The organism is Pseudorhodoferax sp. Leaf274 (assembly GCF_001422445.1).
In the GTDB taxonomy this organism is placed as follows: Bacteria; Pseudomonadota; Gammaproteobacteria; order Burkholderiales; family Burkholderiaceae_C; genus Pseudorhodoferax.
On sequence record NZ_LMNA01000030.1, the window covers coordinates 336,653 to 392,321 of the forward strand.

Consider the following 55,669-nt stretch of genomic DNA (forward strand, 5'->3'; position numbering starts at 1 on the left):
CTGGGCCTGACAGGCACGCCCTCGGCGCAGTTCTCGGACAAGAACGCCGGCACCGCCAAGACGGTGCTGCTCACGGGCCTGGGCCTTTCGGGTGCCGACGCCGGCAACTACCAGCTGAGCCCCACCAGCCTGCAGGCCGACATCACGCGCCTGCTGCTTTCCATCGGCGGCCTGACGGCGGCCAGCAAGGTCTACGACGCGACGACCGGCGCCACGCTCTCGGGCACGGCCTTCGTCACGGCGCTGGCGGGCGACCAGCTGAGCCTGACAGGCACGCCCTCGGCGCGGTTCTCGGACAAGAACGCCGGCACCGCCAAGACGGTGCTGCTCTCGGGCCTGGGCCTGGCCGGTGCCGACGCCGGCAACTACCAGCTCGGCACGGCCGGCCCGCAGGCCGACATCACCCGCAGGCTGGTGGCGCTCGGCGGCCTGACGGCGGCCAGCAAGGTCTACGACGCGACGACCAACGCCACGCTGGTCGGCACCGCCTTCGTCACGCCGCTGGCCGGCGACCTGCTGGGCGTGAGCGGCACGGCCTCGGCGCAGTTCACGGACAGGAACGCCGGCACCGCCAAGACGGTGCTGCTCACGGGCCTGGGTTTGGCGGGGGCCGACGCCGGCAACTACCAGCTGAGCCCGGTGAGCCTGCAGGCCGACATCACGCGACTGCTGCTGTCCGTCGGCGGCCTGACGGCGGCCAGCAAGGTCTACGACGCGACGACCAATGCCACGCTTTCGGGCACGGCCTTCGTCACGCCTGTGGGCGGCGACCAGCTGGGCCTGACGGGCACGCCCTCGGCGCAGTTCTCGGACAGGAACGCCGGCACCGCCAAGACGGTGCTGGTCACGGGCCTGGGCCTGGCCGGTGCCGACGCCGGCAACTACCAGCTGAATCCGGCTGCGCTGCGGGCCGACATCACGCCCGCGCAACTGCTCTATGTGGCCGACGTGGCCACGCGCATCGTCGGTGCGCCGCCCACGGGCCTCACCGGCACCGTGAAGGGCTTCCAGGGCGCGGACACCCAGGCCGATGCCACCACCGGCACGGCCAGCTTCTCCGTGCCCGAGGCCGTGACGCGGGTGGGTTCCTACGCCATCGAGGGCAGCGGCCTGCGCGCGCAGAACTACGTCTTCGCGCAGGCGCCCGGCAACGCCACGGCCCTGCAGGCGGTGCCGGCGCGCGTCGACGATGGCGGCGCGCGGGCCGACGTGTCGGTGCAGGCGGCCGTCCAGTCCCTGGAAGTGCCGACCTTGCCGCGCACGCAGGCCGTCAGCGGCCTGGCCGACATCAGCGTGGCGCGCAGCACCGCCTCGCCTGCGGCGGCCGGAGCGGCGACCGGGGCGGCGACCGGGGCGGCCGCCGGCAGCACCACGCCGGCCGGCTCGGCGGCAGACTTCGGCAGCGTGCGCGTGGGCAGCCTGTCGCGGGGCGACCTGCAGGCCCTGCTGGATGGGCGCGACCGCTACAAGAAGACCGTGTTCGCCGAGTCGATCACCAAGCTCGAACAGGACCCGTCGCTGGCCGACATGCAGGCCTGCACCAGCATGGCGCAGGCGCAGGCCGGCGGCTGCCTCGTGACCGCGGAGCTGCGCGCGCAAGCCCAGGCGGGCATGGCGGCGGCACCGCCGGCCGCGGCCGCACAGGCCGCGCCCGCACCTGCTGCGCCCCCGGCTGCCGCTGCGGCCGCCGCCACGCCGCCCGCCGCCGCACAGGCCGCAGCGGTGGCCGCTGCGGCCGCGCCGACGCTGGGCCAGACACCACCGTCGACGCCCGCGCTCGCCAGCCGGCGGCGCGTGCAGACGGCCTCGCTGCCGCAGATCGAGCGCAAGGTGGCGCTGGTGATCGGCGTGAACCGCTACGACGACGCCAGCATCCCGCAGCTGGGCAATGCGGTCGGCGATGCGCAGGCGCTGGGACGGCTGTTCGAGAGCAAGCTGGGCTACGAGACGGTGGTGCTGGAGAACAGCTCCAAGTCGGCCGTCGTGGCCGCGCTGAACCGGCTGGCCCTGGAGCTGGGCCCGCGCGACTCGGCCCTGATCTACTACGCCGGGCACGGCGAACTCATCGAGTCGACGGGCCAGGGCTACTGGCAGCTGCGCGACAGCGATGCCAAGAAGCCCGAGACCTGGCTGTCCAACGCCGACATCGCGCGCTTGATGCAGCAGATCGGCGCCTCGCAGGTGGCGTTGATCTCGGACAGCTGCTATTCGGGCTCGCTGGCCGAGGGCGAGCGCATCCGCGCCACGCCGGGGCAGGCCGACCCGGGCAAGCTGCTGAACCAGAAGGCGGTGGTCGCCATGTCTTCCGGCGGCAACGAGCCGGTGTTCGATGCGGGCAAGGGTGGGCATTCGCCGTTCGCCTGGAACCTGCTGAACTCGCTGGGCCAGGTGGACAACTGGCAGCCCGGCGGCAACGTGTTCGAGCGTGTGCGCTTCGCCGTGGCGCGCGAGCTGCCGCAGCGCCCGCGCTATGGCGCCGGCGCCGGCCACCAGCGCGGCGCCGACTACCTGTTCGAGCAGCGCCAGCTCGAACAGGGCAACTGACATTCCCCGGCAGGTCCGCTGCGCGGACCGCCGTCAACACAGAAGGAAGCTGGCACATGAACACCACTCGACACACCCTCAAGAAGGCCATCGTGCTGAGCGTCGCGCTCGGCATGGGCGCGGCGGCGTTTGCGCAGAGCGGCTCGGCCAACCCGGTGCTGCGCGGCGCCCAGGTCACCGAAGACGCACTCGTGGACGCGCTGGCCATCGACCAGCCCGAGGTCGCCGGCGGCGGCGCCACGCGGGGCTTCCGCCCGGCCACGCGCCCCGGTGGCGCCGCACCGGCCAAGGCCGGGCCCGGCAAGGCCAGCCTGCTGCTGACCTTCGGCACCGACTCGGCGGACATCAGCCCCGAGACGCAGAACGTGCTGGACACGCTGGCGCGCGCGCTGCAGTCGGACGCCCTGGCGGGCTTCAGCTTCAAGGTCGAAGGCCATGCCGATGCGCGTGGCGATGCCGACCACAACCAGCGCCTGTCGCAGCTGCGCGCCGAATCCGTGGCCGCCTACCTGGTCAACAAGCACGGCATCCTGCCCGAGCGGCTGTCCGCCATCGGCAAGGGCTCGGCCGAGCCGCTCAACAAGGCCCGCATCGATGCGGCGGAGAACCGCCGCGTCACCATCGTGACGACGCGCAACTGAGCCCGGCCCCGGCGCCGCATGCCCCACCCGAAACCTGGGCAAGGCTCCGCTGCCCGGCCCGCGCGCGCCGCTGCGCCCGTGCGAAGGCGGCCGGCGCCCGTCCCCGTCCGGCGCCGGCCGGGCCGCGGCCTGGCGGTCTTCGCGGTGGCGTTGGCCATGTCGGGCGGGGCGGCATGGTGGTGGTGGCGGCCGCCTGCGCCCGCGCCGGTGGCGCCTGCGGTGCCGGCCGTGGCTGCACCGGCGCCCACGCGCATCGAGATCGCCGAGGCCACCGTCACGCAGATGCTGCAGCAGCAGCCGCTGCAGGACTGGCGCATCGCGCGGCTGCAGGGCAACGCGGCCGTGCTCGTGATCGAGTTCCCGGGGCTGCTGTCCCAGGGCCAGGCCATGAACCGCGTGGCCGCGCTGCTGGAGAAGAAGGGCGCGAGCCGCGATCGCGTGCTCGGCGATGCCGAACTGGCCAGCCTCATCCGCGCCAGCGGCGACAACGCCGCCACCTTCTACCTGGGCCACGACTACACCGCCGAGGGACTCGCGCGCTTCTTCAGCCTCGCGCAGGCGCAGGGCGTGGCGCTCGCGGCGGCCGAGCTGAGGTTGCGCCAGCTGCTGCTGGACACCGGGATGCTGGCCGAAGGCGGTGGCGGTGGCGCGCCGGCGTACCGCGCCACCGGGCCCGGCGCGGTCGTCAGCTTCAGCGCCGTGCAGGCCGACGATCCGGCCACCACGCAGGACGAGAGCATGGACGAACGGCGGCGCGCCTCGGTGCTGCGCCATGAACTCAGCCACGGCGATTTCTTCACCAAGGCGTCGTACCGCGCCCACTGCTGGCGCTTCTGGCGCCAGCTCGACGACGCCGAGCGGGCGTCGTGGCGGCGCTACCTGCGCGGCCTGGGCTATGACGATGCCGACGAGGAACTCATGGTCAACGAGACCCAGGCGCTGCTGATGCACACGCCCGACACGCGCGATTTCAACGCGGCTGCGCTGGGCGTGACACCGGCGCAGCTGGAGGCCTTGCGCATGCGCTTCCAGCTCAGCGCACCCTAGCCGGACTGGCCGCCCGAGGCCTTAGCGGCAGATGCCGTAGGGCCCGCGGTCGAAGTGGAAGTGGTCGGCGTGGGCCTGGTTGTAGTCGGGCCCCAGCACGCCCGTGAACAGCCCGCAGGCGCCCTCGTGCACCGACCGCAGGAACTGCGCCGCCGGCCCGGGCCGCCCCCAGTCGCGCGCCACGCCGATGCGCCGGCCGTCCTGCAGCACGAAGCCCGCCAGGTCCACCGCATTGGCCGTGGCGTGCTGGCTGCGCCGGCCGGCCGTGCTGCCGGCCACGTTCCGGCAGGCGTAGCTGCCGTAGTGCTCGATGCTGCGCACCGGCTGGCCGAACCACAGCTGGGCCTGCGGCTGCAGCACGTGGCGCTCCCACAGCGCCAGCGAGGCGGCCGCCACGCAGGTCATCGCGAGCGGCTGGCCGATGGACACCGCGGTGCGCTGCACCTGGATGGCGTCGTGCATGCCGCAGCCGGGGCCGGTGTCGCGGTCGGCGATGGGCTGGAAGCGCCACGGTGTGTCGGCCATCAGGGCCAGGCAGGCCTCGGGCTGTGCGGCCAGGCGCTGCAGCTTGTGGCGCGTGAGCCAGTTGGGCGGCTCCGCGTAGTGCAGCGGCGCCCACGGGTTGTGGCGGTCGGGCAGCGTCCAGTGGTGCCCATGCGTGGCGATGGCGGCCAGGCCGGCCAATGCCAACACGGCCAGCAGCCACTTCATGGGCCGGGCCGGCCTCAGCGCCGCCCGAACGGTGGCTGGCCGCGCCAGTAGCGGATCACCAGCCAGCCGCCCAGCAGCCCGCCCAGGTGGGCGAAGTGGGCGATGCCGCTGGCGCTGCCGGTCACGCCCAGCGTGAGTTCGATGGCGCCGTAGAGCATCACGAAGGCCCAGGCCGGCATCGGGATCGGCGGCAGCAGCGGCGTGATGCGGCGCTGCGGAAACACCATGGCAAAGCCCATCAACATGCCGAACAGGCCGCCCGAGGCGCCCACCGTGGGCGCCATGCTGCCGCCCATGCCGGTGACCAGCAGCTGTGCCAGCGCGGCCGTGCCCACACTGGCGGCATAGAACACGCCGAGCCGGCGCGAGCCCCAGACGCGTTCGAGCTCGCCGCCGAACATCCACACGCCATACATGTTGAAGGCCAGGTGCATGAGGCTGCCATGCAGGAAGGCGTAGGTGCCGACCTGCCAGGGCATGAACATGCCCGATTCCAGCGGCCACAGCGCGAACCAGGCCATGATGTCGCCGTCCAGCAGCATCTGGAGTACGAATACGCCGATGTTGGCGACGAGCAGGGCCTGGGTCAGTGGTGGCATGCCGCGATGCTATGCGAGCCGCGTTGGCCGTCCGCCGGATGCGGGATTGGCGGGCTCGGCTTCTCAGTAGCTGTTCGAGCGCCCGGCCGCGGCGCCCGTGTCGCGCCACTGCGCCGCGATGCCGTCCACGCCGTTGCGCAGCACCAGCATGTCCATCGCCACGGCCACGAACTGCGCGCCCAGCGCGATGCAGGCGCGGGCGCGTTCGGCGTCGGCCATCAGGATGCCGGGCGCCTTGCCGGCGCGGCGGATGCGCACGATGGCGTCGTCGATGGCGGCGTCCACCTCGGGGTGGCGCGGCTGGCCGGGGTGGCCCATACTGGCCGACAGGTCGGCCGGGCCGATGAAGATGCCGTCGATGCCATCGATGGCAGCGATCGCCTCGATCTGCGCCAGCGCTTCGCGCGTTTCCACCTGCACCAGCAGGCAGATGTCCTCGTGCGCGTGTTCCACGTAGCCGGCCGTGCGGCCGAAGTTCGTGGCCCGCGTGGAGCCGCCCATGCCGCGCACGCCGGCCGGCGCATAGCGCGTGGCGCGCACGGCCGCGCGGGCTTCGTCGGCGTTCTGCACGAAGGGCAGCAGCAGGCTGCGCGCGCCGATGTCCAGGTAGCGCTTGATGAGCACGGTGTCGTTCCAGGCCGGGCGCACCACGGGCTCCATGGGCGTGGCACCCGCGGCGGGCGTGGCCGAGGCCACGGCCTGCAGCTGGTTCAGCATCAGCGGCACGTCGCTCGGGGTGTGCTCGGTGTCCAGCAGGCCCCAGTCGTAGCCCGCGCCGGCCACGAGTTCGGTGGCGTAGGGCGAGGCCAGCGTGGACCAGATGCCGATCTGCGTGCGGCCTTCGCGCAGCGCGCGCTTGAAGAGGTTGGTTTGCAAGGTGTTCATGTCAGGGGTCCGTCGTGTGGGGCCGCGCGCGATGCGGATGTTGCCGGCCTTGCGCCATTGTGCGGCCTCGTCGGCCACGAGGCTCTGCTGTGCCGGTGCCGCGGCGCGCGCATGCCCGCGACGCGTGAGGTTCACGGCACCACGCGGCCCAGCCGCTGGGCCAGCGTGGCCTGCGAGAGTTCGCCGATGCGCGCGTCCACGAGCCGGCCCTCGCGGTCGAAGAAGTAGGTCGTCGGCAGCGCGCGGTGGCCGAAGGCCTGGCCCGCACTGGCCTTGGGGTCGAACAGCACATGGTGCAGTTGCAGCTGCTGGCCGGCGAGGTACTGCAGCGCGCGCGCCGGGCTCTCGCCCTGGTTGGCGAAGACCACGTGCACGTCGGGCCGGCTCGCCTGCAGCTGCTGCAGCACCGGCATCTCGCGCCGGCAGGGCGGGCACCAGCTGGCCCACAGGTTCAGCACCACGGGCTTGCCGCGGAAGGAGCGCAGATCCACCATGCTGCCGTCGACGGCCACCAGCTGCAGGGCCGGCAGGCTGCGCTGCTGCTGCACGGCGTGCCACTGCAGCGCCAGCGTGCCCAGCAGCCACAGGCCCGTGGCCGCGGCCAGGGCGCGCAGCACCGGCTTGCGTTCGGGCCGGCGCACGGGCAGCAGCACGGCCGCGGCGATCCAGCCGCCGACGATGCCCGCCACCGGGCTCCAGCCACCGTCGCGGATGTCCAGCATGCCCAGCGGCGCGGCCAGGTAGGCCTCGCGGTAGCGCCAGACGAAGGCCAGCCGCGCGCAGAACAGCGCGGCCAGCAGCACGGCCCACAGCCGCGGCTCGGCGTCCACGCCCAGCGGGCGCGCCAGGCGCTGGGCCAGCCAGGAGGCCAGCAGCGCGCTGGCCAGCACCAGCAGCAGTGCTGCCGGCAGAACCACCGGGCCCAGCTGCAGGCTCAGGTCCATGCGGGCGGATGGCTGCCGGGCGGCATGGACGCGTGGCGGTAGCCGACGGTGGCACGGCCCAGCCGCATGGCCGGGCGCACGGCGCTGAGCAGGCCGAAGCCCGATGCGCTCGTCTCCAGGAAGGGCGCGCGGTCGGGCATGGGCGCCTGCAGGCCGCCGGCGATGCGGCCCAGGCCGCGCAGCCAGTGCGCGGTCTGCGCCAGCGAGACCTGCACATGCCAGCTGCCGCCTTCGCGCTGCTGGCGCCACAGCGCGGCCGCGGCGCCGAAGGCCATCAGGAAGCCGGTCGCCTCGTCCAGGATCTGCATGGGCATGGGGCGCGGCTTGCCGTCGCCCGCCGCCTCGCCCTCGGCGTGGTTGAAGCCCATGGCCGTCTGCAGCAGCGAGTCGAAGCCGCGCCGCGCCGCCCACGGGCCCTGGGCGCCGTAGGCCGTCAGCGAGACGCAGACCAGGCCGGGGCGCAGCGCGGCCAATGCCTCGGGGCCGTAGCCCAGCGCGGCCAGGCCGCCGGGCCGGTAGCCCTGCGAGAACACATGGGCCTGGCGGACCAGGGCGCTCAGCTGGGCCCGGCCCGCATCGGTGCGCAGGTCCACCAGGGCCGAGCGCTTGCCCTGGCTGGTGTCGGCGATGGCGGCGATGTTGGGCAGGTTCGGGCTGTTGACGAGCAGCACGTCGGCGCCCAGCGCGGCCAGCGCGCGGCCGCCCACCGGGCCGGCCAGGATGCGTGTCAGGTCCAGCACGCGCACGCCGTCCAGCGGCGGCGCGTCCGCCGCCAGGGGCGCCAGCGCCAGCGGCGGCGCATCGCCGATGCGGGTGAGCGTCAGCAGCGGCTGGGCGGCGACGGCCTGCGCCTGCGGCGTGGCGTCCCACTGCGCGAAGCTGCGCAGCGCGGTGGCCACCAGGCCGCGTTCGGCCGTGGCCTGCTCGAAGTCCAGCGCGCGCCAGCCCAGCAACGCGCGCTCGGCATCGCTGCGCTGCGCGGTGGCCGGCTCCAGGCCCAGCAGGCGCAGCGCACCCTCGCGGTGGTGGGCGAAGTTGGCGTGCAGGCGCACGTGCCCGTCGGCGCAGCGGTACAGGCCCGAGAACGCATCCCACAGGTCTGGCGCCTGGCCGTCCAGGCTGAACCAGCCCGTGCATTCGACGGCGGCGTGCGCCATGTCCACGGCCACGCGCTGGCGTGGCGCGCCGCGCGCGTGGCCCAACTCGGCCGCGGCCAGCGCCGCGGCGGCCATGCTGGCCTGGGCGGCCGTGCCCACGGCGAAGGAAGAGGGCACGGCCGGGTCGTGGCCCGTCAATGCCAGTTCGGCCAGCGCGGCCTCGGGCAGGCCGGCCAGGGCCCAGATCGCGGCGACGGTGGGGGTGTTGTCCATGGTCATCTCGGTTCCATCGGGCTGGCGTACCGGCGGCAGTGCACGCCGCCGCCGCCGCGGCGGCGGCATCGGCGGGCGGCGCGGCGCGGGGCAGCCAGGCGGCGTGGTCTCACAGTGCGCGCCGCAGGGCGGCGAAGAAGAGTTCGGACTGCAGCCGTTCGCCCAGCGTCTGCGCGCACACGCGCGCCACGAGTTGCGGGTCGGCGCGGCGCAGCGGCCGGCCGGTCGACTGCGCCAGCACCTGGGCCATGCACGCGCGCTCCAGGTAGTACAGGTCGTCGTAGGCGTGGTCGATGCGCGCGCCGCAGACCACCACGCCGTGGTTGGCGAGGAAGGCGACGTCGGCGCCCTGCATGGCGCGCGCGATGCGTTCGCCTTCGGCACTGTCCAGCGCCAGGCCGTTGTAGGCGGGGTCGAGCGCGACGCGGCCGTGGAAGCGCATGGCGTTCTGCGAAAGGCAGCTGTCCAGCATGCCGTCCTCGGTCAGCGCCAATGCGGTGGCATAGGGCATGTGGGTGTGCAGCACCACGGCCTGGCCGCACAGGCGGTGGATGGCCGCGTGGATGAACATGGCGGTGGGCTCCACCGCGTGGCGGCCGGCCAGGCGCTCGCCATGGGTGTCGACCATCACCACGTCGTCGGCCTGCACCTCCGACCACAGCAGGCCGCGCGGGTTGAGCAGGAAGCGGCCGCTGCCATCGGGCAGCTCCACGCTGAAGTGGTTGCAGACGCCTTCGGCCAGCCCGTGGTGGGCGGCCGCGCGCAGGGCCAGCGCCAGGTCTTCGCGCAGCGTGGCGATGGCGGGGCTGTTGAAATCGTGGGAATGCATGGGAGGACTCCGGAAGGGGGGCGCCAACCATTCTTGCAGGGCTGCGGCCAGGCTGCCGAACGGCCGGCGCCCTCCACGCGGATGGCCTGTCGTCCGACATGCCCGCCGCACACGGCCGCCCCAGACTTGCGCAACCACCGGAGGCCGCCATGAACATCCGCGAGAAACTGCAGCAGCTCAGCATCTACGTGCCCGAAGCGGCACAGCGCTACCGCGCCGGCAAGGGTTGCCTGGTCTGGCTGCCCGCCGAGGCAGAGGACGGCTCGCCCGCCCTGTTCCTGATGCCCGTCACGCGCGAGCAGTACGAAGGGCTGATGGCCGCCGGCCTCATCGGCGACGGTGGCTGGCATGTCGAGCAACCCTATGTCGAACCGCTGGCGCGCTGAGCCAGCCTCGGGCGGCGCTGCCAAGGCGCGCCGCACGCTGGCCGCGGCCCTGGCCACGCTGGCGCTGGCCGGCTGCGGCAGCTGGAACAAGCCCGGCGGCACGGCCGACCAGCTGGAGGCCGACAAGGCCGCCTGCGGCGCCGAAGCCGGCAAGGCCTGGCCGCCGCGCACCATGGCCATGCCGAGCTGGCCGACCGAAGCGGACCGCAAGTGCACCGACATCTATGGCCAGGGGCCGTGCACGCCGCTGGTGCAGCCGCCCGGCACGTCCACCGACCTGAACGCGGGCGCGCGCAGCGCGGCCTATGACCGCTGCCTGCAGTCCAGGGGCTACACCTTCTCCGCCAGGTGAATGGCCATGGGTGAGGAGCGACATGGCGGTGGCCGGCTTCAGGCAGCGACCGCCCTGCGCTGGCAGGCTTCCTCGAGCGCCGCGAACAGCGCACCGGTCTCGTAGGGCTTGCGCAGCACGGTGGCCTGGAACTCCTGCAGGTTCTCGGCGTAGCCCGTGCTGACGACGATGGCGATCCCCGGCCGCCGGGCCGCACACCAGCGCGCGAGGTCGATGCCGTTCATGCGGCCTGGCATCACCACGTCGGTGAACAGGATGTCGAACGCGCTGCCGCCCTGCAGCACCAGCAGCGCCTCATCGGCCGTGCCGCAATGGCGCACGGCACAGCCTTCCTCCTCCAGCGCCGCGGCCACCATGGCCGAGACCAGCTGGTCGTCCTCGACCATCAGGATGCGCACGCCCGCCATCGGCGATGCGGGTGCCGGCGCCGGCAGCGCAGGCGCGGCCACGGTGCCGGCCTGCGCGGTGGCCACGGGCAGGTACATGCGGATGCGCGTGCCCACGCCGAGCGCGCTGGCCAGCACGGTGTCGCCGCCCGACTGCCTGGCGAAGGCGTGCACCTGTGCCAGGCCGATGCCGCTGCCCGAGCCGACCGGCTTGGTCGTGAAGTAGGGCTCGAACGCGCGGGCCTGGATCTCGTCGCTCATGCCGGTGCCGGTGTCGGCCACCTCCACGCGCACGAAGCGCCCGGGGCCCAGGTGCGCGGTCTCCGCCGCCTGGGCTTCCTGCGCGGCGATGCCGATGCGGCCGCCGGCCGGCATGGCGTCGCGCGCGTTGAAGACGAGGTTGAGCAGCGCCATCTCGAACTGCACCGGGTCCACGTGCACCGCGGGCAGCGCGGGCGCCAGCGCGGTTTCCAGCACGATGGCCTCGCCCACGGCGGTGCGCGTGAGTTCCTGGCTCTTGAGCACCACGTCCTCGATGCTGACGGCGCTGGGCTCGAGCAGCTGCACGCGGCCGAAGGTCATCAGCTGCTTGACGAGGTCGCGCGCCTTGGCCACCGCGCGCACGGCCCCGTCCAGCGTGCGCCGCTCCGGGCCATCGGTCACGCGGCGCAGCAGCAGGTGGTGCGCGGTGACGATGGTCTGCAGCAGGTTGTTGAAGTCGTGCGCGACGCCGGCCGTCAGGCGGCCCACCAGTTCGAGCTTCTGGCTTTGCAGCAGCTTGGCCTGGGCGTCTTGGGCGTGCGCGACGGCTTCGCCGACCCGGCGCTCCAGCGTGGCGTTGGATTGCTGGGCCTTGACGCCGGCCTCGTGCAGGGCCGCGCCGACCTGGTCCACCTCCAGCACGCCCGTGCGCAGGCGCGGCGGCACGCGGTTGTGGGCCAGCTCGCGGGCCGCGCCCTGCAGCGCGTCGACCGTGCGGCCGATCCTGCGCATGCCGGCCATCGCCAGGATGAAGCCGAACGCCAGCAGTGCGGCGGCGGCGCCCACGGCCTTGGCCGAGGCCTGCTGGGCCGCGGCGTCGAGCGCGCTCATCGGCACGGACACCGTGACGGACCAGCCGTAGGCGTTCGGCGGCGACAGGTAGGTCATCGACCGCACGCCGTCCAGCGTGGTGGACTCGGCAAAACCGGTGCCGCCAGACAGGATGCGCTGCTTGAACGCGGGCGAGGCCGACATGCCGAACCACTTTTCCGGGTCGCGGCTGCGCGCCATGATGCGTTGCTCGCTGTCGACGACGGCCGTGAGCGCCTTGAACGGGCCCGGGCTGGCGTCCAGCGTCTGCTGCAGCACCGAGGGCTGGAACGCCACGCCCACGTTGTAGTGTTGCGGCGCCATGCCCGGCACCGGCACGAAGACGGTGATGGCCGGGGTCTTGGCCACCGGTGCGTGGGCCACGAAGACGGTCTGCGGCCCGGTCTCGGCGAGCGGCAGCGGCTTGACGCGTGCCACCGGCGGGGCCGGGTAGGGCGCCTTGGTGTTGAGGATCTGCGCGCCCGTGTCGACCAGCAGCGCCCAGGAGTCCGCGCCTGCCGTGGCGCTGCGGGCCTCTTCGTGAAAGCGCATGAAGTCGCCGCGGCGCGCGTCGCTGGACGACGCCAGCGCCTGCGCCAGCACCACGCGCCGGTCCAGTTCGCGTTCCATCGTGGTGGCCACGCGCAGGCCGTACTCCTGCACCTGCCTGCGCGTGCCGGCCAGCTGTTCCTGGTGCGTGTTCCAGGTGAGCATGCCGAAGCCGACGGCGGCCGGCAGCCAGACCGCGAAGACCAACAGCAGAAGGCGCTTTCGGATGCTCATCTCTTGCATGGAGCCGATGTCTTTTCGAGCGGTCCGCATTATGGGAGGTTTGCGGTCCGTCCGGTCCGACCGGCCCGGCGATGCATCCGGCGCCGCAGCGCTGCGGCGGCGGATCAGACCGCCATGCTGCCGTAGACCAGCACCAGCAGCGCGGTGAAGGCCAGCGGCAGCACGCGGCCGGCGCGGCTGGCCTGCACGGCCGCATGCCAGTGCTGCGGCGCCCAGACCCAGGCGCTCGTGGCGCAGAGCAAGGCCAGGAAGGCAACGACTTGCCAGGGCATCATGGGCATCCAGGGCATGGCGTCGGCACTCAGGCGGGCAGGGGCTGCTCGGCGCGCTGCAGCGGGCGCGTTTCGAGCCAGTGGCTGTCGGGCCCGTACGTGGCCAGGGCTTCGGCCAGCCGCGCCTTGAGGAACCAGCGGTTCATCTGGGACGCCTCCATCCATTGGCAATCGAAGCGCCGTCCGCCGGTGGCGGGTGCTGCTTGCGCAGCGCTTGAGATGCGGATTTGTTGCATGGTGTGTCGAGCGTAACGACGCTGTGACAGATTGCGGTGTGCGCCGTGTCCGATGCAAAAGTAGGACAGCGCCCACACGTGGGCGCCAGCGCCTGCTGCCTGTTTCGCGGGCACCGCGTCGCGGCCCGCGCCAGGCAAGGCTTTCGCCGGGTTGCCGGCGAGTTCTCCACAGGCTTGCCCACGCGCGCCAGGGACAAGTCGGCCGCCGCAACCGCCCGGCGAGAATCGGCCGGACCAACCCCAGCGTCAGCGCTGACCCGATCCGCAGGCTTTCGTGGCGTCCACCGAACTCAAGGGCTTCATCCTCACGCGCCATTGGCGCGACACGCCCGACGGCACCGACCTCGAATACTGGCTGGCCACCGATGCGGGCCCCAGGAGGCTGCTGCTGCGCGCGCAGACCTCGGTCGCGTTCGTGGCCGCCCGGTACCGGGCGGCGGTCGAGGCCCGGCTCGCCGCCATGCCTGGCCTGGCGCTGCGCGTGCTCGACCTGCGGTCGTTCGGCCAGGAGCCCGTGCTGGGCGTGTACGCGCGCCAGTTCCGCCTGCTCGGCAAGCTGGCGCGCGCGCTGCAGCCCCTGGGCATCGCGCTGTACGAGGCGGACGTGCGCCCGCACGACCGCCACCTGATGGAGCGCTTCATCACCGCGGGCGTGGTGGTCGAAGGCGGGCAGCACGATGGCGCGGACATCGTCGACGGCCGCCTGCGGCCGGCGCCGGACTACCGGCCGTCGTTGAAGGTGGTGTCCCTGGACATCGAGACCAGCGCGACCGAGGAGCTGTATTCCATCGCGCTGGACGGCACGGGCACGCGCACGGTCCTCATGCTCGGCGAGGCGCCGGCCCAAGCGCCCGCACCGGCCACGCCGGCCGGCCCGCTGGACTTCGCGCTGGTCTACTGCGCCAGCCGCCAGCAGATGCTGGAGCGGCTCAACGCCTGGTTCGCGGCGCACGACCCCGATGTCGTCATCGGCTGGAACGTGGTGCAGTTCGACCTGCGGGTGCTGCAGAAGACGGCCGATGCCTGCGGCGTGCCGCTGCTGCCCGGCCGCGGGCGCCAGCCCATCGCCTGGCGCACCCACCCGGGCCAGCAGGGCTACCTGTTCGCGCCCATGCCCGGGCGGGTGGTGATCGACGGCATCGAGGCGCTGCGGGCCGCGGTGTGGAGCTTTCCATCCTTCAGCCTGGAAGCCGTTTCGCAGGCGCTGCTGGGCGAGGGCAAGGACATCGGCGACGCCTACGACAAGATGGCCGAGATCGAGCGCCGCTACCGGGAGGACAAGCCGGCCCTGGCGCGCTACAACATCCAGGACTGCGCACTCGTGCTGCGCATCTTCGAGAAGGCCGCGCTGCTGCAGTTCGTGCTGGAGCGGGCCCAGACCACGGGCCTGCAGGCCGACCATTTCGGCGGCTCCATCGCCGCCTTCAGCCACCACTACCTGCCGCGCATGCACCGGCTGGGCTATGTGGCGCCCAACGTGGGCGAGATCGCCGCCAAGGCCTACCCGGGCGGCTACGTGATGGACTCGCGGCCGGGGTTCTACGACAGCGTCGTGGTGCTGGACTACAAGAGCCTGTACCCCTCCATCATCCGCACCTTCCTGGTCGATCCGGTGGGCCTCGTGGAGGGCATGCAGGCCAGCGACCCGGCCGCGCTGGTGCAGGGGCCACAGGGCACCGCCTTCTCGCGCGAGCGGCACTGCCTGCCGGAGATCGTCACCACGCTCTGGCACGCGCGCGACGAGGCCAAGCGCACGGGCAACGCAGCCCTGTCGCAGGCGCTCAAGCTGCTCATGAACTCCTTTGCGGGCGTGCTGGGCGCGTCCGAGTGCCGCTTCTTCAATCCCCGGCTGGTGTCGGCCGTGACGCTGCGCGGCCACGAGATGATGAAGCGCACGCGCGACTTCGTGGAGCAGCGCGGCTACCAGGCCATCTACGGCGACACCGATTCCATCTTCGTCTGGCTCGGGCGCCCGCACGGCAACGCCGAGGCGCACGCCGTCGCGGCCGGCCTGGTGCGCGACATCAACGCCTGGTGGACGCGCGAGCTGCGCGACGGGCAAGGACTGCAGAACTTCCTGGAGATCGAGTTCGACACCCACTACGCCAAGTTCTTCATGCCCACCATCCGCGGTTCGGACGTGGGCAGCAAGAAGCGCTATGCGGGCCTGAGCGTCGATGCCCAGGGCCGGGAGGAGATGGTCTACCGCGGCCTGGAGATGGCACGCAGCGACTGGACGCCGCTGGCGCGCCAGTTCCAGCAGGGCCTGCTGTCGCGCATCTTCCGGGGCGAGCCCTACCGGGACTTCGTCAGCGACTATGCGCAGGCGACGCTGGCCGGCGAGATGGATGCGCTGCTGGTCTACCGCAAGCGCCTGCGCCACCGGCTCGATGCCTACCAGGTCAACGTGCCGCCGCAGGTGCGTGCCGCGCGCCTTGCCGACGAACACAACCTGCGGCTGAACCGGCCCCGGCAGTACCAGCACGGCGGCTGGATCCGCTACGTGATGACCCACAGCGGGCCGGAACCGATGGAGGCGCGCCGCTCGCGCATCGACCACGGGCACTACCTGGTCAAGCAGCTGCTGCCGATCGCCAACGCCATCCTGCAGCCCATGGGCGACAGCTTCGAGGCCCTCACGACCGGGCAGAAGCCGCTCTTCTAGCCTTGGGGCGGGGTCGCCTTGACTTCCGCCCTTGTGCGCCAGCGCTGACGTGGGTACCCGTTGGCTGCCGACGGGCCCGGCCCTGGCCACACCGAACACTGGGCTGGCCGGTCGCCGCAGGGCGACCAGCACCTTCAGGATCGCACCGGCCTTTGTGCTGCGTGCACGTTCTCCACCAAGACAGGAAACCAACATGGAAACCCAAGCCATCCAGCAAGCCATCGACGCCATCGAACAAGCCACCGACAAGGCCGTCGAGCAACTCAAGAAGGGCCAGTCCGACGCCGCGCTGCAAAGCGCCGTGCAGGACCTGCACCAGCAGGCCCGCACCAAGCGCGCGCTGACCGATCCGAAGGCCCTGGCGCAAGCCGCCGTGGACATCGAGCAGGCCGCCGACAAGGCCATGGACGCCTGCCGTGCGGCGGGCCAGGTCGATCCGGCGCTGCAGCAGGCCGTCAAGGATGCGCACCAGAAGGCCTCGCAACTCAAGCACCAGGTGCAGGGCACGCCGGCTTGACGGCCGCCGCGCTGCAGGACCCGTCCGTGCGCGAAGTGCCCGTGCCGCCCAGCCATGTTGCAGCACGTGCTGCACCTGCCGAGGCCCTGCGTGCACTCATCGCCGCGGAACGCGACCGGCTGCCGTTGCCAGGCGCTGGCCGGACCCTGCAGCGCTGGCAGGCGCTGGCCCGCGTGGCCGCGCAGGACCTTTCGCTCGCCAAACTCTTCGAAGGGCACACCGATGCGCTGGCGATCCTCGCCGAGCTCGGCGTGTCCGCGGCCCCGGGCGCCTGGGCGACCTGGTGCGCCGAGCCGCCCGATGCGCGGCTGCAATGTTCCGCACCCGGCCCCGATGGCCGGGTGCTGCTCTCGGGCCGCAAGGCCTGGTGTTCCGGCGCCGAGGGGGTCGACCATGCCGTCGTCAGCGGCTGGAACCCCGCAGGCCAGCCCTGCCTGGCCGCGGTGTCGCTGGACCAGGCGGGCGTGCGCATCAGCGCAGACGGCTGGCATGCCACGGGCATGGCGGCCACGCGCAGCGCCGACGTGTATTTCGACGCCGTGCCCGCGCGTGCCGTGGGCGCGCCGGGTGCCTACGTGCAACGGCCCGGCTTCTGGCACGGCGGCGCCGGCATCGCGGCCTGCTGGTGGGGCGGTGCCGCCGGCATCGCGCGCAGCGTGCATGCGCTGCTCGCAGCCCGCGGCGAACGGGTGGACGCGCACCAGCGCGCGCACCTGGGCCAGATCGACCTGGCGCTGCAGGGCAGCGCGGCGCTGCTGCGCGAGGCGGCCGCGTGGATCGACGCCCAGCCGCGGCAGGACGCCCAGGCCTGGGCGCTGCGCGTGCGACTGGCGGTGGAGCGCGACGCCTCGGCCGTGCTGCACCACGCCGGCCGCGCGCTCGGCGCCGGGCCGCTGTGCCAGGACGCCGCACTCGGCCGCGCGCTGGCCGACCTGCCCATCTTCCTGCGCCAGAGCCATGCCGAGCGCGACCTCGCGGCGCTGAGCAACCACCTCTTGACGGACCCCCTGCCATGGACGCTGTGAGCGAGCGACAGATTGCCGGCGACGGCACGGCCGAGCGCGACTGGCGTGCCTGGCTGCGCGCGCAGCCGCTGCCCGAGGTGCAGGCCGGCCAACTGGTGCGGCCCCTGCAGCGTGCCGTGGTCGTCGCGCCGCACCCGGACGACGAGGTGCTGATGGTCGGCGGCCTGCTGGCGCAGCTGGCGCACCTCGCGCGGCGCGCGGTGGTGGTCGCGGTGACCGATGGCGAGGCCAGCCACGCCGGTTCGCGCCGCTGGACCCCCGCGGCGCTGGCCCGCCAGCGCAAGGACGAGACCGACGCCGCGCTGCGCGCGCTGGGACTGCACGCCAGCGTGCTGCGGCTGGGCCTGGCGGACGGCGGCGTGGCGGCCCAGGCCGGCCGCCTCGCGCGCCGCCTGCAGGCGCTGCTGACGCCCGACGACGTGGTGTTCACCACCTGGATGTTCGACGGTCACCCCGACCACGAGGCCTGTGCGCGCGCCACGCGTGCCGCTGCCGCCGTGCGCGGCGCGCGGCTGTACGAGGTGCCGGTCTGGGGCTGGCATTGGGCCCCCGTGGGCGCCGTGCAGATGCCCTGGGACCGCGGCCGCCTGCTGGCGCTGCCCGCCGATGCGCTGGCGCGCAAGCGGGCCGCGGTGCGGGCCTTCGCATCGCAATGGCAGCGCGACCCGGACTGCCCGCACACGCCGGTGCTGCGGCCATCGACGCTGGAGCGCGTGGAACGCCCGTTCGAGGTGTTGTTCGCATGAACGCCGTCCACCCGCCTGTATTGCAAGACCACTTCGAGAAACTGTACGAGGACAGCGCCGACCCCTACGGCCTGCGCACGCGCTGGTACGAGCAGCGCAAGCGCGACATCCTGCTGGCCGGCCTGCCGCGCCCGCGCTTCGGGCGTTGCTACGAGCCCGGTTGCGGCAACGGCGAGCTGACGGTGCAGCTGGCCGCGCGCTGCGACGCGGTGCTCGCGGCCGACTTCTCTGCGCAGGTGCTGCGCACCGCCCGCGAGCGCACCGCAGGGCTGGCCCACGTGCGGCTTGCGCAGCACGTGCTGCCGGACCAGTGGCCGGTGGACGAGCAGTTCGACCTCATCGTGCTGAGCGAGATGCTGTACTTCCTGCCGCTCGACGCGGTGCGCAGCGTGGCACGCCACTGTGCGCAAGGCCTCGCGCCCGACGGCGTGCTGGTGGCCTGCGACTGGCGGCCGCCGTTCGCCGGGCGCGTCAGTGCCACCGGCGACGTGCATGCCGCCCTGCAGGAGATCGGCCTGTGCACGGCCGTGGCGCACGACGAAGACGATTTCAGCCTCAGGGTCTGGGCCCGGGATGCGCGCTCCGTGGCGCAGCGCGAAGGCATCCGATGATCGGCGTGGTGATCCCCGCGCACGACGAGTCGGCGCACATCGCCGCTGCCGTGGCCGCCGCCCGGTGCGCAGCCGCACACCCGGCGCTGGCCGGCGAACCGGTGGAGATCCTCGTGGTGGCCGATGCCTGCCGCGACGACACCGCCGCGCAGGCCGCCGCCAGCGGCGCGTCCACGCTGGTGCTGGCGGCACGCAACGTCGGCCTGGCCCGCCATGCGGGTGCGCAGCAGCTGCTGGCCGCGGGTGCGCGCTGGCTGGCCTTCACCGACGCCGACTCCACCGTGGCCGAGGACTGGCTGGCCGCCCAACTGGCGCTGCGGTGCGAAGCCGTGTGCGGCTGCGTCTGGGTGACGGACTGGCAGGCGCATGGCGAACACGGTGCGTCGCTGGCGCAGGCCTTCGCGGCGCAGTACCGCCCGGTGGAAGGGCACAGCCACATCCATGGCGCCAACCTCGGCCTGTCTGCCGAGGCCTACCTGCGCGCAGGCGGCTTCCCGGCCCTGGCCACCAGCGAGGACGTGGCGCTGGTGCGGGCGCTGGAGGCCGCCGGCATCGTCGTCGCCTACAGCGCGCTGCCGCGTGTGTGGACCAGCGCGCGCGTGGACCACCGCGCGCCGCTGGGCTTCGGCGATGCGCTGCGCCGCCTGTCGAGCGCGCTGCAGATGCCGCTGGCCGGGGAGGGCGGTGTGGTGCTGGGCGAGGCCGTCGCCTGAGTGCGCGGCGCCCTGCGTGCATGCCCTGCCGAAGCGCCGTGGACCACGCGCGCAGCAGCCCTTCTCCCACAGCCCGCCCCCCTGCGCCATCCGTACAACGGTGGACAGGCTGCCCCTGGCAGCTACCGCCTGACCCACAAGGAGAAGACATGGCGAACCCGAATGGCCTGAACATCCGCAACACCCAGCGCGACACCCCCGAGGTGGACGAAGCCGAACGCAAGGTCGGCGGCCTGCTGGGCGATCTCGAGGAAAGCACCGACAGCGAGGTCAAGGACGTGGACGTGCACGAGGTCGTGGACACCGATGCGCAAGGCAACCCGGTGGTCAAGAAGGCCGTCGACATCACGGTCGAGCACCGGCCCAAGAAGGGCTGGGCGCGTTGAGATCGCCCGGCCGATGAAGGTTCCCGCGCTGCTGGTGCTGCCTGGCTGGGACGACGACGGCAAGCAGCAGTTCGATGCGCTGAGCGCGCAACTGGCGCCGGACGGCTGGGTCTGCCGCCGTGGCCGCATCCCCGACGCGAGCTGGCCCGCGCAGCAGCGGGCCGAGGTCAGCCGCAGCAGTTCGCTGCACGCGGTGCTGGAGGACTACATGGACCTGGCGGCCGTGCGCGGCATCGCGCGCAGCCGCTTTGGCGTGCTGGGCTTCAGCTACGGCGGCTACATGGCGACCTTCCTCGCCGCGGCCAAGCCGGTGCGCTTCCTGGCCCTGCGCTCGCCGGCGCTGTACCCGGATGCCGGCTGGGAGGATCCGAAGGAAAGCCTGGACAAGCCGACGCTGCGCGCCTACCGCTCGCAGCTGCTCGGCCCTGCGCAGAACCGCTCGCTGTGGTGCTGCGCGCGCTTTCGCGGCGACGTGCTGCTGATCGACTCGGAACAGGACGAGATCATCCCGCACCCGGTGATCGCGAGCTACGAGCAGTCGTTCCGCAGCGCCCGTTCGGTCACGCGCTACACCCTGGCGGGGGCCGACCACGCGCTGACGGCGCCGGCAGCGCAGCGCGAATACCACGACGTGCTGGTGGGCTGGCTCAACGGCCTGCTGCGCTGACGTCCGCGACGGGGCCGCCCGCGCACCCACCCACGGGGCGTGCCGCATCCGCTTTGCATGGATGCACGTGGTGTGGCTGGTCTTGAAGCCCGGCAATGCCTGTCCCGCAGAGCGCCGCTGAGGTGGTCACCGGGATGCGCCTCCGTCCTACGGGACCGGCTTGGGCGAGCCCGGATGCTTGCGGGCATGGACAAGACCAAGGCAAGCGCCCCGACCGCAGGGCAGCCCCGGCCCACGCAGCGCAGGCTGCTGCAACTGCTGCGCCAGGTGTTCGAACTGGAGGCGCTGCGCCCAGGCCAGCAGCGCGTCATCGACCGCGTGCTGGCCGGCCAGTCCACGCTGGCGGTGATGCCCACCGGCGCCGGCAAGTCGCTGTGCTACCAGCTGCCGGCCCTGCTGCTGCCGGGGCTCACGCTGGTCGTCTCGCCGCTGATCGCGCTCATGAAGGACCAGTGCGACAAGCTGCAGGCCCAGGGCGTGCTGGCCGTGGAACTGCACAGCAGCCTGTGTGCCGCCGAGCGCGACGCGGCGCTGGACGCGGTGGCGGACGGCACGGCGCGCATCGTGCTGGTCACGCCCGAGCGGCTGGCCGATCCGGGCTTCCAGGCGCTGCTGCAGAGCCGGCCCATCTCGCTCGCGGTGGTCGACGAGGCCCATTGCATCTCCGAATGGGGCCACGACTTCCGGCCGGCCTTCCTGCAGATCGGCCCCGCGCTGCGGCGGCTCGGCGCGCCGCCCGTGCTGGCGCTGACGGCCACCGCGCCGCCCGATGTCGCCGCCGAGATCGCCCGCCGCCTGCGCATTCCCGCGGCCGGCACGGTCGACCTGGGCGTGTGGCGGCCCAACCTGCGCTACAGCGTCGAGGTGGTGGCGGACGTCGCGGAGAAGTTGCACAAGCTGCGCGAGCGCGTGCAGGCGCTGGAGGGACCGGGCATCGTCTACACCGCCACCGTGCGGGCGGCCGAGGAGGTCCATGCCGCGCTGTGCGCCGACGGCGTGGCCACCGGGCTCTACCACGGCAAGCGCAAGGCGGCCGAACGGCGCACGGCGCAGGACGCGTTCATGGACGGCAGCAGCCGCGTGATGGTGGCCACCAACGCCTTCGGCATGGGCATCGACAAGGCCGACGTGCGCTTCGTCGTGCACTACCAGCTGCCGGCCAGCCTGGATGCGTACTACCAGGAATCCGGCCGCGCCGGGCGCGATGGCCAGCCGGCCGAATGCCTGCTGCTGTTCGCCCGGCGTGACCAGGCCGTGCAGAACTTCTTCCTGGGCGGGCAGATGGTCTCGGGCAAGGATGCCGAGCGCGTGCTGCAGGCGCTCGACGCGCTGCCGGCCGGCGAAGCGGCTACGCCTATTGCCTTGCGGCGCGGGTTGCGCATGCCGGCCGGCAAGCTGGCCGCCGTGCTGGGCTTGCTGCAGGGCGCGGGCCTGGCCAACGCCGTGCGCTCGGACGGCCGCGCGGCCTGGCGCGCCGCGCCGCCGCGCGCCGGCCGGTCGCTGGCCCGGGTGCTGCAGGCCGAGCATGCGCGCCGCGACCAGGACCAGCGCAAGCTGCAGGCCATGGTCGACTATGCCGAGGGCGGCAGCTGCCGCTGGAGCGCGCTGGCGCAGGCCTTGCGCGGCGAGAACGCGCCGCGCTGCGGGCGCTGCGACAACTGCATGCGCATCCGCGCGCTCGAGGCCGCGGCCGCGGCCGCCGCCGCGACGCCAACTGCCGCGGACGGCGCACCGGCGCCGGCCGCCACGCCGGCCGTGGTGGTGGCGCCGCCCCACGCGTTCGCAGCCGACGATGCCGTGCGCGTGCGGCGCTTCGGGGCCGGGCGCGTGGTCCGTGCCGCGGCCGATGCGATCGTGGTGCGCTTTGCCGACGGCAGCGAGCGCAGCTTCCAGCCCGACTTCGTGCGGCCGCAGGCGGCGCGCCGCGGCCGCCTGGTCGCCACGCCGGGGATGCTGGAGACCGTGCCGGCGGCGCCGGCCTGATGGCGCCATCCACGCGCGCCGCTGCTCGCTGCCCGGCACCGGGCGCAGTGGCCTGCACGCAGAAGCGGGCTGCGCGCGTTCAGAGCTGGCCGGCATCGGCCTGGGCCTCGCGACCACGCCGGCCACCACCATGACGACGGCGGTCGTGCCGCCCCAGCGCGCGGGCATGGCCTGGGGCATGGACGCGAGCGCGCGCCTGATCACGGTGGCGCTCAACATCGCGGCGGTGGGCCAGGTGCTGGTGGGCGGCATCGGCCTGAGGACCGGCGGCGCCGGGCCGCGCGGTGCTGCCGCACACGCACGCCATGGCCGACCGGGATGTCGGCGTCCCGTCCTACGCGGTGCGTTCGGTCCGCGGCGCCTGATCGTCCGTATCAGGCAGTGATCGGATGTGCTGCCTGCCACGCGGATGTGCGTGGACCGGGCGGGCAGCTGGTTGTGCCTGCGCAGCCGCGCAGGTGCCCACCCACGGTGCCGCCATGCCGGATGGCGCGCGGCCACCATAGAGGAGCAAAGCCATGCTGGGTCATTTCATGACGCGTGAACAGGTCAGCGGGATCGCGACGCGGCGCGCCGAACGGCGCGCCTTCTTTCGCAAGACGAGTGGTTTCGCGGTGGGCGTCGCGGGGGGCGGGATCCTCGCCGCCTGCGGCGGTGGGTCGAGCGATTCCAACGCCCAGGCCAACGCGGTCTCCGATGGCGACGTGCTGAACTTCGCGCTCAACCTGGAATACCTGGAGGCCCAGTTCTATGCGTTCGCCGCCACGGGTTCCGGCCTGCCCGCGTCGCAGCTGACGGGCACGGGCACGCAGGGCGCGGTGACGGGCGGGCGCGCGGTGAGCTTCACCGACCCGGTGGTGCGCCAGTACGCCAAGGAGATCGCGCAAGACGAGGTGGCGCACGTGGCCTTCCTGCGCCAGGCCCTGGGCTCGGCCGCGGTGGCGCAGCCGGCCATCGACATCGGCGCCGACCCGAACGGCGCGTTCTCGAGCGCCGCACGCGCGGCCGGCCTGATCAGCGCGGGCCAGTCGTTCGATCCGTACGCGAGCGACGAGAACTTTCTGCTGGCCGCTTTCATCTTCGAGGACGTGGGCGTGACGGCGTACAAGGGCGCCTCGCCGCTGATCCAGAACAAGACCTTCCTGGAGGCGGCGGCCGGCATCCTGGCGGTGGAGGCCTACCACGCCGGGCTGGTGCGCACCGCGCTCTATGCCAAGGGCGTGGCCACACCGTCGTTGCGCACGGCCACCGACGCGATCTCCAACGCACGCGACAGCCTGGACGGCAGCAGCGACGTGGACCAGGGCGTGACCGGTTCGGACGACCGTTCCAACATCGTGCCGACCGACGCCAACGGCATCGCCTTCAGCCGCTCGCCGGGCGACGTGCTCAACATCGTGTACCTGAACCCGGGGGCGGTCTCGCGCGGCGGCTTCTACCCAGCCGGCGTGAACGGCACGCTGGTGCTGAGCAGCGCGCTGGCCTGACCCACCCATGACAAGCCCCGCCGACGCGGGGCTTGTCGCTTGACCCCCTTCACCTGCTTCGACCGAGGACGCACCATGGACTCACTGCACGCACCGCACGCATCCGCACTGCCGCATGCCGGGGGGCTGCGCTGGCACTGGCGCTACGTCGCCGGGCTGGCCATCGTGTTCGGCGCGCTGGCCATCTGGTCGCAGCAGCTGCTCGATGCGACGTGGCTGCAGGACCCGGGTGTCCGTGGCGCCCTGATGGGCGGCAGCATGGCCGCCCTGGCCACGGCACTGGGCACCTTGCCGGTGCTGCTCTCGCAGAAGTTCTCGCAGCGCACCTACGACACCATGCTGGGCTTCGGCGCCGGCGTCATGCTGGCCGCCAGTTCGTTCTCGCTGATCATCCCCGCGCTGGCGGCGGCCAAGGCGCAGGGCGCAGGCAGCTGGGGCGCGGCCGGCGTGGTGGGCTTCGGCCTGGCCGCCGGCGCCTTGCTGCTGCTGGTGATCGACCTCGTGGTGCCGCACGAGCACTTCGTCAAGGGCCTGGAAGGGCCGCAGGCCCGCGCCATGAAGCGGGTCTGGCTCTTCGTACTGGCCATCGCCGTGCACAACCTGCCCGAGGGGCTGGCCATCGGCGTGGCCTACGCGGGCACCGAGCCGCTCAGCGCGCTGGCGCTGGCCACCGGCATCTCGATCCAGGACGTGCCCGAGGGCATGGTCGTGGCGCTGGCGCTGCGCGGCGTCGGCTACGGCCGGGTGTGGTCGGCGGGGCTGGGCGTGCTGTCGGGGTTGGTCGAACCGGTGGCGGCGGTGTTCGGCGCGGCCGTGATCGGGCTGTCCGCCGGGCTGCTGCCCTGGGGATTGGCCGCCGCGGCCGGCGCGATGCTGTATGTGATCAGCCACGAGATCATCCCCGAATCGCACCGTGCCGGGCACGAGCGCTGGGCCACCTGCGGGCTCATGCTGGGCTTCATCCTGATGATGGTGCTCGACACCGCGCTGGCCTAGCCGCCCGACCGCCATGCGCGCCGCGGCATCTCCCATGGCTGGCACCTCCCACGGTTGCCCCACTGCCCACGACGGCCCGCTGCCCGGCGAGCCGGCGGCGCGCGTGCACCTGCGCGCCGTGCCGGACCCCGCCCCCGGCGCGCAGGCCCATGCGCATGCGCAGACCGCGGCCTGGATGCAGGCTGTGGCCGAGAGGGCCGACCGCCAGGCGTTCGCGCAGCTCTTCGGCCACTATGCGCCGCGCGTGAAGGGCTACCTCATGCGGGGCGGCGCCGAGGCCTGCCAGGCCGAGGAGATCGCGCAGGAGACGCTGCTGGTGCTCTGGCGCAAGGCCGCGCTGTTCGATGCCGCGCAGGCCAGCGTGGGCACCTGGCTGTTCACCATCGCGCGCAACCTGCGCGTGGACCGCTTGCGCGGGCAGGGCGCCACGGCCCTGCATGCGGACGAGGGCGCGCTGGACGATCTGGCGGACGACTCCGTGCCCGTGGACGAGCGCATGCAGACCGCGCAGCTGTGCGAGCGCATGCGCGCGGTGCTGCGCACCATGCCCGTGGAGCAGGCGCGCGTGCTGCAGCTGTGCTATTTCGAGGACCAGCCCCACACCAGCATCGCCAGCGCGCTGGGCCTGCCGCTGGGCACCGTGAAGTCGCGCATGCGCGCGGCCCTTGCGCATCTGCGCCGCGCGTTGCAGGATGACCGGGCCGCACCATGACCCGTACCGCCCACCATCCGTCCGACGCGCTGCTGCTCTCGCATGCGGCGGGGCGGCTGCCTGCGGGGCTGGCGCTGGTCGTGGCGGTGCATGTGGAGCGGTGCGCGCGCTGCGCGGCCTATGTCGGGCTGCTGGAGGCTGCGGGCGGCGCCCTGCTCGACGAGACGCCGCCGGTGGAAATGCACGCCGACGCGCTGGCGCATGCGCTGGCAACGCTGGATGCGCCGCCGGCCGATGCGCCGGCTGCCGCGCTGCAGCAAGGCCCGCCGCCGCTGCCCGTGGGCGAGGCCTGGCCGGCCGCGCTGGCCGGCAGCCAGGTCGCGCCCTGGCGCTGGATCGGACCGGGCATGCGCTACAGCCGCGTGCGCTTGCCGGGCGACGACGGGGTCATCGTCTTCCTGCTGCGCCTGGCGGCCGGCAAGTACCTGCCGCAGCATGCGCACAGCGGACGCGAGTTCACCCAGGTCCTGTGCGGCAGCTTCCACGATGGCCGGGCCCAGTTCGGCGCTGGCGACTTCGATGCGACCGGCGCGGGCGTGCACCACCTGCCCGTGGTGCAGTCGGATGGCGAGTGCGTGTGCCTGACGGCCGTGCAGGGACGGCTGCAGTTCGACTCGTTCTACGGCCGCGTGCTGGGCCAGCTGGCGGGCCTGAGCTGAGCCGGCCGGGGCCGGGGCGGACGCAAGCGGCTTACGTTTCGTGACCATTGCGTCGCGCCGCGCTGCATCCAAGGCGCGCGCCGGTCGGTAGTGGGGGCAGGCACGGTCCATCCGGGACCGCGCCATCCACTCTGATCGGGAGCTCTCCAATGATGTTTCGCACCGCCGCCCACTGTTCCGTCCTGGTTCTCGCCGCTGCCGGCCTCGTCGCCTGCGGTGGCAGCGACGACGACACGCCGCCCGTGGCCGCCGAGGTGGGCGACACCATCGTGCTGACCAGCACCGGCCGCCTGCTGTCGTTCAACCGCGCCGCGCCGGCGACCACGGTGGGTTCGGCCACGGTCACCGGCCTGGCCAGCGGCGATGCGCTGGTGGGCATCGACCTGCGCCCGGCCGACGGCAAGCTCTACGGCCTGGGCAGCAGCGGCACGCTGTACACGCTGGACCCCTCGACCGGCGTGGCCACGCGCAAGTCGGCCCTGGTGGCCGCGGCGGGCGACGACGCGCCATTCACCGCCCTGTCGGGCACCCAGTTCGCGGTGGACTTCAACCCGGCCGCCGACCGGCTGCGCGTGGTCAGCGACACGGGGCAGAACCTGCGCATCGATGTCGACACCGGTGCCGCCACCACGGACGGCGCCATCACCCCGGCGACCACCAGCGTGAGCGCCGCCGCCTACACCAACTCCTTCGCCGGCACGGTGGCGACGCAGCTCTATGGCCTGGACGTGGTGGCGGGCCGGCTGGTGCTGCAGGACCCGCCGAACAACGGCGTGGTCAGTGCGGGCGTGCCGCTGGGCATCACGGCGGAGACGGCCAACGGCTTCGACATCGACCCGCGCACCAACGTCGGCTACGCCGCGCTGCGCGTGGGTGGCAGCACCGGCCTGTACACCATCAACCTGGCGGCCACCGGCAACGCCGCGACGCTGGTGGCGCCCATCGCCGGCGGCGAGGCGGTCCGCGGCCTGGCGCTGAACGGGCCCGCCAAGCTGCAGGCCCTGGCGCTGGGGGCGGACAACCGCCTGCACGCGTTCGACCCGGCCGCGCCCAACACCCTGACGGCCACGGTGGCCATCACCGGCCTGCAGGCGGGCGACCAGGTGCTGGGCGTGGACTTCCGGCCCAAGGACGGGCTGCTCTACGCGCTGGCCAGCGGCGGGCGGCTCTACACGGTGGACCCGTCGAGCGGCGCGGCCACGCTGCGCGCGACCCTGGTGGCCGACGCTGCCGACGCCTCGGCGCCGTACACGGGGCTCAGCGCACCGCGCTACACGGTGGACTTCAACCCCGTCGCCGACCGGCTGCGCGCCATCGGCAGCGACGGCCAGAACCTGCGCATCGCGGTGGAGAACGCGACGTCGGGCGGCACCACCGTGGCGGCCGGCCAGACGACCACCGACGGCCCCATCAACCGCGCGGGCGCGCCGGTGTCCATCGTCGGCTCGGCCTACACCAACAACTTCGCCGGGGCGGCGGCGACCGCGCTGTACAACCTGGACGAGAACGGCGACCAGCTCACGCTGCAGAACCCGCCCAACGACGGGACGCAGGTCAACGTGGGTGCGCTGGGGCTCGACCTGGCGGGCGCGGCCGGCTTCGACATCGTCGGCGGTGCCAACGGGGCCGCGCTGGCCGCGCTGCGCAGCGGCGCGGCCGGGCCGTTCACGCTGTACACGGTGTCGCTCACGACCGGCGCGACGGCGCTGTACCGCAACACCAGCGGCGACGCCGCACGCTCGCTGATCGGCGGCGCGGGCGGTCCGACGAACCTGGTCGACCTGGCGATCCGGTTCTGAAACAAGGGAAATGCGGCGGCGGCGGCGCGCCATTCCTAGAATGGCGCGCCCATGCCGCAGCACCCCCCCGACTTCGACTACGAATCCACCGTGGAAGCCTGTGCACGCGGCGACGCCGACGCCCTGCAAGCCCTCTACCTGCGCGAATCGCGCTGGCTGCTGGGCGTGGCGCAGCGCATCGTGCGCGACCGCGACACCGCGCACGACGTGCTGCAGGACGCCTTCGTGCAGATCTGGCAGCGCGCGTCCACCTATGAGCGCGCGCTGGGCTCGGCGCGCGGCTGGGTCTACACGGTGGTGCGGCACAAGGCGCTGGACCATGCGCGCCGCGCGCAGCGGGAGATGCCCGCGGGCGACATGCTGGAGGCGCTGCAGGAGCAGCACGGCCTGCATGCCCAGGGGGCTTGGGCGCCCGCCATGGCCGCGCAGGCCGAAGGCGATGCGCTGAGCCGCTGCCTGGAGGCCCTGGAGCCGCAGCGGCGCGCGTGCATCGTCGATGCCTTCGTCGAAGGCCTCACGCACGAGCAGATCGCGGTGCGCCAGGCCACGCCGCTGGGCACGGTGAAGTCGTGGATACGGCGCGGCCTGCTGTCGCTGCGGGACTGCCTGTCATGAACCTTGAGGATCCCGACGAGCGCAGCGTGGCCGCCGCCGAGTACGTGCTGGGCACGCTCGATGCCGCCGACCGCGCCGCGGTCGCGCAGCAGCTGGCCGGCGACGCAGCCCTGCGCGCCGAGGTCTATGCCTGGCAGGACCGGCTGCTGCCGCTGGCGCTGCGCGTGCCGGCAGGCGAACTGCGCGACAGCCTCTGGCAGGGCATCGCTGGGCAGATCGGCCCCTCGGTGGTGCCGGCGCGCCAGCCCGCGGCCAACGACACGCTGTGGCGCAGCCGTGGGCGCTGGCGCGCGGCCGCGCTGATGTCGATGGCCGCCTCGGTCGCGCTGGCGGCCGTGCTGGTGTTGCGTCCGCCGCAGACCCATGTGCGCTACATCACCTTGCTGCAGGCACCCGAGACGCAGCGCACCGGCTGGGTCGTCGAGGCCACCTCGGGCGAGCGCATCCGCCTGGTGCCGCTGGAGGTGGGCGCCGTGGTGCCGCCCGACAAGTCCCTGCAGTTCTGGACCAAGCCGCAGGGCGCGGACCGCCCGACCTCGCTGGGCCTGGTGCAGCCCGGCACGCGGCTGGAACTGCCCGTGCAGCGCTCGCCCGGCCTGGGCGAGCAGCAGCTGTTCGAGCTCACGCTGGAGCCGCAGGGCGGATCGCCGACCGGGCTGCCGACCGGGCCCATCCTGTTCGTGGGCCGTTCGGTGCGGCTGTAGCCGCCCCCGGCGGCCGGTGCGGCGGCGCATCCACGCTTGCGCTTATTAATTCAATAGTTGTTGTAAAGTCGATCAATGCAGGAAGCCGACGCCGTCCAATCCCTCGCAGCCCTGGCGCAGGTGCTGCGGCTGCGCCTGTTCCGTGCCCTGGTCGTCGCCGGCCCCGAGGGCCTGACGCCGGGCACGCTGGCCGAGCAGCTCGGCGTGGCCGGCAACACGCTGTCGTTCCACCTCAAGGAGCTGACGCGCGCCGGCCTCGTGACGCAGGAGCGCCAGGGCCGCAACCTGGTCTACCGGGCCTCGTTCGACACCATGGACGCGCTGCTGCGCTACCTCACCGAGAACTGCTGCGAGGGTGCCGGCTGCGCGGCCGCCGAAGCCGTGGCGCCGGGCCGCTGCGTGCCCGACGTGCCCCACGTGCACGGCGATCGCTGAACAGCGGAGCGCACCCCGATGCCCGCGGCCATCCCGGTCTTCCTGCTCACGCTCGTCCTCGTCATCTGGCAGCCGCGCGGGCTGGGCATCGGCTGGAGCGCGTCCCTGGGCGCCGTGCTGGCGCTGGCCTTCGGCGTCGTGCAACCGGCCGACATCGCGGTGGTGTGGGGCATCGTCTGGAACGCCACCGCCACCTTCGTGGCGGTCATCCTCATCAGCCTGCTGCTGGACGAGGCCGGCTTCTTCGAATGGGCCGCGCTGCACGTGGCCCGCTGGGGCGGCGGCCACGGGCGCCGGCTGTTCGCCGCCATCGTGCTGCTGGGCGCGGCCGTGGCGGCGCTGTTCGCCAACGATGGCGCGGCGCTGATCCTGACGCCCATCGTCATGGCCATGCTGGCCGCGCTGGGCTTCTCGCCGGCCGCGACGCTGGCCTTCGTGATGGCGGCCGGCTTCATCGCCGACACGGCCAGCCTGCCATTGGTCGTCTCCAACCTGGTCAACATCGTGTCGGCCGATTTCTTCGGCATCGGCTTCAACCGGTACGCGGCGGTGATGGTGCCCGTCAACGTCGCCGCGGTGCTGGCCAGCCTGCTGGTGCTGCTGCTGTACTTTGGCCGGGCCGTGCCGGCGCGCTACGACCTGGCCCAGCTCCAGGCGCCGGCGCAGGCCATCCGCGACCCGGCCACCTTCCGCGCAGGCTGGGTGGTGCTGGCGCTGCTGCTGGTCGGCTTCTTCGGCCTGGAGCCGCTGGGCGTGCCGGTCAGCGCGGTCGCGGCCGTGGCCGTCGTGGTGCTGCTGGCGGTCGCGGCCCGGGGCCAGGTCATCAGCACGCGCAAGGTGCTGCATGGCGCGCCCTGGCAGATCGTGGTGTTCTCGCTCGGCATGTACCTCGTGGTCTACGGGCTGCGCAACGCGGGCTTGACGGACCGCATCGCCGCGCTGCTCGATGTGTTCGCGCAGGGCGGCGTCTGGGGCGCGGCATTGGGCACGGGCGTGCTCACGGCGCTGCTGTCCTCGGTCATGAACAACATGCCCACGGTGCTGATCGGCGCACTGTCCATCGACGCATCGCAGGCCAGCGGTGCGGTGAAAGAGGCCATGGTCTATGCCAACGTGATCGGCTGCGACCTGGGCCCCAAGATCACGCCCATCGGCAGCCTGGCCACACTGCTGTGGCTGCACGTGCTGCAGAAGAAGGGCATGACGATCGGCTGGGGCACCTACCTGCGCGTGGGCACGGTGCTCACGCTGCCCGTGCTGCTGGTGACGTTGTCGGCACTGGCGCTGCGCCTGAGCCTCGGCTGAACCCTGCATCGACCCAAGGAACCGAAATGGGCAACATCACGATCTACCACAACCCTGCCTGCGGCACGTCGCGCAACGTGCTGGCGATGATCCGCAACAGCGGCGAGGAGCCGCAGATCATCGAATACCTGAAGACGCCACCCGACCGGGCCACGCTGGAGCGGCTGATCGCGGCCATGGGCATCGCGCCGCGCGGTCTGCTGCGCAGCAAGGGCACGCCCTACGACGCGCTCGGCCTGGACAGCCCCGTGTGGACCGACGCGCAGCTGATCGACTGCATGCTGCAAGAGCCGATCCTCATCAATCGGCCCATCGTCGCCACGCCGCTGGGCACGCGGCTGTGCCGGCCTTCGGAGGCGGTGCTCGACCTGTTGCCGCGGCCGCAGCAGGGCGCCTTCACCAAGGAAGACGGCGAGGCCGTGGTCGACGGGCAGGGCGCGCGCATCGCCAGGCCCTGAAGTGCCCGCGCCGGGCGCGTGGCGGGGGCTCGGCGCAGCGGCATGGGCGCGCGTGCGGCGACCTGCCGTGGCGGGCCGCGCCACGCGGTGGCTTCAGGCGGGCACCACCGCCTCGCCCAGGTTCAGCATGAGCCGGTTGGCCCAGGCGAAGATCGCCACGGCGTGCACGAGGTCCAGCAGCTCCAGCGCCGACAGCCCGGCCGCGCGCAGCGGTGCCAGCTGCGCCGCGCCGAAGCGGCCCGGGGCGGCGGTCAGGTCGATCGAGGCCTGCACGATGGCGCGTTCGCGTGCCGTCGTGCCCGCGCCCTGCGGCTCGGCGAAGACCTGGGCGATCACGTCGTTGCGCTTGGCCAGCTGCTCGAAGCGCTGGGCGTGCACCGAGCAGCAGTAGACGCAGCCGTTCACGCGCGACACCACGGCGCTGGCCAGCTCGCGCTCGGCGCGCGACAGGCCACCCGGCGCATACATGATGGCGTTGAAGACGATGGAGCGCTGCTCCAGGATCTCGGGCTGCTGGACCAGCGTGAGGTAGTAGTCGCTGGTCTTGGCCTTGGGGTGGCTGGTCTCCAGGATCTTGAGTTGCGCGGGGGTTGCCTGCGCCAGGTCCAGCACGGGCAGCCAGGCCTTCCAGTCCAGCGTCTCGCTGGTGTAGCCGTTCAGGCGCAGCGGCTCGCCGGGCTTGGGCAGGTTGGCGGGGTGCACGAAGGGTACTTCGTCCGTGGGCGCTGCGGCGGGCGCGGCGGCGTCGCCGAGCGCAACCATGGCCTGCAGGCCGGCGACCACGCGCACCTGGTAGGCCACGAAGGCGATCAGCTGGGCCAGCGCGATCACCGCCGGCGTGGAGAGGCCCGCGGCGGGCAGGCGCAGCAGCGCGTCGCGGTCGCCTTCCACGGGGCGCAGGGCCAGCAGGCGCGCGTAGCCGAGGATGGTGTCCAGGCGTGCATCGCCCGTGGGCTGGCGGCCTGCGCGTGCGGCCTGCTCGGCTGGGTTCAGCTGCAGGGCCTGCAGCCGCTCGCGGTAGTGCGCCTGCAGGGGCGCACTGTCCGAGGCCTCGGCGATGGCCAGCGCGCTCAGCAGGCGCTCGGCCAGCGACAGGCCGGGCAGGGCCGGATCGAACAGGCTGTCGTCGCTGCCCTGGGTCGCGGCGACGACCTTGTCGCGCTGGTGGCGCACGGCGTGCGTGGCGCTGCCGGGTGCCAGCGGCACCAGGCGGTCGATCAGGTCGGAAGAACTGTTGGTCATGGCGTGGTCCGCAGATGTTGGGTGGCCTGTTGCAGGAAGTCGCGCACGCCGGCCCAGGAGGCCGCGTCCGCATGCGCGTTGGGGGCGGGCGCGCCGCCCGTGGTGCTCAGGCGGCCGGAGACGGGGTGCGCGTAGACGAGTTGCGTGGTCGGCACGGTGGGGAACACGATGGCGTGGCCCGCGCCTGCGAAGTCGAGGTGCTGCACGGGCCAGGCATGGCCGTGCGCGGCCAGCCGCTCGGCCACCATGGCGCAGTACAGGCTGGAGGGCCAGGAGCCGTCGTCGCTGGCCGACAGCAGCAGCACCGGCCCGCGGATGCGCTCCACGCGGATGCGTGCGCGCTCCACGGCATCCGCGTCCTGCAGGGCCGTCAGCAGCGCGTTGGCGTGGCGGCGCGGCTCGGGGCCTTCGTCCCAGGGCGCCCAGGTGGCCGTGCGGTTGTCCTGCCACAGGTGCGGCAGCGGCTGGCCACGGAAGATCCAGGCCGGGCCGTTGCGGCTGTCGGGGCCGTTGGCCGGGTTGCAGGCGTTCTGCGCGCTGTGCACCACGGCGCCCGGCACGTAGCCGATCACGGCCGAGACGAGTTCGGGAAACAGCGAGGCCAGCAGCAGCACGAGCTCGCCGCCGCGCGACTGGCCCGACAGCGCGACGAAGCCGCCGAGCGGGCGGACCTCGGCGTGCAGCCACTGCAGCGCGGTCTCGAAGTATTCGAGATGCGTGTCGGAGATGTGGTCGGGCCGGCCCGGCGACTTGAAGTAGCCGAGGGCGAGCGCCGCGTAGCCGTGCGAGGCGTAGAGCGCGGCGCGCGGCTCGTTGATGCCGCCGCCCGAGCCGTTCAGCACCATGACGGCCGGGTGCGGGCCCGGGCCGGGCGGCAGGAACAGCGTGGCCGACAGGCCCTGGTCGCGGATCTCGCGCCGCGTGACGCCGGGGCCGGCCAGGCGCTGCACGAACTCGGCGGACCAGGTGCTGCCGTCGGCGCGCTGCAGCGTGAGGGAGGTGCGCAGCGGCGCGGCCGGCTCGGCCGCGAACACCTCGCGCGGCGCGCCGGCGCGCTCGGGCGCCTGCGACCAGACGAGGCCCATGGGCGCGACGCCCTGGTAGCTGCCTTCGACCGGCGCATCGCGCTCCAGGTCGACGGAGCCCTGCGCGTCGGCGCGCAGCCGCACCTGCGCCGTCCACACGATGCCAGGCCCGCGCACGGTGCGGCTGCTCAGCAGCACTTCTTCACCGGGCGCGAGCCCGTCGGCCGCGATGCGGCGCGGCTGGTCGATCAGCGCGTCGGCCGGGGTGGCGTGCAGCATGGCCTCAGTTCCGCGTGACCTGCATCGCGGTCGTGCGGTCGCTCAGCAGCGGCTCGACTTTCAAGCCCTTCTTGGCGGCCCAGATGTTCTTGTAGTGGAACAGCGGGATCTGGCCCACGTCGTCGGTCACGAGCTTGGCGGCGTGGCGGAACACGGCCTCGCGGCGGCGTGCGTCGAACTCCACGGTGGCGGCGTCCAGCGCCTTGTCCACGCTGTCGTTGCTGTAGCGGCCCCAGTTGTTGATGCCGCGGCCGCGCTTGGGATCGTGCGAGGCCAGGGTTTGCAGCAGGCCGTAGCCGGCCTCGCCCGTGCCGTTGCCCCAGGCGATCACGCTGACGGCGAACTCGTTGCGGCCGGCGCGGGCCGAGTACACCGACCACGGCACGACCTCGACCTTGGTCTTCACGCCGATGCGTGTCCAGAACTGCGCCACGGCCTGCACGCTCTCGGGCGCCTGCGGGTAGCGGTCGCCCGGCACGTGGATGCTGATCTGGAAGCCCTGCGGGTAGCCGGCATCGGCCAGCAGCTTCTTGGCCTGCTCGGCGTTGTAGGCGATGTCCTTGACCTCGGGGTTGTAGCCGAAGCTGCCCTTGGGCATCCACTGGTTGGCCTCTGTCACCGTGCCCTGCAGCACGCGGTCGACGATGGCCTTGCGGTTGATGCCGATCGACAGGGCCTGGCGCACGCGCACGTCCTGCAAGGGGTTCTTCTCGAGCGGCTTGCCGGCGTTGTCGGTGATGAACTCGTTGGTGCCGGCGCGCAGGCTGGGTTGCAGCAGCAGCACGCGCAGGCCGGGGTAGGTGTAGACGCTGACGGAAGGCGTCTTGCGCAGCTTCTCGACATCGGTCACGGCCACCTTGTCGATCACGTCCACGTCGCCGGCCAAGAGCGCGGCCGTGCGCGCCGCGCCGTTGTTGATGAAGCGGTAGGTCACGCGGTCCCACAGCGGCTTGGGGCCCCAGTAGCTGGTGCTGCGCTCGAACACGGTGCGGTCGCCCGGCGTGTACGAGATGAACTTGTAGGGGCCGGTGCCGACCACGGCGCGGCCGGCGTTGTAATCGGCCGTCTGCGACTTCTCGCCCACGTGCTTGCTGACGATGTAGACCGAGGCGAGCTCCAGCGGCAGCATGGGGTTGGGGCCGGTGGTCTTGACGATGACGGTGTGCGCGTCCCTGGCCGTGACCGATTCCACCGTGCGCAGCGCGCCCGCGTACGAGGCGACCGAGCCCGGTACGGCCCGCGCGCGCTGCAACGAGTACAGGATGTCGTCGGCCGTCATGGGCTTGCCGTCCTGCCACTGGATGTCGGTGCGCAGCTTGAATTCCCAGGTGGTCTCGTCCAGCGCCTTCCAGCTGGCGGCCAGGCCGGGGTCGAGCTTGCCGCCGTCGCGCGAGGCGACGATGGAGTCCCAGAAGTGCAGCGCCAGCGAGCGGTCGCCCGCATGGTTGTTGAGCTGCGGGTCGACCGAGGAGATCGGGTCGGCGAAGGCGATGGACAGGTTGTTCTGCTGCGCCTGCGCGCCGTGGGCAGCCAGCAGCGCGGCGGCCAGCAGGGGGAGGAGGTGGTGCTTGCGCATGCGGGTCCTTTCAGGCAAGAGAGTGGTCAAGAGGTTTCGTCGTCGAGATGGCAGGCGCTCAGGTGCTGCACGGCGATGCCGCGCAGCCTGGGGGCCTCGGTGCGGCAGCGCGGCATGGCGTGCGGGCAGCGCGGGTGGAAGTGGCAGCCGCTGGGCGGCGCGAGCGGGCTCGGGATCTCGCCGCGGATCGGCGCGAACTGCGTGCGGCGGGTGCCGATCTTGGGGATCTCCTGCAGCAGCGCGCGCGTGTAGGGGTGGTGCGGCCGCGCGAACAGTTCGGCCACGGGCGCGCTCTCGACCACGCGGCCCAGGTACATCACGACCACGCGGTCCGACAGGTGCTCGATCACGCCCAGGTCGTGGCTGATGAACAGGTAGGCCAGGCCCAGCTGCTCGCGCAGGTCCATGAACAGGTTCAGGATCTGCGCCTGGATCGACACGTCGAGCGCTGCCACGGCCTCGTCGCTGACCAGCATGGCGGGCTGCACCGCCAGCGCACGCGCGATGCCGATGCGCTGGCGCTGCCCGCCGCTGAACTGGTGCGGGTAACGGTGGCGCAGGGAGGGGTCCAGCCCCGCGCGCGTGAGCTGGGCGCAGACATAGTCGTCCTCGCCGGCTGCATCGGTCAGGCCGTGCAGGCGCGCGGCCTCGCCGACGATGCGCGCCACGCGCAGGCGTGGGTTCAGGCTGCCGAACGGGTCCTGGAACACCATCTGCACGCGCAGCCGCGCCTGCAGGCGGGCCTTGGCATCCAGCGTGGCAAGCGGCTTGCCGTCGACCAGCACCTCGCCATCGCTGGGGTGCAAGAGGCCGGCTGCGATGCGGCCCAGCGTGGACTTGCCGCAGCCCGATTCGCCGACCAGACCCACGACCTCGCCCGGGCGCACGGCCAGGTCGACGTGGTCGACGGCGTGCGTGATGGCGGGCTGGTCCGCCAGGCCCAGGCGGCGCAGGCCGCGGGTCAGCGCGCCTTCGGGCCGTTCGCCGAAGCGCATGGAGATCCGGCGCAGGTCGACCAGCGGAACCGCGTTCTCTGCGGAATTGGGCAGCGCGCTCATGCGGCTTCTCCTGGATGGATGCAGCGCACGCCATGCGTGGCCGCATCAGGGCGCGGGTGCTGCAGTTCGGGCATGGCCGCATTGCACTGCGCCGTGGCCCGGCTGCAGCGCGGCGCGAAGGCGCAGCCGGGCGGCAGCCGCGCGAGGTGCGGCGCCATGCCGGGGATCTGGCGCAACCGCGCGCCGCGCTGGTTGGCGCTGGGCAGGCTGCCGATCAGGCCCTGGGTGTAGGGGTGCTGCGGGCGGTCGAGCACGTCGTCCACGCGGCCGATCTCGACGATGCGGCCGGCGTACATCACGGCCACGGCATCCGCGAGGCCGGCGACGACGGACAGGTCGTGGCTGATCCAGATCAGCGCCGTGCCGCTGTCCCGCACGAGCTTTTGCATCTCCGACAGGATCTGCGCCTGGATGGTCACGTCCAGCGCCGTGGTGGGTTCGTCCGCGATGATGAGGTCGGGCTTGTGCAGCAGCGCGATGGCGATCGCCACGCGCTGGCGCATGCCGCCCGACAGCTGGTGCGGGTAGGCGCGCAGCCGTTCCTCGGGGCTGGCGATGCCGACCAGTGTCAGCGCCTCGGCCGCCTCGCGCCGCGCCTGGTCCTTGCCGACGCGGCGGTGCGCGCGCACCGCCTCGACCATCTGCGTGTCCACGCGCAGCACCGGGTTCAGCGTGGCCATGGGGTCCTGGAAGATCATGGCGATGCGGTTGCCGCGCAGCTGGCGCAATTCCTTGTCGCCCATCTGCGCGAGGTCGCGGCCCTGGAACAGCACCTGGCCGCCCTCGACGCGGCCCGGCGCGTCGACCAGGCCCATGATGGAAAAGCCCGTGACCGACTTGCCCGAGCCCGACTCGCCGACCAGGCCCAGCACCTGGCCGCGCTGCAGGCTGAAGGACACGCCGTCGACCACGGGCAGCACGCCGTCGCGCGTGTGGAAGCGGGTGCGCAGCTCGCGCAACTCCAGCACCGGAAGGTCCACCGCACTCATTTCTGCAACCTCGGGTTCAGCACGTCGCGCAGGTGGTCGCCCACCAGGTTGATCGCGACGATGGTGGCCAGCAGCGCCAGGCCGGGGAACACGCTGATCCAGTATTCGTTGGACAGCAGGTACTGGTAGCCGTTGGAGATCAACAGGCCCAGCGAGGGCTCGGTGATGGGCACGCCCAGGCCCAGGAAGGACAGCGTGGCCTCCAGCGTGATGGCGCGCGCCACCTGCAGCGCGCCGATCACGAGCAGCGGCGGCAGGCAGTTGGGCAGCACATGGCCGACCAGAATGCGCCAGCGCGGAATGCCCTGGCCGCGCGCCGCGTCCACGTACTCGCGCCGCGTCTCCACCAGGGCCTGGCCGCGGGCCGTGCGCGCGTAGTAGGCCCATTCCAGCAGCACCAGCGTGAGCACCACGTTGCCGATGCCCTTGCCCAGGTAGGCCAGGATCATGAGCGCCATGAGGATGGTCGGGAACGACAGCAGCAGGTCCACCAGGCGCATCAGCAGCGCGTCCACTCGGCCGCCGGCGTAGGCCGACAGCAGGCCGACCAGCGTGCCGACCACGGCCGCGATCAGCGCCGAGCCCACGCCCACCACGAGGCTGATGCGCAGGCCGTAGACGATGGCCGAATACAGGTCGCGGCCCTGGCCGTCGGTGCCCAGCCAGTAGGTGAAGCTGTCCAGGCCGTTGCGCGCGCCGGGCGCGAGGCGCGCGTCCAGCACGTCCAGCTGCATGAGGTCGTAGGGGTTCTGCGGCGTGATCCAGGGCGCTGCCAGCGCGGCCAGCACCACGAGCGCGAGCACCACGAGCCCGAACACGGCCGTGCGCGAGCGCAGGAAGTCGGTGACGGTGCGCCACCACAGCGAGTCTTCGCGTGCAGTGCTCATCGGATGCCTCCGAACGGTTGTGCGGGTGCTCTCAGCGCGTTGTCGGCATCCAGGCCCGTTCGCTGTGCCGATCCCCACTGCGTGGGGCCCCTCGTCATGGCGCTCATCGGGCGCCCTCCAGCCTGACGCGCGGATCGAGCAACCGATACAGCACGTCCACCACCAAATTCAGCGTCACGAAAATCACCACCACCACCATGAGGTAGGCCACGACCACGGGCCGGTCGAGCGAATTGATGCTGTCCAGGATCAGCTTGCCCGCGCCGGGCCAGGCGAAGATGGTTTCGGTCACGACCGCGTAGGCAATGGTCGAGCCGAGCTCCAGGCCCAGCACGGTGACCAGCGGGATCAGCGTGTTGCGCAGCACGTGCACCAGCATCACGCGCTGCGGCGACAGGCCCTTGGCGCGCGCGAACTTCACGTAGTCCTGCGGCAGCACCTCGCGCACGCCGGCGCGCGTGAGCCGCAGCACCATGGAGATCTTGAACAGCGCGAGGTTGAAGGCCGGCAGCAGCAGGTGCACCAGGCCGTCCCAGGTGAGCCAGGACCAGGCCACGCCGAACAGCTCGCGCGTGGCGCCGCGCCCGCCCGCCGGCAGCCAGCCCAGCTGCACGCTGAACACCATGATCAGCATCAGCGCGACCCAGAAGGCCGGCAGCGAGAAGCCCACGATGCTGGTCGTCATGACCGCACGAGAGAGCGGATGCTCGGGCCGCATGCCCGCGAAGAGGCCGAGCGGCACACCGATCAGCACGGCCATCAGCAGCGCCGCGACCGCCAGTTCCAGCGTCGCCGGCAGGCGGTGCAGGATCAGGCGGATCGCGTCTTCGTTGTAGACGAAGCTGCGGCCGAGTTCGCTGCGCAGCGCGCCTTCCAGGAAGGCCAGGTACTGGCGCCACAGCGGCTGGTCCAGCCCCAGGCGCGCGATGGCGGCGGCGCGCTCGGCCTGGTTCATGTCGTCGCCGATCAGGATGTCCACCGGGTTGCCGATGGCGTGCATGCCGACGAAGACGATGACCGTCATCGCGAGCACCACGAGCAGGGCCTGGCCCAGGCGGCGCAGCAGCCAGCCGGTCATGGGGACGGGCCCTCCACATATGCAGGAAATTGCGCCTCGGTCCACTCATGCCCCTGCAGTTCCGGCTCGGCGTAGCGCTGCATGTTGGCGAAGTGCATGGGCATGTCCTCGGCCAGCAGCTGCGCGGCCAGGCCGCGCGCCAGGCGCTGCGCGCCGTCGGTGATCTGCGGGATGTCGCCGGCGCCTGCCCCCTGCGACAGCGCGGCCGCGTAGTTGTAGCAGTGCACGCGCTCCAGGCCCGGGCAACTGCCTGGCTGTTTCTGCTGGAACTCGAACAGCGGGCCCAGGTCGGGCGACTCGGCCAGTTCGGCATCGTCCTGGCCCGCGGGCGCGGTGAAGCGGTCCTGCCACAGCCGCACATGGGGCTGCAGCGCGGCGAACTCGGGCCGCAGCGCCCAGTCGGTGCGAAAGCCGGTGCAGAAGACCACGTGGTCGGTCGCGAGCGGGCCCTTGGCCGTGTCCACGCGCAGGCTGCCGTCGGCCCGCACGCTGGCACCGAGCGCGCCGGCACCCAGGTGGAAGAAGGCGTTCGCGTGGCGCGACACGCGCAGCGTGCTGCCCTGCGGCGGCGGCACCTGCTGTTGGTTGAGGTAGTGGCGCAGGCGCCATTTCCATTCGTCGGACAGCAGGCCGAAGCCGTGCGACATGCCGGGGCTGCCTGCGCCCTTGCCCTTGTTGATGCGCGGCAGCTCGCTGCGGCGGATGAGGATGTCCACGCGCGCGGCGCCGGCTTCGAGCGCGGTGGCCGCGGCGTCCATGGCCGAGGCACCGCCGCCGATCACGGCCACGCGGCGCCCGCGCAGGGTGGCGCCCTCCCAGGCGTGGGCGGAATGGTCCCATCGGTCGCTGGGGAGCTGGTGCGCCCAGGCCGGCACCCAGGGGCCGCCCAGGCCGTCGCGGCCCGTGGCCAGCACCACGTGGCGGGCCAGCACGGTGTAGGCGCGATGGCCGTCCCCTGCATCGACGAGGTCCAGCGCCACCACGCCGTCGGCGCGCGGGCGCACGGCATGCACGCGCTGGCGGTTGCGCAGGTCCAGGCCCAGCACGCCGCGGTACCAGCGCAGGTAGTCCATCCACTGCAGGCGCGGGATCTTGTCCAGCGCCTGCCACGCCGGCAGGCCGAACTGCGACTCGAACCAGGCGCGGAAGGTCAGCGCCGGCAGGCCCAGTGCGGGGCCGGTCAACTCCTTGGGCGAGCGCAGTGTCTCCATGCGCGCCGTCGTCGCCCAGGGGCCCTCGAAGCCGGCCGGGGCCTGGTCGAACACCGGCGCCTGCAGGCCCAGGTGCTTGAGCGCGGCGGCCAGCGCCAGGCCCGCCATGCCGCCACCGATGACGGCCACGTCGAGCACGGGCACGCCGTCGCGTTCGCTGGGCGGCACCCAGCGCTTGGCGGGCAGGGCGAGCCATTCCAGGTCCTGGCGCAGGCGTTGCTCCAGGGCGGCGAGGCCGGTGGGGGTGGGGGATGTCGTTGTCATGGGGTCAAACGCGGGGAGAGGGCAATTCGGCGTGGGCGGCCTGCAGCAGCTCGGCATGCAGGGAGGCAGGGTGTTCCACGAAGCCCGGCACGCCGGCGGCTGCAGCGAGCAGGGCGTCGGCCAGCGCCTGCGGCCGGCGGCCCAGGGGGCGGCCCTGCTGCGCGATGGCGCCGAAGAAATAGGGGATGTCGCTGGCCAGCGGGCGCACGCAGGTGCCGGGCAAGGGCATGCCGTGTGCGCTCAGCGGGTCGAGCAGCGCGATGCCCAGGCCCGCGCGCGCCATGGCGATGGCGTTCACCGACGAGTTGGTCTCGACGGTGCTGGCCGGGCGCGTGGCGGCCGTGCCCAGCACCTGGTCGATGCGGCTGCGCAGCCGGTAGGGGTTGGCCAGCGTGATGATGCGCTGCGCCGCCAGCGCGGCGGGCTCCAGCGCCGGGTGGGCCGCCAGCGGATCGGTGTCGGCCAGCACCGCCACGCAGGGCGCCTGGCCGATCCACAGCAGCTGCAGGCCGCGGTGCTCCAGCGGCAGGCTGGCCATGCCCAGCTGCACGGCGCTGCTCAGCACGGCCTGCAGCACGCGTTCGGGCGGGGCGCTGTGCAGGCGCACGGGCGCGGCGCCCAGCTCCTGTTCCAGCGCCCGCAGGGCCTGCGGCAGCAGGCCCACGGCCACGGCCGAGGTGGCGGCCAGCAGCAGCGGCTCGCCGCCCTGGCCGATCTCGGTGGCGCGCACGCGCAACTGGCGCCAGCTGCCCAGCAGCGGCTCCACCTCCTCGTAGAGCAGGAAGCCTTCCTGCGTGGGCGTCACGCGCGGCCCGTGCCGCGTGAAGAGGGCATAGCCCGTGGCGGCCTCCAGCTCATGCACCAGGCGCGTGACGGCCGGCTGCGAGCGGTCGAGCAGGCGCGCCGCGCCGGTCATGCTCCCGGTGGACATGACGGCGGCGAAGGCTTCGAGCTGGCGGATATCCATCGTCTTGACTATCTGATATGTGGATGATGACGCAATCATCATCCATTTTGCAAATAATTAAAACGAGGATGCATATGCGGCGAAGGCCGCGGATGCATACGGGGACGTGGATCTGCCTGCGTTCGCGGGCGATCCCAATGTGGACATGGACTGCAGGCCGCTGCCCGGCACGCCGTCGCGCACCGCGGCCCGGGCCCGTTCGAACGGGCCTGCGGCCGGGCCGTCAGCCCCTTGTCGGCAGCACGAGGTGGAACACGCTGCCCTGGCCCTGCACGCTTCGGACGCCGACCGAGCCGCCCTGGGCCTCCACCAGCCGCTTGACCAGGGCCAAGCCCAGCCCGACGCCCTGGTAGGCCTTGCGCGAGCCCTCGCTGAGCTGCTGGAAGGCCACGAACAGCCGCGGGAAATCCGCCTCGGCGATGCCGATGCCGTCGTCTGCCACTTCGATGCGGAACATGCCGTGGCCCTGCGCCGTGGCCGTGACGCGCACATGCCCACCCGGCTCGCAGAACTTGATGGCGTTGGAGACATACGCGGCCACCACCTGCGTGAGCCGCGTGGCGTCGGCCGTCACTTCGTCGACCTCGGGCGCCACCTCCACCTGGACATCGACCTGTCTGCGTTCGGCATCCGCCTGCAACAGCGTCACCACCTGCGCGCAGACCGCCCGCAGCGACAGGCGTTCAGGTGCCAGGTCGAGCTTGCCCGACTCGATGTTGGCCATGTTGAGCATGGCCTCGATGAGCGACAGCAATTGCTTGCCGCTCCGGTCGATCTGGCCCAGGTGGCCCTTGAGCTTTGGCGAGGCCGACACGGCCGGGTCCGTGCCCATCAGGTAGGCCATGCCCAGGATGCCGTTCAGGGGCGTGCGCAGCTCGTGCGACATGTTGGCCAGGAACTGGCTCTTGAGGCGGCTGCTCTCGGCCAGCTCGCGGTTCTGCGCTTCCAGCAGCAGTGCGTGCACGCGGGTCTGCTCGGCTTCCCTGGTCAGCGTGATGTCCTGCAGCATGACCATCGTCGCCCCGGGGCTGGTGGGCAGGCCGATCGCGATCAGGTCGAACCAGCGGGCCTCGCCCTGCCTGCGCACCAGCTGCAGCTGGTGGCGGTAGGTGGCCCCGGCCGCGACCGCCCGCGCCGCTTGCGCCTCGGTGGTGGCGAATGCCTCGTCCGACGCATGCAGCACCCGGGACGGCAAGCCGATGAAGGCGTCGAGCGGGTAGTCGAACATGCGCGCAGCGCCGGCGTTGGCCCAGGTCACGCGCCCGCCGGCGAACTTGACGAAGCCGATCAGGTCGGTGTCGAGGATGGCCTGCTCCTCCTCGCCCAGGCGCTGCAGGTCGCCGCGCATCTTCGCCAGTTCGGTGATGTCGTACAGCACGGCGCGGATCGACAGCACACGGCCCTCGCCATCGCGCACCGCGACCGCGCTGGCCAGCACGCGCCGCGCGCCGTCCTGCTTGCCCACCAGCTCGAATTCGAGGTCCCTGGTCTCGCCGTGCGCCAGCAGTTCGGGGAGCTTGGCGGCGAACAGCTCCCTGCCTTCCGCCGTCAGGAACTCCGGCAGCGAATGGCCGATGACCTCGTCGCGCGCGCAGTCGACCCAGCGCAGCGCCGTCGCGTTGATCCGGACGAAGCGGCCCTCGGCATCCAGCGTCAGGTAGCCGCAGGGCGCGTTCTCGTACAGGTCGGACAGCTCCTGTTCGCTGGCCTGCAGCCGGGCATTGCGCTGCTGGATGGCCTCGGCCATCTCGTTCAGGCGGGTGGACAGGGCATTCACTTCCCGGGGCCCCGCGGCGGTGCTGCGGTGCGCCAGGTCGCCACGGCCCAGCGCACCCGCATCCTGCGCCAGCCGCCGCAGCGGCAGGGAGATCCGGCGCGCCACCAGGGCAGACAGCAGCAGGCCGATCGCCAGCATGGCGGCGCCCGCCATCAGGCTTTCGTGCAGGCGCGTCCGCACGGGCTCCATGGCGGCATCCTCCGGCACGCCGACGTAGACCTGCCAGGGCAGCCGCTTGGCGGTCGCGTAGCCCGCGATGCGGCGCACGCCGTCGGCGCTGGGCCCATCCCAGACGCCTTCGCCGGGCTGCAGGCCGCCACGGGCTGCGGCGCCATCTGGACCCGGTACTGACGGGGCGCCGGGAACGGTCAGGCTGCGGCCGATCCACTCCTCTGGCTTGAGCGAGCGCGCCACCACGATGCCGTCGCTGCCGGTCACGGTGATCACGCTGCCTGGGGGACCGTAGCCCCCGGGTGCCAGCAGCGATTGCAAGCCCGTCAGTTCGGATGCGATGGTCACCAGGCCTGCCACCTGGCCACCGCGCTCGATCCGGACCGAGAACACGGCCATCGGTGCACCGTTGGCCATCGACGTGACCGGTGCCGTCACGACGAGGCCGTTGCGCGCCAATCCTTCCTCGAACGACCTGCGCTGCCGTTCGCCGACGACCGCGCCGCGCACGTCCGGCTGCAGCGTGCCGATGTTGCGGCCGTCCGGCGTCCAGACCGCGATGTTGCTGATCTCGCCCGGCAGCCTGCCGGCCAGGCCCAGCAGCAGGGTGTCGTTGAGTGCGGTGTCCTGCGGCGTGGTGCCCACGGTCGTGCTCAGCACGTTCAGCACCTGCAGGATGTCGCCGATGTGGTCGTCCAGGCGCGCCGCGGTCACGCGCGCCGTGCCCAGCATCTGCTGGCCCGCCTGCGCGCGGTCATGGCTGGCCTGCCGGGAGGTGGTGATCAGCAGGAAGGCCAGGAACGGCAGGCCCAGGGCCAGGACCAGCAACAGCAGTTGCCGTTGGATGGAAAAAGTACGGCGGTGCAACATGTCTCGGGTCGGCTCCCACGCGGTCTGGTCGTTCCGTGCAATTGTGCCCAGGCGGAAACCGCTGCCGGCCGCGGCCGCCGCCGCGCTGCACTGCACCGGTGCACGCAACGCACGGCATCGGTGCGGCAGCGATGGGCGGTGCATTCCGTCGGACGCGCAGCATGCGGCGGCCTGCCGCCATGGCGATCGGTCTTCACAATGTCGCCACATTCGTTGTAGGGGATTTCCCTACATTCCCACGCGACGTTCCGTCCCTCAGAAAGTGCTTGCATGACTTCTCTCACGTCCGCGGAAGACTCCGCCGTGCGTACCGCCGCTGCCGCCGGCGAGGCATCGCACGAATGCCTGAGCTTCCAGCTCGGCGCCGTCGAATACGGCATCGACATCCTGAAGGTGCAGGAGATCCGCGGCTACGAGGAGCCCACGCGCATCGCCAATGCGCCGCCCTTCATCAAGGGCGTGGTCGACCTGCGCGGCGTGATCGTGCCGATCATCGACCTGCGGATCAAGTTCGGACAGCAGACGTTCGAGTACGGCCCATCAACCGTGACGGTGATCCTCAACATGGCGCGCATGGTCGTCGGCGTCGTGGTCGATGCGGTGAGCGACGTCGTCGAGCTCGCGCCCGAGCAGATCCTGCCGGCACCGGAATTCGACAGCGCCATCGGCGTGGACTTCATCACCGGCATCGGCAGCATCGCCCAGGGCGAGCGGCAACGCATGCTGATCCTGGTGGACATCGAACGCCTGATGGGCAGTGCAGAGATGGGTCTGATCGCGCAGGCGCATTGAAGCATCCATCGGCTCGACCCGACGACGCAGCGATCCGTCTGCGACGCCAAGAACACCTGTCAGCCTTTGAACGAGAAGATGACGGTCCCCAGGGCGCGGTGCGCCTCAACATCCCCAAGTACAACAAATGTTCTCCAACCTGACACTCAAGAAAAAGCTCACGCTGACCTTCGCCGCATTGCTGGCCACGGCCGGTGCATTGATCGTCGTCGCGGTCGTCAACCTGGCCAAGATGCGCGAGACGACCGCCTGGAACACCCACACCTATGAAGTGATGTTCCAGGGCGAAGGCATGCTGACGAACATGGTCAACATCGAGACCGGCATGCGCGGGTTCGTGGCCAGCGGCGACGACAAGTTCCTCGAGCCCATGAAGCAGGGCCAGCGCGACTTCGGCACGTACTTCGACAAGGCCAAGTCGCTGACCTCGGACAACGCGGCCCAGCAGGCGCGCCTGGCCAAGCTGCAGGAGAACCATGTCAAGTTCGTCGAGGTGGCCAACGCGCTGATCGCGCTGCGGCGCGACGTGACCGCGGGCAAGGCCGCGCCCGAGCTGTTGCAAAAGGAGTTCACCGCGGGCCGCGACAAGGCCGCGATGGATGCGTTCCGCAGCGGCGTGGCCGAATTCAGGAAGGTCGAGTCCGACCTGCTGGGCGTGCGCGCCGCAGCGATGGACAGCACGGCCTCGCTGACCAACAACACCATGGTGTTCGGCGGCCTGGCGTTGAGCGCTTTGACGATCGCGCTCGGCGTGCTGCTCACGCGCAGCATCTTCCGGCAACTGGGTGCCGAGCCGGCCACGGCGGTGGACGTCGTCTCCGCCGTCGCCAAGGGCGACCTGAGCGTGACCATCGACGTGAAGGCGGGCGACCGCACCAGCCTGCTGGCCCAGATGGGCACGATGCGCGACAGCCTGGCGCAGGTGGTGGCCGACGTGCGCAGCAATGCCGAGGCCGTGGCGTCCGCCAGCACGCAGATCGCGCAGGGCAACCAGGATCTGTCGGGCCGCACCGAAGAGCAGGCCAGCGCGCTGGAGGAAACGGCCGCGTCGATGGAAGAGCTCGGCGTGACCGTCAAGCAGAACGCGGACAACGCCCGCCAGGCCAACCAGCTGGCCGTGACGGCCTCCGAGGTCGCGGCACAGGGCGGCGACGTGGTGGCGGAGGTGGTCGACACCATGAAGGGCATCAACGACAGTTCGCGCAAGATCGCCGACATCATCGGCGTGATCGACAGCATCGCCTTCCAGACCAACATCCTGGCGCTCAATGCCGCGGTGGAGGCGGCGCGCGCCGGCGAACAGGGCCGCGGCTTCGCGGTGGTTGCCAGCGAGGTGCGCACCCTGGCGCAGCGCAGCGCCGAGGCCGCCAAGGAGATCAAGGCCTTGATCGGTGCCAGCGTCGAGCAGGTCGAGAAGGGCACGGCGCTGGTGGACAAGGCTGGCGCCACGATGACCGACGTGGTCGCGTCGATCCGCCGCGTGACCGACATCATGGGCGAGATCAGCGCGGCCAGCAGCGAGCAGAGCGCTGGCGTGTCGCAGGTCGGCGAAGCCGTCACGCAGATGGACCAGACCACGCAGCAGAACGCCGCGCTGGTGGAGGAGAGCTCTGCCGCGGCCGACAGCCTGAAGGCGCAGGCGCAGCAACTCGTCCAGGTGGTCGCCGTGTTCAAGCTCGGTGCGCACGCGCCCGCCGCCACGGCTGCTGCGGCCCCGCCGGTCGTGGAGCGGCGTGGCCCGGACCGCGCCAAGAACGTGACGCGTCCCGCGTTCGGCAAGGCCAGGCCTGCCGCCACCAAGCCGGCGCCCGCTGCGCTGCCCAAGCCGGCGGCCGACACGGCGGGCAAGCGCACCGGCACGGACGACTGGGAAAGCTTCTAGCCACCGCGCCAGCGCGCGCTCAGACATAGCGCTTCTCCAGCGCATCCCATTCGGGCTTGCCGACCAGGCGCTGGCGTTCGGCGAACGGCGTGACCAGGCCGCTGTCCTCGCGCACCTGCTTCTCGTCGCGCAACACGGTCAAGGCGTTCTGCATGCCGGCCACGGCCCCCTGCAGCGCGGCGTTGGCGTACAGCACGATGCCGTAGCCCAGTGCGCCGAGCTGGTCGGCGTCGAAGATCGGCGTGCGCCCGCCGATCACCATGTTCATGAGCTGCGGCTTGGCCAGCCGCCGGGGCAGGGCGCGCACTTCCTCGGGCTTCGTCACCGCTTCGACGAACAGGATGTCGGCGCCGGCCTCGGCGAAGCGCTGCGCGCGTTCGATGGCGGCCTCGAAGCCGTGCGTGGCCGCCGCATCGGTGCGGGCCATGACGAGCAGGTCCGGGTCATGGCGCGCATCGACGGCGGCTTGGATCTTGCCGACGGCCTCTTCGGTGGAGATGACCTCCTTGCCCGAGAAATGGCCGCAGCGCTTGGGCGCGACCTGGTCCTCGAGCTGGATGCAGTCGGCGCCCGCGCGTTCGAGCACGCGCACCGTGTGGCGCACGTTGAGCGCGTTGCCGAAGCCGGTGTCGGCGTCCACGAGCAGCGGCACGTCCACGGCATCGCGGATGCGCGCCGTGTGCTCGGCGATCTCGTGCAGGCCCATGAACCCCTGGTCCGGCATGCCGAACCACATGTTGGTCACGCCGGCGCCGGTCACGTAGATGGCCTGGAAGCCCAGGTCGGCGATGACCTTGGCGGACAGGGCGTTGAAGGCGCCCGGCACGAGCAGGCCCGTGCGGGCTTCGACCAGGGCGCGGAGTTGTTTGCGGGTGGACATGCGGTGTCTTTCGTCGGAGATCAGAAGCTGTCTGCGGGCACGCGCACGAAGCCCTCCATGAGCACGCGCGCGCTGCGGCCCATCGAGGCCTGGGTGACGGTCCACCGGCCATCGGCCAGGCTGACCTGGGCGCCGACGCGCAGGGTGCCGGAGGGGTGCCCGAACCGGACGGCCTGCCGCTCGCCGCCCCCGGCCGCCAGGTTGACGAGCGTGCCGGGCACTGCCGCCGCCGTGGCGATGGCCACGGCCGCCGTGCCCATCATGGCGTGGTGCAGCTGGCCCATGGACAGCGCGCGCACGAGCAGGTCGATGTCCGCCGCCGCGACCTGCCTGCCGCTGGAGGCCGTGTAGCCGCGCGGCGGTGCGACGAAGGCCACCTTGGGGGTGTGCTGGCGGCCGGCGGCCTCGGCCACGTCCTGGATCAGGCCCATCCGCACGGCGCCCCAGGCGCGGATGGCCTCGAAGCGCGCCAGTGCCGCCTTGTCGCCATTGATGGCGGCCTGCAGCTCGGTGCCGGTGTAGCCGAGGTCCCCGGCGTTGAGGAAGATGGTGGGAATGCCGGCGTTGATCAGCGTGGCCTGGAAGCGGCCGACGCCCGGCACCTCCAGCGTGTCGACGGGCCGGCCCGTCGGGAACATCGCGCCGCCGTCCTCGCCTTCGTCCGCCGGGTCCATGAAGTCCAGCTGCACCTGCGCGGCCGGGAAGGCCACACCGTCGAGCTCGAAGTCCCCCGTCTCCTGCACCTCGCCGTCGGTGACCGGCACCTGCGCCACGATGGTCTTGCCGATGTTGGCCTGCCAGATGCGCACGGTGGCCAGGCCGTCGCGCGGGATGCGTTCCGCATTGACGAGGCCATGGGCGATGGCGAACGGCCCGACCGCGGCCGACAGGTTGCCGCAGTTGCCGGACCAGTCGACGAACGCGCTGTCGATCGCCACCTGGCCGAACAGGTAGTCCACGTCGTGTCCGGGCCGCGTGGAGCGCGACACGATCACGGCCTTGGAGGTGGACGAGGTGGCCCCGCCCATGCCGTCGGTCTGCTTGCCGTAGGGATCGGGGCTGCCGACCACGCGCAGCAGCAGCGCGTCGCGGGCCGGGCCCGGCTGCCGGCAGCGCTCGGGCAGGTCCTGCAGGCGGAAGAACACGCCCTTGCTGGTGCCGCCACGCAGGTAGGTGGCGGGGATCTTGAGTTGGGGTGCGAATGCCATGGGGTTCGGTGTCTCCATTCACGCGGCCTGGGCCTGCGCCGCGAGGAAGTCCTGCGCGAAGCGTTGCAACACACCGCCCGCCTCGTAGACCGACACTTCCTCGGCCGTGTCGAGGCGGCAGCTGACCGGCACCTGCTCGGTGCGGACACCGCGGCGGTGGATCGCCAGGGTGAGTGTGGCACGTGGCGTGCGCTCGCCCACCACGTCGTAGGTCTCGGTGCCGTCCAGGCCCAGCGTGCGCCGCGTGGTGCCCGGCAGGAACTCCAGCGGCAGCACGCCCATGCCGATCAGGTTGGTGCGGTGGATGCGCTCGAAGCCTTCGGCCACGACCGTCTCCACACCGGCCAGGCGCACGCCCTTGGCGGCCCAGTCGCGGCTGGAGCCCTGGCCGTAATCGGCGCCGGCGATGACGATGAGCGGCTGGGCTCGGCCCAGGTAGGTCTCGATGGCCTCCCACATGCGCACGACCCGGCCCTCGGGCTCGATGCGGGCCAGCGAGCCCTTCTGCTGCACCCCGTCCACGAGCGCCATCTCGTTGACGAGCTGCGGGTTCGCGAAGGTCGCGCGCATGGCGGTCAGGTGGTCGCCGCGGTGCGTGGCGTAGGAATTGAAGTCTTCCTCGGGCAGGCCCATCTGCGCGAGGTATTCGCCCGCCGCGCTGTCCGGCAGGATGGCGTTGGAGGGCGAGAGGTGATCGGTCGTGATGTTGTCGGGCAGCAGGGCCAGCGGGCGCATGCCCCTCAAGGTGCGCGGATTGGCGGCCAGCGCGCCCACGCCCTCGGTGTCCCAGTAGGGCGGGCGGCGGATGTAGGTGGAGGCAGCGCGCCAGCCGTACTGCGGCGACACGCGTTCGCCATCGTCCACGCGCAGCGCGAACATGGGCTCGTAGACGCGGCGGAACTGCTCGGGCTTGACGCTCGCAGCGACGATGGCATCGATCTCTTCGTCCAGGGGCCAAATGTCCTTCAGGCGGATGTCCTTGCCACCCACCACGCCCAGCACGTCCTGCTCGATGTCGAAGCGGATCGTGCCTGCGATGGCGTAGGCCACGACCAGCGGCGGCGACGCCAGGAAGGCCTGCCGGGCATGCGGGTGGATGCGCCCGTCGAAGTTGCGGTTGCCCGACAGCACGGCCGTGGCGTAGAGGTCGCGCTCGACGATCTCCTGCTGGATCTGCGGGTCGAGCGCGCCGCTCATGCCGTTGCAGGTGGTGCAGGCGAAGGCCACGATGCCAAAGCCCAGTTGCTCCAGCTCCGGCAGCAGGCCGGATTCCTGCAGGTACAGCTCCACCGCCCGGGAGCCCGGTGCCAGCGAGGTCTTGACCCAAGGCTTGCGCGCCAGGCCCAGCCGGTTGGCGTTGCGCGCCAGCAGTGCCGCGGCGATCACGTTGCGCGGGTTGCTGGTGTTGGTGCAGCTCGTGATGGCGGCGATGACCACGGCGCCGTCGGGCAGCAGGCCCTGCGCCTCCTGCGCGCGCGCCTGCGCCAGGCCCTGCGCGATGCCGCGTTCGGCCAGCGCGGAAGTGGGCAGGCGGCGGTGTGGGTTCGACGGGCCGGCCATGTTGCGCACGACGCTGGAGAGGTCGAACCGGAGCACGCGCCCGTAGTCGGCCGTGCGCAGCTGGTCGGCCCACAGGCCTGCGGTCTTCGCGTAGGTCTCGACCAGCTGCACCTGGGCCTCGTCGCGGCCGGTCAGGCGCAGGTAGGCGATGGTCTGCGCGTCGATGGCGAACAGCGCGGCGGTCGCGCCGTACTCGGGGCACATGTTCGAGATGGTCGCCCTGTCCCCGATGGTGAGATGGCGCGCGCCGTCGCCGAAGAACTCGAGGTAGGCGCCGACGACCTTCTGCTGGCGCAGGAACTCGGTCAGCGCGAGCACGGTGTCGGTGGCGGTGATGCCGCTCTGGCTGCGCCCCGTCAGCTCCACGCCCACGATGTCGGGCGTGCGCATCCAGGAGGCGCGGCCCAGCATCACGTTCTCGGCCTCCAGCCCGCCCACGCCGACCGCGACCACGCCCAGCGCGTCGACATGCGGCGTGTGGCTGTCGGTGCCGACACAGGTGTCCGGGAAGGCCAGGCCATCCTGCACGGCGACCACGGGCGACATCTTCTCCAGGTTGATCTGGTGCATGATCCCGTTCCCCGCCGGGATCACCTCCACGTTGGCAAAGGCCTTCTTCGTCCACTCGATGAAGTGGAAGCGGTCCTCGTTGCGGCGGTCCTCGATGGCGCGGTTCTTCGCGAATGCATCGGGGTCGAAGCCGCCGCACTCCACGGCCAGCGAATGGTCCACGATGAGCTGCACGGGCACGACCGGGTTCACGGCCGCGGGGTTGCCACCTTGCGCAGCGATGGCATCGCGCAGGCCCGCCAGGTCCACCAGCGCGGTCTGGCCCAGGATGTCGTGGCAGACCACGCGCACGGGGTACCACGGAAAGTCCAGATCGGTGCGGCGCTCGATGAGCTGGCGCAGGTAGTCGTCCATGCGGGCGGGGTCGGCGCGGCGCACGATGTTCTCGGCGTGCACGCGCGCGGTGTAGGGCAGGCGGTCCCAGGCGCCGGGGCGCAGCGCATCGACGGCGGCGCGCGCGTCGATGTAGTCCAGCGCCGTGCCGGGCAGGTTCTTGCGGTGTTTCGGATGCATCGGGGGAACGGGGGCAACGGGTAAAAAAGGGCGGGCCTGCGGCCCGCCCGAACGACCAGCGGTCGAGGGTGAATGATCGGCGCCTGCGCTCAGCGGCGCTCTTCGATGGGCACGAAGGCCAGGTCTTGCGGCCCGGTGTAGTTGGCACTGGGGCGGATGATCTTGTTGTCCACGCGCTGCTCGACCACGTGCGCGGCCCAGCCGCTGGTGCGCGCGATGACGAACAGCGGCGTGAACATGGCGGTCGGCACGCCCATCATGTGGTAGCTCACCGCGCTGAACCAGTCCAGGTTGGGGAACATGGTCTTCTCCTCCCACATGACGGCTTCCAGCCGCTCGGCGATGTCGTACATCTTGGTCGAGCCGGCCGCGTCCGACAGCCGCCGGGCCACGCCCTTGATGACCACGTTGCGCGGGTCGCTCACGGTGTAGACCGGGTGGCCGAAGCCGATCACCACCTCCTTGCGCTGCACGCGCGCGCGGATGTCGGCCTCGGCCTCGTCGGGGTTGTCATAGCGCTTCTGGATCTCGAAGGCCACCTCGTTGGCGCCGCCGTGCTTGGGGCCGCGCAGCGCGCCGATGGCGCCGGCAATCGCCGAGTACATGTCGCTGCCGGTGCCGGCGATCACGCGGGCCGTGAAGGTGGACGCGTTGAACTCGTGCTCGGCGTACAGGTTCAGCGAGGTGTGCATGGCACGCACCCATGCCTCGGAAGGCTTCTCGCCGTGCAACAGGTGCAGGAAGTGGCCGCCGATGGAGTCGTCGTCGGTCTCGACCGGGATGCGCTTGCCCTGGGTGCTCCAGTGGTACCAGTACAGCAGCATCGAGCCCAGCGAGGCCATGAGCCGGTCGGCGATGTCGCGCGCGCCGGGCAGGCCGTGGTCGTCCTTCTCGGGCAGGATGCAGCCCAGCGCCGAGACGCCGGTGCGCATCACGTCCATCGGGTGGCTGCTGGCGGGCAACTGCTCCAGCGCATCCTTCACGCTGGCCGGCAGGCCGCGCATGGCCTTGAGCTTGGCCTTGTACGCCTTGAGTTCGGCGCGCGTGGGCAGCTTGCCGTGCACCAGCAGATGGGCGATCTCCTCGAACGCGCAGACCTCGGCGATGTCCAGGATGTCGTAGCCGCGGTAGTGCAGGTCGTTGCCGGTGCGGCCCACGGTGCACAGCGCGGTGTTGCCGGCAGTCACGCCCGAGAGGGCGACGGACTTCTTGGGCTTGAAGCCGGTGGCAGCGGCTTGGATGCTGGTGTTGTTCATGCTTCGCAATCTACGCAAAATACGCGTTTTGCGACAGCACTGAAAAGGCGAAGGCTTGCGAATGAAAACCCGCGAAATTGCGAATCTTGCGAATCACCCACGGCGGCACCGCGCATGAAGAAGACCTTCATGGGCGTGCGCCTGCGCAAGATGCGCGCAGAGCGCGGCCTGTCGCAGGTCGCCATGGCCCATGCCCTGGGCCTGTCGCCGAGCTACCTGAACCAGATCGAGCAGAACCAGCGCCCGCTGACGGTGCCGGTGCTGCTGCGCATCCACGCCACGCTGGGCGTGGACATCCAGCAGTTCTCCGAGGACGAGGAGGCGCGCCTGGTCGCCGGCCTGCAGGAGGCCCTGGCGGACGCGCCGGAACCCGTGGCGCTGGCCGAGATCAAGGAGATCGCCGCGCAGATGCCCGCCGTCGGCCGGGCGGTGGTGGCGCTGTACCGCCGCAACCAGGCGGCGCTGGACCAGGTCGAGACCATGGCCGGCCACCTGGGCGACGGGCGCTCGGGCGAGAGCCTGCCGCGCGCCATGCCGTTCGAGCGCGTGCGCGACTTCTTCTTTGCGCACCAGAACTACTTCGACGCGGTCGACGTGGCGGCCGAGGCCTTCGCGGAGCAGGCGCGGCAGGCCGGCGGCACGCTGGCCGACTGGCTGGTGCAGCGCCTCGTGCAGCAGCATGGCGTGCGCGTGCTGGCCAGCGACGAGGCGGCGCACGGCAAGCGCGCCTTCGACCCGGCGGCGCGCACGCTGCGCCTGTCGCTGGCGCTCGATGCGGGGCAGCAGGCCTTCCAGCTGGCCACGCAGCTGGCCCTGCTCGAGATCGGCGCGTGCATCGACGCGCTGACCGACGTGCCGCCCTTCACGGACGACGCGGCCTCGCGGCAGCTGGCGCGGATCGGCCTGGCCAACTACTTCGCCGGTGCGCTGGTGCTGCCGTACGGGCGCTTCCTGCAGGCGGCCGAGGCGCTGCGCTACGACATCGATCTGCTGGGCCAGCGCTTCGCCGTGGGTTTCGAGACCGTGTGCCACCGCCTGAGCACGCTGCAGCGGCCCGGCGCGCCGGGCGTGCCGTTCTTCTTCGTGCGGGTGGACCGGGCCGGCAACATCTCCAAGCGCCAGTCGGCCACGCACTTCCACTTCAGCCGCACCGGCGGCACCTGCCCGCTGTGGACGGTGTACGAGGCCTTCGGCCAGCCCGAGCGCGTGCTGCCGCAGATCGCCCGCATGCCCGACGGGCGCAGCTACCTGTGGATCGCGCGGGCCGTGTCGGGCGGCGGGCGCGGCTATGGCGCGCCGCGCAAGACCTTCTCCATCGGCCTGGGCTGCGACATCCGGCACGCACCGCGGCTGGTCTACGCCAAGGGCCTGGACCTGTCGGACCCCGACGCGGCCACGCCCATCGGCATGGGCTGCAAGGTCTGCGATCGGGCGCACTGTCCGCAGCGTGCCTTCCCGTTCATCGGCCGGCCCTTGCAGGTGGACGTGAACCAGAGCCGGTTCACGCCCTACAGCGCGGCCGTGTCGGCCGCGCCGTGAGGCAGGGTCAAGCGACGTCGAGGTCGGCCTGCGGGGGACGTGGGCTGGCGCCGAAGCAGGCGCGCACGGCCGCATCGCAGGCGCGGCTCCAGGTGCGCGCGGCGCGCACCGTGGCCGGGCTCGGCTGTTCGGCCTCGTCGTTGCCTTGCACCTGCGTGAACGCATTGCGCGCTGCCAGCGGCGACAGCCCCGAGGCCTCGAACACGGCGCGGGCGGCCTGCGCACCCTCGGTGCATTGCGCCTGCGTTGCCAGCGGGGCGTTGAATCGAACTTCCATGGTGGCCTCCTTGGTTGCGATCGGGTGCGATGACGGGGGTGGGGTCTGGCGCCGGGGCGCGGTGCTTACCAGGCCAGCGTGACCTGCAGCACGTCGGTGTAGGTGCCGGACGCGAGCGCGGCGGCGCTGGTCTTGTTGATGCGGCCGAAGATGGGCAGCGGCAGGGCCACGCCCGTGCCCGGCAGCGTGACGCCGACGGCGCTGGCGCTGGTGGGGTAGGCGCTGGTCATGCCGGCGTCGCTGTAGACCT

General features: G+C 72.1%; 51 protein-coding genes and 1 pseudogene (2 of these 52 cut by a window edge). 28 read left to right on the forward strand and 24 right to left on the reverse strand.

Features of this window, described 5'->3' with window-relative positions; all coding sequences use genetic code 11:
- The 3 genes from ASF44_RS28310 to ASF44_RS28320 all read left to right on the forward strand — a co-directional run.
- Window positions 1–2,544 carry the final stretch of a YDG domain-containing protein gene (locus ASF44_RS28310; protein WP_056902608.1) on the forward strand. Its footprint begins 3,309 nt before the window's first position, so 2,544 of the gene's 5,853 nt are visible here — the last part of the coding sequence; its start codon lies beyond the left edge, outside the window; it ends in the stop codon at window positions 2,542–2,544.
- Between the two features lie 56 nt (window positions 2,545–2,600).
- Window positions 2,601–3,185: an OmpA family protein gene (locus ASF44_RS28315; protein ID WP_056902609.1), complete on the forward strand. Its 585-nt coding sequence runs from the start codon at window positions 2,601–2,603 to the stop codon at window positions 3,183–3,185.
- A 228-nt stretch (window positions 3,186–3,413) separates the two neighbouring features.
- Window positions 3,414–4,232: a hypothetical protein gene (locus ASF44_RS28320; protein ID WP_162243882.1), complete on the forward strand. Its 819-nt coding sequence runs from the start codon at window positions 3,414–3,416 to the stop codon at window positions 4,230–4,232.
- A 21-nt stretch (window positions 4,233–4,253) separates the two neighbouring features.
- On the opposite strand, the gene ASF44_RS28325 is transcribed toward ASF44_RS28320, so the two are convergent.
- The 6 genes from ASF44_RS28325 to ASF44_RS28350 all read right to left on the reverse strand — a co-directional run bounded on the left by ASF44_RS28325 (window position 4,254) and on the right by ASF44_RS28350 (window position 9,570).
- Window positions 4,254–4,943 carry an extensin family protein gene (locus tag ASF44_RS28325; RefSeq protein WP_056902611.1) on the reverse strand — a complete coding sequence of 230 codons (690 nt, stop codon included), beginning with the start codon at window positions 4,941–4,943 and terminating at the stop codon, window positions 4,254–4,256.
- Between the two features lie 14 nt (window positions 4,944–4,957).
- On the reverse strand, window positions 4,958–5,542 hold the full coding sequence (locus tag ASF44_RS28330) for a rhomboid family intramembrane serine protease (RefSeq protein ID WP_056902612.1): 585 nt from the start codon (window positions 5,540–5,542) through the stop codon (window positions 4,958–4,960).
- A 63-nt stretch (window positions 5,543–5,605) separates the two neighbouring features.
- Window positions 5,606–6,427 (reverse strand): HpcH/HpaI aldolase/citrate lyase family protein, encoded by an 822-nt coding sequence (locus ASF44_RS28335; protein ID WP_056903045.1) that lies wholly within the window; start codon window positions 6,425–6,427, stop codon window positions 5,606–5,608.
- A gap of 131 nt (window positions 6,428–6,558) precedes the next feature.
- The gene (locus ASF44_RS28340) at window positions 6,559–7,371 is read right to left on the reverse strand and encodes a TlpA disulfide reductase family protein (protein WP_056902613.1); all 813 of its coding nucleotides are present in this window, start codon (window positions 7,369–7,371) and stop codon (window positions 6,559–6,561) included.
- Window positions 7,362–8,741 (reverse strand): CoA transferase, encoded by a 1,380-nt coding sequence (locus tag ASF44_RS28345; RefSeq protein ID WP_056903046.1) that lies wholly within the window; start codon window positions 8,739–8,741, stop codon window positions 7,362–7,364. The genes ASF44_RS28340 and ASF44_RS28345 overlap by 10 nt, the downstream gene beginning before the upstream one ends.
- A gap of 109 nt (window positions 8,742–8,850) precedes the next feature.
- Complete coding sequence (locus tag ASF44_RS28350) at window positions 8,851–9,570, reverse strand: aldolase (protein ID WP_056902614.1); 720 nt, start codon at window positions 9,568–9,570, stop codon at window positions 8,851–8,853.
- A gap of 149 nt (window positions 9,571–9,719) precedes the next feature.
- On the opposite strand from ASF44_RS28350, the gene ASF44_RS28355 reads away from it, so the two are divergent.
- Both ASF44_RS28355 and ASF44_RS28360 read left to right on the forward strand, forming a co-directional pair.
- On the forward strand, window positions 9,720–9,956 hold the full coding sequence (locus ASF44_RS28355) for a hypothetical protein (protein WP_056902615.1): 237 nt from the start codon (window positions 9,720–9,722) through the stop codon (window positions 9,954–9,956).
- Complete coding sequence (locus ASF44_RS28360; protein ID WP_056902616.1) at window positions 9,934–10,308, forward strand: hypothetical protein; 375 nt, start codon at window positions 9,934–9,936, stop codon at window positions 10,306–10,308. Before ASF44_RS28355 ends, ASF44_RS28360 begins: the two co-directional genes overlap by 23 nt.
- Before the next feature lie 38 nt (window positions 10,309–10,346).
- Here ASF44_RS28360 and ASF44_RS28365 read toward each other — a convergent pair whose 3' ends face one another.
- Complete coding sequence (locus ASF44_RS28365) at window positions 10,347–12,548, reverse strand: ATP-binding protein (RefSeq protein ID WP_235579379.1); 2,202 nt, start codon at window positions 12,546–12,548, stop codon at window positions 10,347–10,349.
- 113 nt (window positions 12,549–12,661) lie between these two features.
- Window positions 12,662–12,847, reverse strand: coding sequence for a hypothetical protein (locus ASF44_RS28370; RefSeq protein ID WP_056902618.1), 186 nt, complete (start codon window positions 12,845–12,847; stop codon window positions 12,662–12,664).
- A 492-nt stretch (window positions 12,848–13,339) separates the two neighbouring features.
- Here ASF44_RS28370 and ASF44_RS28375 point away from each other — a divergent pair, with 492 nt between their 5' ends.
- The 20 genes and pseudogenes from ASF44_RS28375 (at window position 13,340) to arsC (ending at window position 31,548) form a co-directional block, all read left to right on the forward strand.
- Window positions 13,340–15,730, forward strand: a complete 2,391-nt coding sequence (locus tag ASF44_RS28375; protein ID WP_056902619.1) for a DNA polymerase II — start codon at window positions 13,340–13,342, stop codon at window positions 15,728–15,730.
- 193 nt (window positions 15,731–15,923) lie between these two features.
- The gene (locus ASF44_RS28380; protein ID WP_056902620.1) at window positions 15,924–16,247 is read left to right on the forward strand and encodes a hypothetical protein; all 324 of its coding nucleotides are present in this window, start codon (window positions 15,924–15,926) and stop codon (window positions 16,245–16,247) included.
- The gene (locus tag ASF44_RS28385; RefSeq protein ID WP_162243883.1) at window positions 16,244–17,272 is read left to right on the forward strand and encodes an acyl-CoA dehydrogenase family protein; all 1,029 of its coding nucleotides are present in this window, start codon (window positions 16,244–16,246) and stop codon (window positions 17,270–17,272) included. The genes ASF44_RS28380 and ASF44_RS28385 overlap by 4 nt, the downstream gene beginning before the upstream one ends.
- Complete coding sequence (locus ASF44_RS28390; RefSeq protein WP_056902621.1) at window positions 17,260–18,018, forward strand: PIG-L deacetylase family protein; 759 nt, start codon at window positions 17,260–17,262, stop codon at window positions 18,016–18,018. Before ASF44_RS28385 ends, ASF44_RS28390 begins: the two co-directional genes overlap by 13 nt.
- Entirely contained in the window at window positions 18,015–18,629 is a 615-nt protein-coding gene (locus ASF44_RS28395) for a class I SAM-dependent methyltransferase (protein WP_082525107.1), read from the forward strand. The genes ASF44_RS28390 and ASF44_RS28395 overlap by 4 nt, the downstream gene beginning before the upstream one ends.
- A complete protein-coding gene (locus ASF44_RS28400; RefSeq protein ID WP_056902622.1) occupies window positions 18,626–19,342 on the forward strand; it encodes a glycosyltransferase family 2 protein in 717 nt (238 codons plus the stop codon). Before ASF44_RS28395 ends, ASF44_RS28400 begins: the two co-directional genes overlap by 4 nt.
- Window positions 19,343–19,491: 149 nt before the next feature.
- Entirely contained in the window at window positions 19,492–19,728 is a 237-nt protein-coding gene (locus ASF44_RS28405; RefSeq protein ID WP_056902623.1) for a hypothetical protein, read from the forward strand.
- Window positions 19,729–19,741: 13 nt separating this feature from the next.
- Complete coding sequence (locus ASF44_RS28410; protein ID WP_056902624.1) at window positions 19,742–20,395, forward strand: S9 family peptidase; 654 nt, start codon at window positions 19,742–19,744, stop codon at window positions 20,393–20,395.
- Window positions 20,396–20,581: 186 nt separating this feature from the next.
- Window positions 20,582–22,378: a RecQ family ATP-dependent DNA helicase gene (locus ASF44_RS28415; protein WP_082525108.1), complete on the forward strand. Its 1,797-nt coding sequence runs from the start codon at window positions 20,582–20,584 to the stop codon at window positions 22,376–22,378.
- A gap of 85 nt (window positions 22,379–22,463) precedes the next feature.
- Window positions 22,464–22,631 (forward strand): annotated as a pseudogene (locus ASF44_RS32245) (MFS transporter); the annotation flags it as partial.
- Between the two features lie 265 nt (window positions 22,632–22,896).
- A complete protein-coding gene (locus ASF44_RS28425) occupies window positions 22,897–23,865 on the forward strand; it encodes a ferritin-like domain-containing protein (RefSeq protein WP_369820966.1) in 969 nt (322 codons plus the stop codon).
- 75 nt (window positions 23,866–23,940) lie between these two features.
- Entirely contained in the window at window positions 23,941–24,861 is a 921-nt protein-coding gene (locus tag ASF44_RS28430) for a ZIP family metal transporter (protein WP_082525109.1), read from the forward strand.
- A gap of 34 nt (window positions 24,862–24,895) precedes the next feature.
- The gene (locus ASF44_RS28435) at window positions 24,896–25,573 is read left to right on the forward strand and encodes a sigma-70 family RNA polymerase sigma factor (RefSeq protein ID WP_082525110.1); all 678 of its coding nucleotides are present in this window, start codon (window positions 24,896–24,898) and stop codon (window positions 25,571–25,573) included.
- On the forward strand, window positions 25,570–26,232 hold the full coding sequence (locus ASF44_RS28440) for a ChrR family anti-sigma-E factor (protein ID WP_056902626.1): 663 nt from the start codon (window positions 25,570–25,572) through the stop codon (window positions 26,230–26,232). The genes ASF44_RS28435 and ASF44_RS28440 overlap by 4 nt, the downstream gene beginning before the upstream one ends.
- Window positions 26,233–26,381: 149 nt before the next feature.
- The gene (locus ASF44_RS28445) at window positions 26,382–28,031 is read left to right on the forward strand and encodes a DUF4394 domain-containing protein (protein WP_235579380.1); all 1,650 of its coding nucleotides are present in this window, start codon (window positions 26,382–26,384) and stop codon (window positions 28,029–28,031) included.
- 51 nt (window positions 28,032–28,082) lie between these two features.
- A complete protein-coding gene (locus ASF44_RS28450) occupies window positions 28,083–28,646 on the forward strand; it encodes a sigma-70 family RNA polymerase sigma factor (RefSeq protein ID WP_056902627.1) in 564 nt (187 codons plus the stop codon).
- Entirely contained in the window at window positions 28,643–29,350 is a 708-nt protein-coding gene (locus ASF44_RS28455; RefSeq protein ID WP_056902628.1) for an anti-sigma factor domain-containing protein, read from the forward strand. Before ASF44_RS28450 ends, ASF44_RS28455 begins: the two co-directional genes overlap by 4 nt.
- Before the next feature lie 75 nt (window positions 29,351–29,425).
- Window positions 29,426–29,785, forward strand: coding sequence for a helix-turn-helix transcriptional regulator (locus ASF44_RS28460; RefSeq protein ID WP_056902629.1), 360 nt, complete (start codon window positions 29,426–29,428; stop codon window positions 29,783–29,785).
- 18 nt (window positions 29,786–29,803) lie between these two features.
- A complete protein-coding gene (locus ASF44_RS28465) occupies window positions 29,804–31,090 on the forward strand; it encodes an arsenic transporter (RefSeq protein ID WP_056902630.1) in 1,287 nt (428 codons plus the stop codon).
- A gap of 26 nt (window positions 31,091–31,116) precedes the next feature.
- Window positions 31,117–31,548 carry an arsenate reductase (glutaredoxin) gene (gene arsC, locus ASF44_RS28470; protein ID WP_056902631.1) on the forward strand — a complete coding sequence of 144 codons (432 nt, stop codon included), beginning with the start codon at window positions 31,117–31,119 and terminating at the stop codon, window positions 31,546–31,548.
- A gap of 93 nt (window positions 31,549–31,641) precedes the next feature.
- Here arsC and ASF44_RS32635 read toward each other — a convergent pair whose 3' ends face one another.
- The 10 genes from ASF44_RS32635 to ASF44_RS28520 all read right to left on the reverse strand — a co-directional run bounded on the left by ASF44_RS32635 (window position 31,642) and on the right by ASF44_RS28520 (window position 44,942).
- On the reverse strand, window positions 31,642–32,790 hold the full coding sequence (locus ASF44_RS32635) for a peroxidase-related enzyme (RefSeq protein WP_200930673.1): 1,149 nt from the start codon (window positions 32,788–32,790) through the stop codon (window positions 31,642–31,644).
- Window positions 32,787–34,094 (reverse strand): acyl-CoA thioesterase/bile acid-CoA:amino acid N-acyltransferase family protein, encoded by a 1,308-nt coding sequence (locus ASF44_RS32640; protein WP_056902632.1) that lies wholly within the window; start codon window positions 34,092–34,094, stop codon window positions 32,787–32,789. Before ASF44_RS32640 ends, ASF44_RS32635 begins: the two co-directional genes overlap by 4 nt.
- 4 nt (window positions 34,095–34,098) lie before the next feature.
- Window positions 34,099–35,670 (reverse strand): ABC transporter substrate-binding protein, encoded by a 1,572-nt coding sequence (locus ASF44_RS28485; protein WP_056902633.1) that lies wholly within the window; start codon window positions 35,668–35,670, stop codon window positions 34,099–34,101.
- 26 nt (window positions 35,671–35,696) lie between these two features.
- Window positions 35,697–36,728 carry an ABC transporter ATP-binding protein gene (locus ASF44_RS28490; protein WP_056902634.1) on the reverse strand — a complete coding sequence of 344 codons (1,032 nt, stop codon included), beginning with the start codon at window positions 36,726–36,728 and terminating at the stop codon, window positions 35,697–35,699.
- Window positions 36,725–37,717, reverse strand: a complete 993-nt coding sequence (locus ASF44_RS28495) for an ABC transporter ATP-binding protein (RefSeq protein WP_056902635.1) — start codon at window positions 37,715–37,717, stop codon at window positions 36,725–36,727. Before ASF44_RS28495 ends, ASF44_RS28490 begins: the two co-directional genes overlap by 4 nt.
- Entirely contained in the window at window positions 37,714–38,604 is an 891-nt protein-coding gene (locus ASF44_RS28500; protein ID WP_056902636.1) for an ABC transporter permease, read from the reverse strand. The genes ASF44_RS28495 and ASF44_RS28500 overlap by 4 nt, the downstream gene beginning before the upstream one ends.
- Window positions 38,605–38,707: 103 nt before the next feature.
- On the reverse strand, window positions 38,708–39,682 hold the full coding sequence (locus ASF44_RS28505) for an ABC transporter permease (protein ID WP_056902637.1): 975 nt from the start codon (window positions 39,680–39,682) through the stop codon (window positions 38,708–38,710).
- Complete coding sequence (locus ASF44_RS28510; protein WP_056902638.1) at window positions 39,679–41,157, reverse strand: NAD(P)/FAD-dependent oxidoreductase; 1,479 nt, start codon at window positions 41,155–41,157, stop codon at window positions 39,679–39,681. Before ASF44_RS28510 ends, ASF44_RS28505 begins: the two co-directional genes overlap by 4 nt.
- Window positions 41,158–41,161: 4 nt before the next feature.
- Window positions 41,162–42,124, reverse strand: coding sequence for a LysR family transcriptional regulator (locus ASF44_RS28515; RefSeq protein WP_056902639.1), 963 nt, complete (start codon window positions 42,122–42,124; stop codon window positions 41,162–41,164).
- Window positions 42,125–42,347: 223 nt separating this feature from the next.
- Window positions 42,348–44,942 carry an ATP-binding protein gene (locus tag ASF44_RS28520; protein ID WP_056902640.1) on the reverse strand — a complete coding sequence of 865 codons (2,595 nt, stop codon included), beginning with the start codon at window positions 44,940–44,942 and terminating at the stop codon, window positions 42,348–42,350.
- A gap of 270 nt (window positions 44,943–45,212) precedes the next feature.
- Between ASF44_RS28520 and ASF44_RS28525 the strand changes: the two genes are divergently transcribed.
- Complete coding sequence (locus ASF44_RS28525) at window positions 45,213–45,734, forward strand: chemotaxis protein CheW (protein ID WP_082525112.1); 522 nt, start codon at window positions 45,213–45,215, stop codon at window positions 45,732–45,734.
- Window positions 45,735–45,861: 127 nt separating this feature from the next.
- A complete protein-coding gene (locus ASF44_RS28530; protein WP_056902642.1) occupies window positions 45,862–47,616 on the forward strand; it encodes a methyl-accepting chemotaxis protein in 1,755 nt (584 codons plus the stop codon).
- A 19-nt stretch (window positions 47,617–47,635) separates the two neighbouring features.
- Here ASF44_RS28530 and ASF44_RS28535 read toward each other — a convergent pair whose 3' ends face one another.
- From ASF44_RS28535 to prpC, 4 genes are all read right to left on the reverse strand, one after another.
- Entirely contained in the window at window positions 47,636–48,496 is an 861-nt protein-coding gene (locus ASF44_RS28535; RefSeq protein ID WP_056902643.1) for an oxaloacetate decarboxylase, read from the reverse strand.
- A 20-nt stretch (window positions 48,497–48,516) separates the two neighbouring features.
- Entirely contained in the window at window positions 48,517–49,704 is a 1,188-nt protein-coding gene (gene prpF, locus ASF44_RS28540) for a 2-methylaconitate cis-trans isomerase PrpF (RefSeq protein ID WP_056903054.1), read from the reverse strand.
- Between the two features lie 18 nt (window positions 49,705–49,722).
- Window positions 49,723–52,347 (reverse strand): Fe/S-dependent 2-methylisocitrate dehydratase AcnD, encoded by a 2,625-nt coding sequence (gene acnD, locus ASF44_RS28545; protein WP_056902644.1) that lies wholly within the window; start codon window positions 52,345–52,347, stop codon window positions 49,723–49,725.
- 89 nt (window positions 52,348–52,436) lie between these two features.
- On the reverse strand, window positions 52,437–53,603 hold the full coding sequence (prpC, locus tag ASF44_RS28550; RefSeq protein WP_056902645.1) for a 2-methylcitrate synthase: 1,167 nt from the start codon (window positions 53,601–53,603) through the stop codon (window positions 52,437–52,439).
- Between the two features lie 114 nt (window positions 53,604–53,717).
- Here prpC and ASF44_RS28555 point away from each other — a divergent pair, with 114 nt between their 5' ends.
- Window positions 53,718–55,142, forward strand: coding sequence for a short-chain fatty acyl-CoA regulator family protein (locus ASF44_RS28555; RefSeq protein ID WP_056902646.1), 1,425 nt, complete (start codon window positions 53,718–53,720; stop codon window positions 55,140–55,142).
- A 7-nt stretch (window positions 55,143–55,149) separates the two neighbouring features.
- Here the strand turns inward: ASF44_RS28555 and ASF44_RS28560 are convergent, their stop codons facing one another.
- Both ASF44_RS28560 and ASF44_RS31375 read right to left on the reverse strand, forming a co-directional pair.
- Window positions 55,150–55,419, reverse strand: coding sequence for a hypothetical protein (locus ASF44_RS28560; RefSeq protein ID WP_056902647.1), 270 nt, complete (start codon window positions 55,417–55,419; stop codon window positions 55,150–55,152).
- Window positions 55,420–55,484: 65 nt separating this feature from the next.
- On the reverse strand, window positions 55,485–55,669 hold part of the coding region annotated (locus ASF44_RS31375; protein WP_235579381.1) for a spore coat protein U domain-containing protein (this coding region is incomplete at its 5' end). The annotated region continues 43 nt past the right edge of the window; 185 of 228 annotated nt are visible.

Excerpts from the sequence above, each read along its gene's own strand:
- ASF44_RS28315 (WP_056902609.1), top strand. The coding sequence starts at position 2,601 with ATGAACACCACTCGACACACCCTCAAGAAGGCCATCGTGCTGAGCGTC.
- ASF44_RS28325 (WP_056902611.1), bottom strand. The coding sequence starts at position 4,943 with ATGAAGTGGCTGCTGGCCGTGTTGGCATTGGCCGGCCTGGCCGCCATC.
- ASF44_RS28330 (WP_056902612.1), bottom strand. The coding sequence starts at position 5,542 with ATGCCACCACTGACCCAGGCCCTGCTCGTCGCCAACATCGGCGTATTC.
- ASF44_RS28335 (WP_056903045.1), bottom strand. The coding sequence starts at position 6,427 with ATGAACACCTTGCAAACCAACCTCTTCAAGCGCGCGCTGCGCGAAGGC.
- ASF44_RS28340 (WP_056902613.1), bottom strand. The coding sequence starts at position 7,371 with ATGGACCTGAGCCTGCAGCTGGGCCCGGTGGTTCTGCCGGCAGCACTG.
- ASF44_RS28345 (WP_056903046.1), bottom strand. The coding sequence starts at position 8,741 with ATGGACAACACCCCCACCGTCGCCGCGATCTGGGCCCTGGCCGGCCTG.
- ASF44_RS28350 (WP_056902614.1), bottom strand. The coding sequence starts at position 9,570 with ATGCATTCCCACGATTTCAACAGCCCCGCCATCGCCACGCTGCGCGAA.
- ASF44_RS28355 (WP_056902615.1), top strand. The coding sequence starts at position 9,720 with ATGAACATCCGCGAGAAACTGCAGCAGCTCAGCATCTACGTGCCCGAA.
- ASF44_RS28360 (WP_056902616.1), top strand. The coding sequence starts at position 9,934 with ATGTCGAACCGCTGGCGCGCTGAGCCAGCCTCGGGCGGCGCTGCCAAG.
- ASF44_RS28365 (WP_235579379.1), bottom strand. The coding sequence starts at position 12,548 with ATGAGCATCCGAAAGCGCCTTCTGCTGTTGGTCTTCGCGGTCTGGCTG.
- ASF44_RS28370 (WP_056902618.1), bottom strand. The coding sequence starts at position 12,847 with ATGCCCTGGATGCCCATGATGCCCTGGCAAGTCGTTGCCTTCCTGGCC.
- ASF44_RS28380 (WP_056902620.1), top strand. The coding sequence starts at position 15,924 with ATGGAAACCCAAGCCATCCAGCAAGCCATCGACGCCATCGAACAAGCC.
- ASF44_RS28390 (WP_056902621.1), top strand. The coding sequence starts at position 17,260 with ATGGACGCTGTGAGCGAGCGACAGATTGCCGGCGACGGCACGGCCGAG.
- ASF44_RS28395 (WP_082525107.1), top strand. The coding sequence starts at position 18,015 with ATGAACGCCGTCCACCCGCCTGTATTGCAAGACCACTTCGAGAAACTG.
- ASF44_RS28400 (WP_056902622.1), top strand. The coding sequence starts at position 18,626 with ATGATCGGCGTGGTGATCCCCGCGCACGACGAGTCGGCGCACATCGCC.
- ASF44_RS28405 (WP_056902623.1), top strand. The coding sequence starts at position 19,492 with ATGGCGAACCCGAATGGCCTGAACATCCGCAACACCCAGCGCGACACC.
- ASF44_RS28410 (WP_056902624.1), top strand. The coding sequence starts at position 19,742 with ATGAAGGTTCCCGCGCTGCTGGTGCTGCCTGGCTGGGACGACGACGGC.
- ASF44_RS28415 (WP_082525108.1), top strand. The coding sequence starts at position 20,582 with ATGGACAAGACCAAGGCAAGCGCCCCGACCGCAGGGCAGCCCCGGCCC.
- ASF44_RS28425 (WP_369820966.1), top strand. The coding sequence starts at position 22,897 with ATGCTGGGTCATTTCATGACGCGTGAACAGGTCAGCGGGATCGCGACG.
- ASF44_RS28430 (WP_082525109.1), top strand. The coding sequence starts at position 23,941 with ATGGACTCACTGCACGCACCGCACGCATCCGCACTGCCGCATGCCGGG.
- ASF44_RS28435 (WP_082525110.1), top strand. The coding sequence starts at position 24,896 with ATGGCTGGCACCTCCCACGGTTGCCCCACTGCCCACGACGGCCCGCTG.
- ASF44_RS28440 (WP_056902626.1), top strand. The coding sequence starts at position 25,570 with ATGACCCGTACCGCCCACCATCCGTCCGACGCGCTGCTGCTCTCGCAT.
- ASF44_RS28445 (WP_235579380.1), top strand. The coding sequence starts at position 26,382 with ATGATGTTTCGCACCGCCGCCCACTGTTCCGTCCTGGTTCTCGCCGCT.
- ASF44_RS28450 (WP_056902627.1), top strand. The coding sequence starts at position 28,083 with ATGCCGCAGCACCCCCCCGACTTCGACTACGAATCCACCGTGGAAGCC.
- ASF44_RS28455 (WP_056902628.1), top strand. The coding sequence starts at position 28,643 with ATGAACCTTGAGGATCCCGACGAGCGCAGCGTGGCCGCCGCCGAGTAC.
- ASF44_RS28460 (WP_056902629.1), top strand. The coding sequence starts at position 29,426 with ATGCAGGAAGCCGACGCCGTCCAATCCCTCGCAGCCCTGGCGCAGGTG.
- ASF44_RS28465 (WP_056902630.1), top strand. The coding sequence starts at position 29,804 with ATGCCCGCGGCCATCCCGGTCTTCCTGCTCACGCTCGTCCTCGTCATC.
- arsC (WP_056902631.1), top strand. The coding sequence starts at position 31,117 with ATGGGCAACATCACGATCTACCACAACCCTGCCTGCGGCACGTCGCGC.
- ASF44_RS32635 (WP_200930673.1), bottom strand. The coding sequence starts at position 32,790 with ATGACCAACAGTTCTTCCGACCTGATCGACCGCCTGGTGCCGCTGGCA.
- ASF44_RS32640 (WP_056902632.1), bottom strand. The coding sequence starts at position 34,094 with ATGCTGCACGCCACCCCGGCCGACGCGCTGATCGACCAGCCGCGCCGC.
- ASF44_RS28485 (WP_056902633.1), bottom strand. The coding sequence starts at position 35,670 with ATGCGCAAGCACCACCTCCTCCCCCTGCTGGCCGCCGCGCTGCTGGCT.
- ASF44_RS28490 (WP_056902634.1), bottom strand. The coding sequence starts at position 36,728 with ATGAGCGCGCTGCCCAATTCCGCAGAGAACGCGGTTCCGCTGGTCGAC.
- ASF44_RS28495 (WP_056902635.1), bottom strand. The coding sequence starts at position 37,717 with ATGAGTGCGGTGGACCTTCCGGTGCTGGAGTTGCGCGAGCTGCGCACC.
- ASF44_RS28500 (WP_056902636.1), bottom strand. The coding sequence starts at position 38,604 with ATGAGCACTGCACGCGAAGACTCGCTGTGGTGGCGCACCGTCACCGAC.
- ASF44_RS28505 (WP_056902637.1), bottom strand. The coding sequence starts at position 39,682 with ATGACCGGCTGGCTGCTGCGCCGCCTGGGCCAGGCCCTGCTCGTGGTG.
- ASF44_RS28510 (WP_056902638.1), bottom strand. The coding sequence starts at position 41,157 with ATGACAACGACATCCCCCACCCCCACCGGCCTCGCCGCCCTGGAGCAA.
- ASF44_RS28515 (WP_056902639.1), bottom strand. The coding sequence starts at position 42,124 with ATGGATATCCGCCAGCTCGAAGCCTTCGCCGCCGTCATGTCCACCGGG.
- ASF44_RS28520 (WP_056902640.1), bottom strand. The coding sequence starts at position 44,942 with ATGTTGCACCGCCGTACTTTTTCCATCCAACGGCAACTGCTGTTGCTG.
- ASF44_RS28525 (WP_082525112.1), top strand. The coding sequence starts at position 45,213 with ATGACTTCTCTCACGTCCGCGGAAGACTCCGCCGTGCGTACCGCCGCT.
- ASF44_RS28530 (WP_056902642.1), top strand. The coding sequence starts at position 45,862 with ATGTTCTCCAACCTGACACTCAAGAAAAAGCTCACGCTGACCTTCGCC.
- ASF44_RS28535 (WP_056902643.1), bottom strand. The coding sequence starts at position 48,496 with ATGTCCACCCGCAAACAACTCCGCGCCCTGGTCGAAGCCCGCACGGGC.
- prpF (WP_056903054.1), bottom strand. The coding sequence starts at position 49,704 with ATGGCATTCGCACCCCAACTCAAGATCCCCGCCACCTACCTGCGTGGC.
- acnD (WP_056902644.1), bottom strand. The coding sequence starts at position 52,347 with ATGCATCCGAAACACCGCAAGAACCTGCCCGGCACGGCGCTGGACTAC.
- prpC (WP_056902645.1), bottom strand. The coding sequence starts at position 53,603 with ATGAACAACACCAGCATCCAAGCCGCTGCCACCGGCTTCAAGCCCAAG.
- ASF44_RS28555 (WP_056902646.1), top strand. The coding sequence starts at position 53,718 with ATGAAGAAGACCTTCATGGGCGTGCGCCTGCGCAAGATGCGCGCAGAG.
- ASF44_RS28560 (WP_056902647.1), bottom strand. The coding sequence starts at position 55,419 with ATGGAAGTTCGATTCAACGCCCCGCTGGCAACGCAGGCGCAATGCACC.